This is a genomic window from Leptospira yanagawae serovar Saopaulo str. Sao Paulo = ATCC 700523 (assembly GCF_000332475.2).
Taxonomy (GTDB): Bacteria; Spirochaetota; Leptospiria; order Leptospirales; family Leptospiraceae; genus Leptospira_A; species Leptospira_A yanagawae.
The window spans coordinates 285,543-330,086 of the sequence record NZ_AOGX02000008.1; the positions used below are offsets into that span (position 1 = coordinate 285,543).

50 protein-coding genes and 1 tRNA gene (1 of these 51 cut by a window edge) are annotated in these 44,544 nt (G+C 39.1%); 45 read left to right on the forward strand and 6 right to left on the reverse strand.

Annotation, left to right across the window (positions count from 1 at the left end; all coding sequences use genetic code 11):
* The 21 genes from rpoN to LEP1GSC202_RS01975 form a co-directional block, all read left to right on the forward strand.
* Window positions 1–670 carry the end of an RNA polymerase factor sigma-54 gene (gene rpoN / locus LEP1GSC202_RS01875; RefSeq protein ID WP_015675875.1) on the forward strand. 752 nt of this gene lie to the left of the window's left edge, so the window shows 670 of its 1,422 coding nt (coding positions 753–1,422); the start codon falls outside the window, past its left edge; the stop codon is at window positions 668–670.
* 3 nt (window positions 671–673) lie between these two features.
* On the forward strand, window positions 674–1,642 hold the full coding sequence (gene hprK / locus LEP1GSC202_RS01880; protein WP_015675813.1) for an HPr(Ser) kinase/phosphatase: 969 nt from the start codon (window positions 674–676) through the stop codon (window positions 1,640–1,642).
* Window positions 1,617–1,892 carry an HPr family phosphocarrier protein gene (locus LEP1GSC202_RS01885; RefSeq protein WP_015675749.1) on the forward strand — a complete coding sequence of 92 codons (276 nt, stop codon included), beginning with the start codon at window positions 1,617–1,619 and terminating at the stop codon, window positions 1,890–1,892. The genes hprK and LEP1GSC202_RS01885 overlap by 26 nt, the downstream gene beginning before the upstream one ends.
* Window positions 1,882–3,705 carry an LIC_11548 family sensor histidine kinase gene (locus LEP1GSC202_RS01890; protein ID WP_015675736.1) on the forward strand — a complete coding sequence of 608 codons (1,824 nt, stop codon included), beginning with the start codon at window positions 1,882–1,884 and terminating at the stop codon, window positions 3,703–3,705. Before LEP1GSC202_RS01885 ends, LEP1GSC202_RS01890 begins: the two co-directional genes overlap by 11 nt.
* On the forward strand, window positions 3,705–5,051 hold the full coding sequence (locus tag LEP1GSC202_RS01895; protein WP_015675826.1) for a sigma-54-dependent transcriptional regulator: 1,347 nt from the start codon (window positions 3,705–3,707) through the stop codon (window positions 5,049–5,051). The genes LEP1GSC202_RS01890 and LEP1GSC202_RS01895 overlap by 1 nt, the downstream gene beginning before the upstream one ends.
* Before the next feature lies 1 nt (window position 5,052).
* Window positions 5,053–5,871 carry a hypothetical protein gene (locus LEP1GSC202_RS01900; RefSeq protein WP_015675793.1) on the forward strand — a complete coding sequence of 273 codons (819 nt, stop codon included), beginning with the start codon at window positions 5,053–5,055 and terminating at the stop codon, window positions 5,869–5,871.
* A 1-nt stretch (window position 5,872) separates the two neighbouring features.
* Window positions 5,873–7,825 (forward strand): replication restart helicase PriA, encoded by a 1,953-nt coding sequence (priA, locus tag LEP1GSC202_RS01905; RefSeq protein WP_015675717.1) that lies wholly within the window; start codon window positions 5,873–5,875, stop codon window positions 7,823–7,825.
* Between the two features lie 17 nt (window positions 7,826–7,842).
* Window positions 7,843–8,811, forward strand: coding sequence for a methionyl-tRNA formyltransferase (gene fmt / locus LEP1GSC202_RS01910; RefSeq protein WP_015675785.1), 969 nt, complete (start codon window positions 7,843–7,845; stop codon window positions 8,809–8,811).
* Window positions 8,808–9,827 carry a PASTA domain-containing protein gene (locus LEP1GSC202_RS01915; RefSeq protein ID WP_015675868.1) on the forward strand — a complete coding sequence of 340 codons (1,020 nt, stop codon included), beginning with the start codon at window positions 8,808–8,810 and terminating at the stop codon, window positions 9,825–9,827. The genes fmt and LEP1GSC202_RS01915 overlap by 4 nt, the downstream gene beginning before the upstream one ends.
* Before the next feature lies 1 nt (window position 9,828).
* Entirely contained in the window at window positions 9,829–10,491 is a 663-nt protein-coding gene (rpe, locus tag LEP1GSC202_RS01920) for a ribulose-phosphate 3-epimerase (protein ID WP_015675966.1), read from the forward strand.
* Window positions 10,492–10,538: 47 nt separating this feature from the next.
* Window positions 10,539–10,796, forward strand: coding sequence for a 30S ribosomal protein S16 (rpsP, locus tag LEP1GSC202_RS01925; RefSeq protein ID WP_015675939.1), 258 nt, complete (start codon window positions 10,539–10,541; stop codon window positions 10,794–10,796).
* A 7-nt stretch (window positions 10,797–10,803) separates the two neighbouring features.
* The gene (locus LEP1GSC202_RS01930; RefSeq protein ID WP_012388646.1) at window positions 10,804–11,034 is read left to right on the forward strand and encodes a KH domain-containing protein; all 231 of its coding nucleotides are present in this window, start codon (window positions 10,804–10,806) and stop codon (window positions 11,032–11,034) included.
* Window positions 11,024–11,560, forward strand: a complete 537-nt coding sequence (gene rimM / locus LEP1GSC202_RS01935; RefSeq protein ID WP_244147609.1) for a ribosome maturation factor RimM — start codon at window positions 11,024–11,026, stop codon at window positions 11,558–11,560. The genes LEP1GSC202_RS01930 and rimM overlap by 11 nt, the downstream gene beginning before the upstream one ends.
* Window positions 11,550–12,203 carry a tRNA (guanosine(37)-N1)-methyltransferase TrmD gene (trmD, locus tag LEP1GSC202_RS01940; protein WP_015675848.1) on the forward strand — a complete coding sequence of 218 codons (654 nt, stop codon included), beginning with the start codon at window positions 11,550–11,552 and terminating at the stop codon, window positions 12,201–12,203. The genes rimM and trmD overlap by 11 nt, the downstream gene beginning before the upstream one ends.
* Window positions 12,204–12,211: 8 nt before the next feature.
* Window positions 12,212–12,646 (forward strand): 50S ribosomal protein L19, encoded by a 435-nt coding sequence (rplS, locus tag LEP1GSC202_RS01945; RefSeq protein WP_039927894.1) that lies wholly within the window; start codon window positions 12,212–12,214, stop codon window positions 12,644–12,646.
* A 116-nt stretch (window positions 12,647–12,762) separates the two neighbouring features.
* A complete protein-coding gene (locus LEP1GSC202_RS01950) occupies window positions 12,763–13,455 on the forward strand; it encodes a ribonuclease HII (RefSeq protein WP_039927843.1) in 693 nt (230 codons plus the stop codon).
* A 73-nt stretch (window positions 13,456–13,528) separates the two neighbouring features.
* A complete protein-coding gene (locus LEP1GSC202_RS01955; protein WP_015675809.1) occupies window positions 13,529–14,110 on the forward strand; it encodes a hypothetical protein in 582 nt (193 codons plus the stop codon).
* Window positions 14,107–14,367 (forward strand): EscU/YscU/HrcU family type III secretion system export apparatus switch protein, encoded by a 261-nt coding sequence (locus LEP1GSC202_RS01960; protein WP_015676031.1) that lies wholly within the window; start codon window positions 14,107–14,109, stop codon window positions 14,365–14,367. Before LEP1GSC202_RS01955 ends, LEP1GSC202_RS01960 begins: the two co-directional genes overlap by 4 nt.
* A 34-nt stretch (window positions 14,368–14,401) precedes the next feature.
* Window positions 14,402–15,589: an HD-GYP domain-containing protein gene (locus tag LEP1GSC202_RS01965; RefSeq protein WP_015675963.1), complete on the forward strand. Its 1,188-nt coding sequence runs from the start codon at window positions 14,402–14,404 to the stop codon at window positions 15,587–15,589.
* 130 nt (window positions 15,590–15,719) lie between these two features.
* Entirely contained in the window at window positions 15,720–16,064 is a 345-nt protein-coding gene (locus LEP1GSC202_RS01970; RefSeq protein WP_039927898.1) for a YraN family protein, read from the forward strand.
* A gap of 102 nt (window positions 16,065–16,166) precedes the next feature.
* Window positions 16,167–16,367, forward strand: coding sequence for a hypothetical protein (locus LEP1GSC202_RS01975; RefSeq protein ID WP_012476271.1), 201 nt, complete (start codon window positions 16,167–16,169; stop codon window positions 16,365–16,367).
* Between the two features lies 1 nt (window position 16,368).
* Here LEP1GSC202_RS01975 and LEP1GSC202_RS01980 read toward each other — a convergent pair whose 3' ends face one another.
* Window positions 16,369–17,814, reverse strand: coding sequence for an ATP-binding protein (locus tag LEP1GSC202_RS01980; RefSeq protein WP_039927847.1), 1,446 nt, complete (start codon window positions 17,812–17,814; stop codon window positions 16,369–16,371).
* Between the two features lie 165 nt (window positions 17,815–17,979).
* Between LEP1GSC202_RS01980 and LEP1GSC202_RS01985 the strand changes: the two genes are divergently transcribed.
* From LEP1GSC202_RS01985 to gspN, 14 genes are all read left to right on the forward strand, one after another.
* Window positions 17,980–18,303 (forward strand): type II secretion system-associated lipoprotein, encoded by a 324-nt coding sequence (locus LEP1GSC202_RS01985; protein WP_015675852.1) that lies wholly within the window; start codon window positions 17,980–17,982, stop codon window positions 18,301–18,303.
* A gap of 100 nt (window positions 18,304–18,403) precedes the next feature.
* Window positions 18,404–19,324, forward strand: coding sequence for a peptidoglycan DD-metalloendopeptidase family protein (locus LEP1GSC202_RS01990; protein WP_015675887.1), 921 nt, complete (start codon window positions 18,404–18,406; stop codon window positions 19,322–19,324).
* Between the two features lie 29 nt (window positions 19,325–19,353).
* Window positions 19,354–20,268: a hypothetical protein gene (locus LEP1GSC202_RS01995; protein ID WP_015676006.1), complete on the forward strand. Its 915-nt coding sequence runs from the start codon at window positions 19,354–19,356 to the stop codon at window positions 20,266–20,268.
* A gap of 1 nt (window position 20,269) precedes the next feature.
* A complete protein-coding gene (gene gspD / locus LEP1GSC202_RS02000) occupies window positions 20,270–22,030 on the forward strand; it encodes a type II secretion system secretin GspD (RefSeq protein WP_039927901.1) in 1,761 nt (586 codons plus the stop codon).
* A complete protein-coding gene (gene gspE, locus LEP1GSC202_RS02005) occupies window positions 22,027–23,703 on the forward strand; it encodes a type II secretion system ATPase GspE (RefSeq protein ID WP_015675705.1) in 1,677 nt (558 codons plus the stop codon). The genes gspD and gspE overlap by 4 nt, the downstream gene beginning before the upstream one ends.
* Window positions 23,704–23,707: 4 nt before the next feature.
* On the forward strand, window positions 23,708–24,934 hold the full coding sequence (locus LEP1GSC202_RS02010; protein ID WP_015675741.1) for a type II secretion system F family protein: 1,227 nt from the start codon (window positions 23,708–23,710) through the stop codon (window positions 24,932–24,934).
* A 5-nt stretch (window positions 24,935–24,939) separates the two neighbouring features.
* Window positions 24,940–25,401: a type II secretion system protein GspG gene (locus tag LEP1GSC202_RS02015; RefSeq protein ID WP_015675917.1), complete on the forward strand. Its 462-nt coding sequence runs from the start codon at window positions 24,940–24,942 to the stop codon at window positions 25,399–25,401.
* Window positions 25,376–26,008, forward strand: a complete 633-nt coding sequence (locus LEP1GSC202_RS02020) for a prepilin-type N-terminal cleavage/methylation domain-containing protein (protein WP_015675911.1) — start codon at window positions 25,376–25,378, stop codon at window positions 26,006–26,008. The genes LEP1GSC202_RS02015 and LEP1GSC202_RS02020 overlap by 26 nt, the downstream gene beginning before the upstream one ends.
* Window positions 25,968–26,513 (forward strand): prepilin-type cleavage/methylation domain-containing protein, encoded by a 546-nt coding sequence (locus LEP1GSC202_RS02025; RefSeq protein WP_425256005.1) that lies wholly within the window; start codon window positions 25,968–25,970, stop codon window positions 26,511–26,513. The genes LEP1GSC202_RS02020 and LEP1GSC202_RS02025 overlap by 41 nt, the downstream gene beginning before the upstream one ends.
* Complete coding sequence (locus tag LEP1GSC202_RS02030) at window positions 26,513–27,184, forward strand: type II secretion system protein GspJ (RefSeq protein ID WP_015675712.1); 672 nt, start codon at window positions 26,513–26,515, stop codon at window positions 27,182–27,184. Before LEP1GSC202_RS02025 ends, LEP1GSC202_RS02030 begins: the two co-directional genes overlap by 1 nt.
* Complete coding sequence (locus LEP1GSC202_RS02035) at window positions 27,147–28,247, forward strand: type II secretion system minor pseudopilin (RefSeq protein ID WP_244147611.1); 1,101 nt, start codon at window positions 27,147–27,149, stop codon at window positions 28,245–28,247. Before LEP1GSC202_RS02030 ends, LEP1GSC202_RS02035 begins: the two co-directional genes overlap by 38 nt.
* Before the next feature lie 2 nt (window positions 28,248–28,249).
* Complete coding sequence (gene pilM / locus LEP1GSC202_RS02040; RefSeq protein ID WP_015675783.1) at window positions 28,250–29,872, forward strand: cell division protein FtsA; 1,623 nt, start codon at window positions 28,250–28,252, stop codon at window positions 29,870–29,872.
* Entirely contained in the window at window positions 29,872–30,396 is a 525-nt protein-coding gene (locus LEP1GSC202_RS02045; RefSeq protein ID WP_015675910.1) for a hypothetical protein, read from the forward strand. The genes pilM and LEP1GSC202_RS02045 overlap by 1 nt, the downstream gene beginning before the upstream one ends.
* Before the next feature lies 1 nt (window position 30,397).
* Window positions 30,398–31,360: a type II secretion system protein GspN gene (gene gspN, locus LEP1GSC202_RS02050; protein WP_015675715.1), complete on the forward strand. Its 963-nt coding sequence runs from the start codon at window positions 30,398–30,400 to the stop codon at window positions 31,358–31,360.
* Between the two features lie 260 nt (window positions 31,361–31,620).
* Here the strand turns inward: gspN and LEP1GSC202_RS02055 are convergent, their stop codons facing one another.
* Complete coding sequence (locus LEP1GSC202_RS02055; RefSeq protein WP_015675916.1) at window positions 31,621–35,244, reverse strand: vitamin B12-dependent ribonucleotide reductase; 3,624 nt, start codon at window positions 35,242–35,244, stop codon at window positions 31,621–31,623.
* Between the two features lie 222 nt (window positions 35,245–35,466).
* Between LEP1GSC202_RS02055 and LEP1GSC202_RS02060 the strand changes: the two genes are divergently transcribed.
* The 3 genes from LEP1GSC202_RS02060 to LEP1GSC202_RS02070 all read left to right on the forward strand — a co-directional run bounded on the left by LEP1GSC202_RS02060 (window position 35,467) and on the right by LEP1GSC202_RS02070 (window position 36,988).
* Window positions 35,467–35,539 (forward strand) — tRNA-Asn (locus tag LEP1GSC202_RS02060).
* Between the two features lie 21 nt (window positions 35,540–35,560).
* Window positions 35,561–36,304 carry a L,D-transpeptidase family protein gene (locus LEP1GSC202_RS02065; protein WP_015675748.1) on the forward strand — a complete coding sequence of 248 codons (744 nt, stop codon included), beginning with the start codon at window positions 35,561–35,563 and terminating at the stop codon, window positions 36,302–36,304.
* Between the two features lie 87 nt (window positions 36,305–36,391).
* Window positions 36,392–36,988 (forward strand): LBF_2127 family putative lipoprotein, encoded by a 597-nt coding sequence (locus LEP1GSC202_RS02070; protein ID WP_015675900.1) that lies wholly within the window; start codon window positions 36,392–36,394, stop codon window positions 36,986–36,988.
* A gap of 67 nt (window positions 36,989–37,055) precedes the next feature.
* On the opposite strand, the gene LEP1GSC202_RS02075 is transcribed toward LEP1GSC202_RS02070, so the two are convergent.
* Window positions 37,056–38,522 (reverse strand): flavin-containing monooxygenase, encoded by a 1,467-nt coding sequence (locus tag LEP1GSC202_RS02075; protein ID WP_015675790.1) that lies wholly within the window; start codon window positions 38,520–38,522, stop codon window positions 37,056–37,058.
* Between the two features lie 341 nt (window positions 38,523–38,863).
* On the opposite strand from LEP1GSC202_RS02075, the gene LEP1GSC202_RS02080 reads away from it, so the two are divergent.
* Together LEP1GSC202_RS02080 and LEP1GSC202_RS02085 are read left to right on the forward strand one after the other, a co-directional pair.
* On the forward strand, window positions 38,864–39,184 hold the full coding sequence (locus tag LEP1GSC202_RS02080; RefSeq protein WP_015675944.1) for an ArsR/SmtB family transcription factor: 321 nt from the start codon (window positions 38,864–38,866) through the stop codon (window positions 39,182–39,184).
* Window positions 39,181–39,660 (forward strand): SRPBCC domain-containing protein, encoded by a 480-nt coding sequence (locus LEP1GSC202_RS02085; RefSeq protein ID WP_015675818.1) that lies wholly within the window; start codon window positions 39,181–39,183, stop codon window positions 39,658–39,660. The genes LEP1GSC202_RS02080 and LEP1GSC202_RS02085 overlap by 4 nt, the downstream gene beginning before the upstream one ends.
* 769 nt (window positions 39,661–40,429) lie before the next feature.
* On the opposite strand, the gene LEP1GSC202_RS02090 is transcribed toward LEP1GSC202_RS02085, so the two are convergent.
* Window positions 40,430–40,693 (reverse strand): hypothetical protein, encoded by a 264-nt coding sequence (locus LEP1GSC202_RS02090; RefSeq protein ID WP_039927849.1) that lies wholly within the window; start codon window positions 40,691–40,693, stop codon window positions 40,430–40,432.
* An 82-nt stretch (window positions 40,694–40,775) separates the two neighbouring features.
* On the opposite strand from LEP1GSC202_RS02090, the gene LEP1GSC202_RS02095 reads away from it, so the two are divergent.
* The 3 genes from LEP1GSC202_RS02095 (at window position 40,776) to LEP1GSC202_RS19835 (ending at window position 42,302) form a co-directional block, all read left to right on the forward strand.
* Window positions 40,776–41,054, forward strand: a complete 279-nt coding sequence (locus LEP1GSC202_RS02095; RefSeq protein ID WP_083929967.1) for a transposase — start codon at window positions 40,776–40,778, stop codon at window positions 41,052–41,054.
* Window positions 41,055–41,071: 17 nt separating this feature from the next.
* On the forward strand, window positions 41,072–41,935 hold the full coding sequence (locus tag LEP1GSC202_RS02100) for an IS3 family transposase (RefSeq protein ID WP_015675849.1): 864 nt from the start codon (window positions 41,072–41,074) through the stop codon (window positions 41,933–41,935).
* 73 nt (window positions 41,936–42,008) lie between these two features.
* Window positions 42,009–42,302, forward strand: coding sequence for a hypothetical protein (locus tag LEP1GSC202_RS19835; RefSeq protein WP_156825326.1), 294 nt, complete (start codon window positions 42,009–42,011; stop codon window positions 42,300–42,302).
* 12 nt (window positions 42,303–42,314) lie between these two features.
* Here LEP1GSC202_RS19835 and LEP1GSC202_RS02105 read toward each other — a convergent pair whose 3' ends face one another.
* Entirely contained in the window at window positions 42,315–42,914 is a 600-nt protein-coding gene (locus LEP1GSC202_RS02105) for a hypothetical protein (RefSeq protein WP_015675915.1), read from the reverse strand.
* 205 nt (window positions 42,915–43,119) lie between these two features.
* Between LEP1GSC202_RS02105 and LEP1GSC202_RS02110 the strand changes: the two genes are divergently transcribed.
* Entirely contained in the window at window positions 43,120–43,512 is a 393-nt protein-coding gene (locus tag LEP1GSC202_RS02110; protein ID WP_015675792.1) for a DoxX family membrane protein, read from the forward strand.
* Window positions 43,513–43,525: 13 nt separating this feature from the next.
* On the opposite strand, the gene LEP1GSC202_RS02115 is transcribed toward LEP1GSC202_RS02110, so the two are convergent.
* On the reverse strand, window positions 43,526–44,209 hold the full coding sequence (locus LEP1GSC202_RS02115) for a carbonic anhydrase (protein ID WP_244147612.1): 684 nt from the start codon (window positions 44,207–44,209) through the stop codon (window positions 43,526–43,528).
* Between the two features lie 167 nt (window positions 44,210–44,376).
* Between LEP1GSC202_RS02115 and LEP1GSC202_RS20460 the strand changes: the two genes are divergently transcribed.
* Window positions 44,377–44,544 (forward strand): transposase (locus LEP1GSC202_RS20460; RefSeq protein ID WP_015675735.1); only part of this gene is annotated, 168 nt, incomplete at its 3' end.

Consider the following 44,544-nt stretch of genomic DNA (forward strand, 5'->3'; position numbering starts at 1 on the left):
CCCTGCCACAACCTACCAAGGTAGAAAAATAGACTATGTTGTTGCCGATGTGGTTGTGAAGGAAGTAGGAAACGAGTTTAATATTTTTATCAACGACGAGTGGTTACCAAAACTCACCATCCAAGAAGAATACAAAGAACTCCTCAACCACAAACTCCCTCCGAAAGAAAAGGAATACTTCCAAACCAAATACAGTTCTGCGCAGTGGCTCATCCGCTCCATCCAACAAAGAAGACAAACCTTACAACGAGTGGTCAGTTGTATCATTGATTTCCAAGTGGATTTTTTTCGGGGTGGGATAGGATTTATCAAACCACTTACTCTGAAGGAAGTGGCTGAAAAATTAAGTTTACATGAATCAACAATTTCAAGGATCACAACGAATAAATACATCCAAACGACTTGGGGAATATTTGAGTTAAAATGGTTTTTTTCCTCTGGTGTGAAATCGGCTGAAGGTGGAAAAGAAAGTTCTAAAAAGATCCATGAAATCATTCGCAATTTGGTCAAAGAAGAGGATGAAAACAATCCTTTGTCTGACCAAGACATTGTGGAACTGATGGAGAAAAAAGGTATTGAAATTGCCCGAAGGACAGTGGCAAAATACCGAAAGGTTTTACGAATCCTTCCATCGAACGAAAGAAAACGAATGAGTTCACTCAAGGGGTAGGCAATGCCAGTTCCAGGAATCACAGTGGAGACCATCCTCCGAGACCATGACGACTTACAACTGGTACTCGTCACTGGGGAAGTTGGCCTTTCCAACCGAATCAATAGTGCTGAGATCAATCGGCCGGGTCTTTCCTTGACAGGTTTTTTTGACTTTTTTGCCAATGATAGGATTCAAATATTAGGAAAAGGAGAATGGGCTTACCTCAATTCATTATCCGAACACAAATTACGAGAGATCACAGACAAGTTTTTTGAATTCCATCTCAATTGTATCATTTATACCCATGGCAACGAACCGCAAATTCCATTTGTGGAACGTGCGAAAGAAAAAGGAATTCCATTATTCAAAACCGAAATTGCGACCCACCGTTTCATCACCCTCATTTCACAAATTTTAGATCGTGCCTTAGCTCCCAGGACAATGCGCCATGGGGTGCTCATTGAAGTGTTTGGAATTGGAACCTTACTTACGGGAAGGTCTGGAGTTGGGAAAAGTGAAACGGCTTTAGAGCTGATTGAACGTGGTCACAGACTTGTGGCAGATGATATGGTGGAAATTCGGCGTTTGAGTGAAAGTTATTTAATTGGTTCCTGTTCTGATTTACTCCGCCACCATATGGAAATTAGGGGACTTGGGATTCTCAATATCAAAGATTTGTTTGGTGTGGGTTCGGTTCGGGACCATAAACTCATTGAACTCATCATCAACCTAAAAGAATGGGAAGAACAAACTTCAGGAGATTACGAACGGACGGGAATTGAACAAAGTATGGAAGAGATCTTAGGTGTTTCTGTTCCTTTTATCGAAATTCCGGTCAAACCTGGAAGGAACATTCCCATCATCGTGGAAACAGCAGCCATGAACCAAAGGTTACGTAAGATGGGAAAAAATAGCGCCAAAGAATTTTCAAATAAACTCAATACTTATATCCAGCAGAGCACCATTGAAACAAATCCAATTAAAGATTAGAGAAGATAGTACAGGACTTCATGCAAGGCCTGCTTCTTTATTTGTAAAAGTAGCAGCCAGTTTTCCTTGTGAAATTTTTGTTAAAAAAGATGATATTGAAGTGAATGGAAAATCCATTATGGGACTAATGATGTTAGCCTTAGGACCTGGAACGGTATTTTCTGTGATCGCCGATGGGAAAAATGAGGAGGAGGCTTTACAAGCGTTAGAAACTTTAGTGGTTCAAAACTTTGAAACGAATGCCAAGTAGACTTTTACGATTTTTCCCCAATTTATCTGATGAAAATCGGTACTACTTACGTGATATCTTTATTTTTTTCCTCACCTTAGCTGTCTCCATAGGATTTTCTGAACTTGTATTTTTTAGAGAAGAAGAAGACATTTCGTTTTATTCAAAGTTAGATACTTATGTTTTCATCCTCATTCCCTTTTTCATTTTATCTTTAATTTTAAGTTATATCTATCGCAATCGAAGGAACCGTCAGACTGGTAAAATCCGAAGTTCCATTCGTTACCGTTTAACACTCGCATTTCTATTTGTTGCCCTTGTTCCTTCCTTACCCATTTTTATTTTATCTTCTAATTTGACGGGAAGGTTGATTGAAGGTTATTACCAAGTAGACATTTCCAATGCTCTACGATCTGCAAATCATTTTGTAGATTCCATCGAAAAAGAAAATGAATCTTCTTTTTTAGAGATTGTCAATCGCTTTCGATCCTTACTTGAAAAGGAAAAACCTGATAGTTTATCTATTTTTCAACTAGGGATCAAAAATGGCCTTTTTGAAAAAAATGATTTTTATTTAGGATACGTTGAAAAAGACAAAGTTCAGTTTGAAACCAAAAATTTATATAAGTATTTTTCGAATTTAGAATTCACCGAAACAAAAGAAAAAGGAATATACTTTAGTCGCTATTATTCATCTGACAAGGCTTATTTGGTGGCGAAGTTTTCCGTGAATCAGGATCAGGTATTGATCATCGCCGAAAGGATACATCGTGGTTTGGAGTCAGACGTATTTAATATTATAAACGCTACATCCACATATGAAAAAGTAAGTTTATGGAAAGAAAAAATTCCATTTAGTGTTCGCATCACAATTGCTAGTTTTTCTTTTGCTATGTTTCTCATTGCGATTCTTTTTTCGTTTTTATTTGCTAGGCGAATTTCAAAACCAATTATCAATTTGGCAAATGCCACAAAAAAAGTATCACTGGGAGAATCGGATATCCGTTTAGAAAAAACGGAAGAAGGGGAAATGGGGATTCTCATTGATAGTTTCAATCAAATGGTAAGTGACCTCAAAGCCAAATCAGATGAGCTTATGCATACACAAAGGATAGCAGCATGGAAAGAAGTGGCCCAAAGAATGGCCCATGAAATTAAAAACCCTCTTACTCCCATACAATTATCCGCACAAAGGATCCAAAGGAAATTTCAAAATCCCAAAAAAGAAAATTTAGAATCTGTGATATTTGATGCAACGGAAACCATTATTGGGCAAGTGCGTGTTCTGGAACATTTAGTGAAGGAATTTAGCGAATTTGCAAGGATGCCTGTTCCTGTACTTATCAACCAACATTTGAATCCAATATTGGAAGAAGCTGTGGCACTTTTTCGGGATACAACGGATATTGATTTTGAATTGAAACTCGCTGAAAATCTACCAGAAGTATTCCTCGATAAACGCCTGTTTCTTGGTGTAATAAACAATTTAATAAAAAATGCAGTCGAAGCAATTTTGTCCCAAGACAATTCCAAAGAGGAGTTGGACATTTTAGCAGTGAAACGTAAAAAAATTCGTGTCATGTCCAAATTACAAAAAAAGGCTCTTCGCAAAAGTATCGTGATCGAAATTGATGATTCTGGCCCTGGATTAAAGGAGGAATGGAAGGAAAAAATATTTGAGCCTTATTTTTCCACCAAGGAAAAACATGGTTCTGGAATCGGACTTGCGATTGTGCAAAAAACAATTATTGACCATCATGGACATATCTCCGTTGAAAATTCGAAGTTAGGTGGATGTAAGTTTCGTATCGAACTTCCTTTGGAACTTTCCTAATGCAAAAATTAATTTATATTTTGGATGATGAAAAAGAAATCCGTAAAACCTTGCGCGTGATATTGGAGGATGAAGAATATTCAGTAGAAGATTTTTCAAATGGGAAAGCCCTTTTAAAGGCTTTGTCCAAGGAAAGGCCTTCCCTAGTTTTACTTGATGTTTGGGTGGGAAAGGAAGATGGATTACAAATCCTTTTGGAATGTAAAAAATTGTATCCGAGCCTTCCGATCGTTATGATTTCTGGACATGGAACCATTGAACTTGCTGTGAATGCGACAAAAAAAGGTGCCGTCGATTTTTTAGAAAAACCTTTATCCATTGAAAAAGTAATCCAAACCATTGAGTCTTCAATTGAAAAAACGAAAGATAACGAAATTCCAAATTTCCAATTGGAAGTGGATGAGATTTTAGGAGAGTCACCATCCATCACTCGTGTTAAATTTGCAGTGTTCCAAGCAGCCGAAACCAATGCTCGTGTTTTCATTTACGGAGAAAATGGAACGGGAAAAGAACTCACTGCTAGATCCATCCATCTCAATTCCAAACGAAAAGGGGAACCCTACATTGAATTCAATTGTGCTGCGTTGCCAGAAGAAAGTGTAGAACAAGAATTATTTGGAAGTGAAACGTTAGGTGACAACCCCGAGATCAAACCTGGAAAATGGGAACAAGCCCAAAATGGGACTTTATTTTTGGACGAAGTTTGTGATTTGAGTTTGGCACTGCAATCAAAAGTATTAAAAGCCATCCTGGATCAAAAAATAGAACGGGTAGGTGGCAAAGAATTAGTCCCGGTTGACGTCAGGATCATTGCGGCAACCAATTCGAATGTGGAGGAAGCGATCCGAGACGGAAAATTTAGAGAGGATTTATTTTATGCCTTAAATGTAATCCCTCTCGAATTACCACCGTTACGCGAAAGAAACCAAGATATTCCACTTCTTGTAGAATTTTATTTAAAAAAGTCCATAACAGAAAATCATTTACCCAATAAAACCATCGACAGAGAGGGTTTAGATGCCCTGTCTTCCCATTTTTGGCCAGGCAATGTAAGAGAACTTGCCAATATCATCGAACGATTGAGTATCCTAGTTCCAGGAGAAACCATCAGAGCAAAAGATGTTAAAGAGGCCCTCCATGGTTTTAAAAAGGCAAATGAAATGGTGGCCCGAGGTGACTTAAAACATGCAAAGGAAGAATTTGAAAGGCAATACATCATCAAAACCTTACAAATTTGTGAAGGGAATGTCACTCGTACTTCAAAAGCTCTTGGGATCGAACGAACTCATTTGTATAGAAAGTTACGTTCCCTCAATATTTCTGTAGACCAATTGATCGAGGGTTGATATGAACCAAAAAACGATTTTAGAAAATTTTACTGATATCTTAAAAGAAACAAAATTCCTGATTCAAAACCAAACTTTGCCTGTGTTTCGTTTGCAAGAGGAAACAGATCCCAATGATTTTGTTTTCCCTTGGAAATCAAAAGTTCCAGAATCTTTAGAAATTCAGAAAAAACAGCAAAAGGAAAGCCAACGTAAAAATAGAGACCTCATCAATTTTTCATGTACGTTATGCCAAGGGAAACTGAGTGGGGTGAGGCAGTTTTTACACAAAGGAAGAAAACCAATTTTGGTATTACATTATTCGGGTGCGACAACTGCCAAAGAAAAACCTTTTACGAAAACTCGTCCTAACCAAATTTTTAAGGATAAGTTAACGGAAGTGAGTTGGGATGGAATCATCCAAAAGGTATTTGGTTTTTCTTTTGAGGAGTTTTATTATGAAGAATATCCCGCTTGCACATTTTCTCATACAGACTCCAAAGAAACTGATTGGAAACAAAGGTTAGAAACTTGTAAAGTTCACGTAAAAGAAACTGTGGAAGAGTTTGGAATCAAAGCCATTGTCATCCTTGGTTCGTCCGCAAGGTTGTTATTTGGACCGGAGAAAGCCAAAGAACAATTGGGAAAGGTAGAGGACTTGGATTTAAATGGAATTAAGATTCCGATGCTTACCACGAGATCACCAGAGGCACTTGTATTTCTTGGGGAAAAAGCAAAAAAATCCGATTCGGAAACGAACCTCTTCCAATATGGAAAGGAAAAACAAGACTTAGAAGAAAGTTTTATTTCTCATTTATCAGTTCTAAAACCATATTTATAAAATGATCCAATATGCGGAAGTAGCTCTCAATTTATCTTGGGAGAGTCAAACCTTAACCTACGAAGTGCCTGTTGGCATGGAATCTTTAAAACCGGGGATACGAGTTGTTGTTCCCTTAAATGGGAAAGAATGGGATGGGGTAATCATTGGAATCCACCAAAATCAACCGAGTTATGAAACACAAAGAATATTAAAACAAATTGATATAGAGCCAGTCATTACAAACGAGCAAATGGAACTTGCCCAATGGATGTCTGAGCATTACCTTTCCTCTCTCGGGGAAGCCTTGTTTCTTATGGTACCGAAAGGAAAAAAAAGGAAAGTTCAAAATCAAAATGATGTAAACGTTCAAAGCCATTTATTACATCCGTTAAATGAAGCCCAGCAAAAAGCATTTGATGAAATTAAGGGAAATAAAAATTCGAATACCCATTTGTTGTATGGAATCACGGGCAGTGGGAAAACAGAAATATACCTCCATCTGATGCGAGACATTTTGTTATCACCTACTGGAAGTGTGATATTTCTTGTCCCCGAGATTTCACTCACTTACCCAACGATCACTCGAATCGAAGCCATTTTTCCAAACCAAGTTGCCGTTTTACATTCTCATTTACGAATCTCAGAAAAATTTCAAAACTATTTAGATTTAAAAGAAGGAAAAAAAAGAATCTGTATTGGTACAAGGTCTGCGATCTTTGCTCCACTTTTGGATGTGAAACTTGTGATCATGGATGAGGAACATGATGGTTCTTACAAAGAAAATGGTTCACCTAGGTACCACGCACGCCAAGTGGCTTTACAAAGGATTTTAAAAACTAATGGAAAACTACTTTTAGGTTCGGCAACTCCTAGTGTGGAATTGTATTACTTGGCGATGTCAGGGCAAATTGGGTTTTCCAAATTAGAAAAACGTGCCAATTCCAAAGCAAAATTACCAACCGTCGAGATGTCAGACAAACAAGATGACAAACAACTGGTATCGGGTGACTTACAATATAAAATTTCAGACCGATTGAAAAAAAAAGAACAAATTATTTTACTACTGAACCGTCGCGGTTACAATCCCTTTATTTTTTCTCCGCAAACAAAGGAGTTTGTGCATTGTCCAAAATGTACTGCCACCTTATGTTACCATTCTGACCAATCAGTAAGGTGTCATTTATGTGGTTATAAATCGAGTTTCCGTAATCTAAAACAAATGTTTGGTGATGATTTGGATCTTTTTGGAGCAGGTACTCAAAAACTAGAAGAGTATTTATTATCACATTTTCCCCAAGCAAGGATTGAACGCCTCGATCAGGACAGTTCCAAAAATAAAGATGTTACACGGTTAGTCTTAGAAAAACTAGGGGAAGGAGAACTTGATATCCTCACTGGTACGCAGATGATTGCAAAAGGACTCGATTATGCAAACGTAACTCTTGTTGGTATCCTTAACGCCAATCATGGGTTAGGTGTCCCTGACTTTCGGAGTAGCGAAAGAACCTATGCCCTTGTATCACAGGTGGCAGGTCGGGCGGGACGCGGAGAAAAACCAGGAGAAGTGATCATACAGTCCAATGACCCAGAACACCCCGTTTTAAAAATGGCAAAGGACCAAAACTACCCTGCATTTTTTGAATGGGAGTTACAATTTAGAAAGGATCTTTTTTATCCACCCTTTGCAAGATTAGCAAGACTTGTCTTTCGTTCCAAATATGAAGATGTTGCAAACAAACAATCAGTCATTTATGGAGAACTCATCAAAGAACGGAAAGATGATTCCGTCGTGATGCTTGGACCAAGCCAATGTCCTTTTTATAAAATCGATAATAATTTCAGGTATCACATTTTGCTTAAAGCCAAATCGATCACAACACTACGTAACCTCCTAAAAGAAACAAAACAAAAATTTAAGTTGGATTCCAAATGTTACATTGAATATGATTTGGATCCCTTAGAACTTGTATAATTGCATAAGGAAAAAAAATGAAACTCTCAATCGGATACTTTGGATCCCCAGAACACTCAAAAGATTTATTACAAATGATCCTAGATGCAGGCATCCAAGTGGATTTTGTTGTCACTAATATTGACAAACCTGTTGGCAGAAAACAAATCCTCACTCCAACTCCTGTGAAAGTTTTAGCAGAAGAAAAAAAAATCCCAGTGATCCAATCTGTAAAACTTCGCACAGATTTAGATGCACAAAACTTAATTTTATCTTTCCAATCACCCGTACATGTGGTGTATGCCTATGGTTCCATTGTTCCTGACAATGTGTTTCAGGATCCAAAATGGGGCAGTGTCAACCTACATGGGAGTTTGCTTCCAAAGTACCGTGGTGCATCCCCTGTCCAAAGTTTTTTACTGAGTGGGGAAAAAACCACCGGGTTTACCATCCAATTCCTTGCAAAGGAAGTGGATTCAGGGGATATCATTTCCCAAAAATCTTGGGAAGTGGGTTCCAGTGAAACCACGGGGTCTCTCCTCCAAGCAATCACAAAAGAAGGTGGGACAGAACTCATTCGTCTCTTAAAGACATTGGAGGAAACGGGGGACCTGTGGAAATCGACTCCCCAAAAACATAACGAAGCCACTCATTGCCAAAAGATCACGGCAAGCCATAGGCCCATCCTTTGGTCAAAATCGGCATTCGAAATCCACAACCAAATCAGAGCTCTTTACCCCGACCCACTTGCCACAACAGAATTTCGTGGGAAAAAACTGATTTTCATTTCTTCCTATTTACCAAATCCAACCGAAGGGATTGTCCCACCACCATCGGAAACAAAACCGGGTTCCTTTTTTCTGCACCAGAAAAAAAGGCTTTTCTGCCTCTGTGGAGACGGAAACCTGCTTGGTATAGATACCTTACAACCCGAAGGGAAAAAACCCATGAAGGGATTTGAATTTTTTAATGGGGCGCGGGTTTTGACCGGAGAATCATTTACGTGAAAGAAAAGTTTCTTAAAATTTTACCTTACAGTGGTTATGTTCTATTTGTTTCCTTAGGACTCTTAGTTTTTTTTGTGGCAGCCTTCCTCGTGGTAGTTGTCCGTACGAAAGAAGAACAAAAGGTTTTGATGCCGTATGTAATTGGGAAAAATTACATTGAAGTGCATAATGAGCTGCAACGATTGCAACTCAAAGTCCGATTGGAATCGGAACGAATCCCTGAAAAAACAGATGGGATCATCCTAAGCCAATCCATTGATGCAGGAAAAGAAGTAGAAGCTGGATCGAAACTTTACCTAACCGTCAACATTGGATTTGATCGGGTGACGATCCCTGATGTCAAAGGACAAGATCTAAAACGAGCGAAAGCAATTCTGGAAAAGGTACTATCGGGAGAAGTGTATGTACCGTTACAAATTGGTGGCATAACGTATGTACCTGCTGTGGGGGATGAGCCCGCGGACACCATCATCGACCAAATCCCAGCACCCGGCAAAGAAACACATTCTGGTGAAAAAATTTACCTTCTGGTGACAGAAGCGAGTACTGACAAAAAATCAAACCAAAGTTTGAAAGAGAACAGTGATGAAACAAAGTTGGTTGGCATCCCGGTTCCCTTTGCAGTGGACTATTTACAACGGAAAAAAATCCCTTACGCAATCAAAGAAACCACAAAACCAGAGTTTCGTGATTCCCATGGACTTGTATCATCTTATGAATTGAAGCCAACAGGAGCCGAAATTGGAGCGTATGCATTAAAACCTTCAGCTTCCCTTGTCCATGATTATGAATTTTTAGAGTATGAGATTGATGACGATGATGTTTATTCGGCTAAGGTAAGTTATACGAAGCCTGGTGAAGCTGTGGAAATTGAAAAAGAAATTTTAACAAGCCAAACCTTAAAGGAAGATGAAATCCTCCGATTAGTCATCCACAGATCTACTGATACCAAAGTCACATTGGTAGGAAAAGAAACGGGAGTTGCCAAAGTTTGGAAACTAAAAGGAACCTATTAAGATGAAGATATCAGCATCCATCCTTGCCGCCAAACTCACGGGACTTGCGACAGAACTCCCAACGTACAAAAAAGAAAGTATCGATCTCATCCACATCGATGTGATGGATGGAAACTTTGTGCCTCAGATTTCTTTTGGAGAAGCCTTTACAAAAGAAGTGAAGTCACATACAGACATCCCACTTGATGTCCACCTTATGGTGAGTAACCCAGAACTGCATGTTCCGAAATACTTTGATCTAAAACCCTATTGCATCACGTTTCATATTGAAACCACGAACTTCTCAGTACGACTTGCAGAAGAGATCAAAAAACAAGGGATCAAAGTGGGTGTGTCACTGAACCCACAAACCCCTCCTGAATCCATCTCTCAAATTTTGCCTTACCTTGACCTGGTCCTCCTGATGACCGTTGACCCTGGATTTTATGGGCAGTCCTTTGTGAAGTCGGGATTTGAGAAAATTGCTGCGGTTCGCAAACTCACAAAACCATACAATATCGAACTTGAAGTGGATGGTGGTGTGAACGAATCCAATATGGAAGAACTCGCAAAACTCGGTGTGGACATCACTGTTGTGGGCTCTGGACTCTATAAAACAGGGGATCCAAACGCTCAGGGCAAAAATTTAAAGGAACTTGCTGCAAGTGGCCGAACTCGCTCTTGACAGAACGTCCCTATTTAAAAAACTCGCTAGAAAAGGGGTATTTTTCCTTGGTTAAATTAAGATTACAAAGAACGGGAACAAAAGCAGACCCGCATTATCGCATTGTGGCAGCCGACATTCGTGCACCACGAGATGGTAAATTCATCGAAGCGATTGGTCACTTTCACCCAACTGCATCCGCTGTTAAAAAAGCTACTTTCAATGAAGAAAAAACTCTTTCTTGGTTAAAAAAAGGGGCACAACCAACAGATACCGTGCTTGCTCTTTTGAAAAAAGACGACGTTTGGTCGAAATTCAAAGGTTAATTTGGATATGGATTCCTTAGTTCGTTATATCGTGACATCTCTCGTTGACCAACCTGACCAGGTAGCCGTCAACCAAGTACCCGGAGAGGAAGAAACTGTGATCGAACTTCGGGTGGCTCCCAAAGACCTCGGTAAGGTGATCGGAAAAAACGGAAGGATTGCGAAGTCACTCCGTACGGTGTTACAAGCCGCGGGAACCAAACAAGGCAAAAACTATACTTTAGAAATTGTCGACTAAACCAAGTTTAGTGAAAGTGGGGGTCTTTGGATCCTCACATGGAATCAAAGGGTTCATCAAAGTTTTCACAGAAGGGGAAACACTGAATTCCCTGAAAGCACCTACCACCTGCACAGTCAATGACCCTCTAGGAAAAACATCCACCATCGAAATCGAGTCCATTCGTCCGAATGGGAACCATTTCCTCGTGAAAATCAAAGGGTTCGATACTCCGGAAACCGTTGTGAAGTATCGTGGTTTTTCCTTGCTTTGGAAAAAAGAAGACCTTCCGAAACCCAATGATGGTGAAATTTATACAGAAGACCTTATCGGTCTTGTGATTGTATCCAAAGAAACGAAATCATCTCTTGGTTACCAAGTCACACAAGTGATCGATAACCCAGCTCATCCCATTTTAGAATGTAAACCCATCCAAGGCGAAGGGGAAACTGTCCTTGTACCGTTCCTGAACCAATTCGTAGGCGATTGGGATTTGGCAAACCAAACCATTGAATGCATTGATTGGGAGCAGTGGTTTGCGCTTTAATTTCATCACCCTTTTCCCCGAAAAAATCATATCCTATTTTGATACCGGAATTCCTGGGAAGGCAGTGAAACAAGGGGTTGTCGAAATCAATCCCATCCACTTACGAGACTTTGCTGATAACAAACACCAAAAGGTAGACGATACCATTTATGGAGGAGGGCCTGGCATGCTTTTGCAAGTGGGTCCCATCTACCGCGCTCTCGAATCCTTGGGAGAAAAAAAGGGGAAGGTCATTTTACTCAGTCCCTCCGGTGAACTGTTCAACCAAACCTTGGCACGTGAAATTTTTGAATCCTCTGATACCTTTACCTTGATTTCCGGGTATTATGAAGGGGTTGATCATCGTGTCACGGAGCATTTAATTGACAGGGAAGTGGCCATTGGAAACTATGTTATTTCATCGGGGGATTTAGCTGCTCTCGTTGTGGCGGATTGCCTATCTCGGTTTGTACCGGGTTTTTTGGGGAAGGAAGAAAGCCTTCTAGAAGAATCACACAACGAAACGGAAGAATTAGAATACCCCCAGTATACAAAGCCCTATGATTTTATGGGTTGGACGGTTCCAGATGTGCTCCTCGGTGGACATCATGAAGAGATCCGGAAATGGCGGCAAAAAAACCGCAAAACAAGAAATCATTCTTAGAGGAAGCCATGAATCAGATTCTAGAAACAGCACTCGCAGGCGAAGCAAAGAACGAACTTAATTTCGAAATTGGTGATACTGTAAAAGTTCACTACAAAATCGTTGAATCTGGAAAAGAACGTGTTCAGGTTTACGAAGGTGTTGTGATCTCCATTGCGAACAAATCACAAAGCAAAACTTTCACTGTAAGACGTGTTTCTTACGATATCGGAGTGGAACGAATTTTCCCTCTTCACAGCCCTCGCATTGCCAAGATTGAACTCGTTCGTAAGGGTTCTGTTCGCCGTGCAAAACTTTTTTATCTCCGTGATAAAAAAGGAAAAGCTGGTCGTATCAAAGAAAGAAAAGGCGGACAAGCAATTGTTGCCAAAGACAAAAAGAGACAGGACGAAGCTTCTAAGGCCGCAAAAGCAGCGGCAGCCACTGAAGCACCTAGCGCATAATTTCTTTCGATCTAACGGCCATCAAACGGCCGTTTTTTCCTGAATTCCAAATCTCCGACTTTGTTTGTTTCTCTTTTGATGAAGCAGGGCGTGGCACACTTGCGGGTCCTGTATCTATTGGTTGTGTATCCTTTTCTAGGCAGACATTGGAAAGGATCCAATCAGGTGAAATCTTAAACGGTCTCCGCGACTCCAAAAAAATCCCCGAACCAAAACGACTCACCCTTCGCAAAGAAATTCTAGAATATGCATCCTTTTGGCATGTAAGCTTTGTGAGTGCAAACTATATTGACAAATTCAATATCAACCAAGCAATTTTTTATGGAATCAACCGTGCTCTGCCAAAGCACCTAACGGACTTTCGTCGATCAGAAAACCAATCCGTTATGGGATCCAACGCCTCGAAAATTCCACAGAAAAACACAACTGAAATCAGTGAAACTGGGAATGGAAACGATTGGGAAGGACCAAAAACAAATTCATTACCCAACAAGCCCTTTCTCTTTTTAGATGGGAATTACAAACTGAAAGTCCAAACACCCATTGCAGGGTATCTATCCATTCCCAAAGGAGATGATTTGGTTCCATCCATTTCGGCAGCTTCCATCCTTGCGAAAACCTACAGAGACGAATACATGGAGAAGATGGATGGAAAATACCCTGGGTATGGGTTTGCCAAACACAAAGGGTATGGAACGGAGGAGCATAGAGAAGCGCTCCGAAAACTTGGAATTTCTCCCATCCATCGGTTGAGTTTTTGTGATTTTCTCCGAAGGGAAGGGAGTGAACCCTCTCTTTTCTCCGCTTAATCCCTCGGATCCTATCTTAAGCCAACTCTTTCGTTTGGTCGGGAAACCAATAGCATCGTTGTCGGAAAGAACAATGCCCTCGGAGTTTTTACAAAAAACAAAACTCGAAAGCCAAACAAGTTCCTTTCGCTCCGAGAAGGTCACCGGAAGCAGAAACCAAACTCTTAAAGGAATGCAAGAGGGAGTCCATCCGAATGCCAATCCAAAGCCAAAAGAAATTTCCCGATGGGAAGCCTTCACTCAACATGCAACCCAAGGGCCAGAACCCCAATCCTCAGACAAAACAACAATAGGCACGATTTGGAACTATTTCCTTGGGGAAACAAAAGCTTCTGATTGTTTCACCTATCACACTCACAAAAGAAAAGAAAATCTAACCATGGTTGTAGAACCCAATCAAAAAGGCTTTGCACTCTATGTGTTTTGGAAAGCAGAGGGGTTTGGACCTTATGGAATCATTTTTTATTACGAACCAGAAAAACAAAATCCAATTCGGATTGAAATTCTGTCCGACGGAGTGGGTACAATTCCATCTTTTCCTTCTCGTCCCTCCCTCAAACAAATGTTACAGGATTTGATAAGGGACTTCCCCCAAATTGGTGAGATTCATTTTGAAGTCTGGAATGATACGAACTTTAACGGGGATTATAGATGAAACCGAAGATGGTGGCACTTGCGTATCATCCAAATGAAGATAAAGCTCCCAAACTTGTGGCAAAAGCTGAGGGGAACCTCGCCAAAAACTTAGTACGAATCGCAAGTGAGGCTGGCGTTTTCATTGTCAAAGATGAAGTGATGGTGAATACACTCGCACATCTCCCAAATGGGAAAGAAATTCCAAGAGAATTGTATGAAGTTGTCGCCGCCGTCTTTCGGATTCTGGTTTTGGAACGAGAAAAGAAAAACAATTGATGTTTCTAAGCTTCTTACTAAGATTTACGCAATTATGCGGAAAATCTCCATACGTGACTTAGAGGCTGGTTCTAAGTTTACCAAGTCTCTTTACTTGGATAAGGACACTGTTTTTGTTGGAGCCGACCAACCCATCACACAACAAGACTTAGACCGTTTGGTCCAATTTGGGATTACCTTTATCCTCACTGACGGGGAAAAAGTCACTGCCGATCAAGCTGACAAATCTTCCAATGCTGGTGGACCAGGTTATTTTGATACAAACCTTCCGTTTTACCAAGACGATGAAAATTCCACTCGGTATAAATACTTACTCGAAAAAACCAATTCTTCCAAAGTTGAATTTAATGCGGTTTTCAAAGATTGTTTTGACTTGGTGCAAAAAACGTATAAATCAGCATCTGAGGGTCGTTATACGGAGATCAGAGAATTTCGAGAAATTGCAGAACGAATCGCTGACCATACCAAAACCAACGCACAAATTCCGATTTTACTTTTATCCCATTCCCATTCCGGTTATTATCTATACACTCATATTTGTTATGCGACATTTTTTTCTGTGATGTTAGGAAACTTCCTTGAGTTCTCAAGACCCAAACTCATTGATCTGGCACTTGCATCACTATTTGCCGACATTGGGATGGTAACGGTTCCTGAAGAAGTGTCCGAAAAAAAAGGAAACCTAACGGAATTGGATCTGAAAACCATCAAACGCCATCCCGTAACTGGTTACCAAATCCTTACCCAACGGTTAAAATTAAAAAACTCTCTTGCCATTGTTGCATTGCAACACCATGAAGCAGTGGATGGATCCGGTTACCCACAACGCATCCTTGCCAACCAAATTGAAGAACTCACAAAAGTTTTTATGATTGCAGACCAATTTGCTGCCATGATCCATCCAAGACCATATCGTGCTGCCATCCTTCCTTATGAAGCGATGAAAATTATGATCAGTGAAAACGTGAACCGTTTTGATTTAAAAATGGTAAGATTGTTTTTAAATAAACTTTCTATGTTCCCTGTGGGGTCCGGAGTTGTCCTTTCTGACCTTAGAATGGGTATGGTCATTGAATCAAACAAAGACAAACCATTAAGGCCAGTCATCAGAGTTACCAAAGACGCCGATGGAAGAAGGTTAAAACACCTTGAGTTTGTGGATCTTATGAAGGACTTAAATTTATACATCCAACAAGCGATTCCTTTTTCTCAAATCTACTAAATCCTTTGGGTAAGGAATGTTTTTTTAAAACGAAAAAAATCAATTTAGGTGGTTCTTTCGTTTTTCTTTGTTAGGTTTTTATAAGAATTTTGATTGGTTTGATTCAGATCACGATACAAGGACAAACCAAATGAATCGAATCGCCATGGGTAAACTTGGAGAAACCCTTGCCAGTGAATATTTACAATCATTGGGACATACAATCCTGTTCCAAAATTACCGAAAAAGAGTGGGTGAAATTGACATAATCAGTTTAGAGAACGGAAGACTGCATTGTTCGGAAGTGAAAACTTGGAACGAGTCTTTTGGATTTTTCCCATTGGAAAGCCTTCATGCGACAAAACGTGCCCGAATGCGGAAGGTATATTTCTATTTATTACAGGAAATACCTGCATTTTTCCACCTAACACCTAGCTTTAATTTGATCCATATCACGGAAAAAAAGGAAGTTCGTTTTTATTCGTCAATCTTCTAAATACTTCATCAAGGGAATTTTGTACTGAACCGATTGGTTTTGTATCCCACAAGGGAAACGCTCTCAAGGATGAGAGTTTGATTGTTACAAGGAAGTAACCACATGAGTCAATTTAGTGTATTTGGGAATTTAGCAGAAACCGATGAATTTGGACCAGACCCTGTTCTTTTACGAAAAAGGGGAATGGCATCGACCATCCAAAAGAAATTTGATACCTATAAGAAAAAGATAGATGATCCAGCCTATATGGATTATGCGATCAATAAAATCGCAATGGAAATTTCACATTTTATTTCCAAGTAGTTTATCCTAGGCTATAAATCCACTGGTATCCCAAAGTATAATGCAAAGCCTCCTGAATATGCACTTCCTTGGTTCTGGGAGAGAGGTTCCAATCCGCAATTGTCCTTGCGAGAGAAACAATTTGTTTTTTCTTTCGTAAGGAAAGTTGTTTCGTTTCACTCGCCACATCCAATTGTTTCAATACCTTTTTCTGTTCTTCGTCCTCCGGTTTTCTATCGTTCCTAAACACTATCCTTTGATTCAGTATCGATTTCAGTTTTGATTCTTCTAAGTGGATGGTTCTTTCCATGGAAGAATCGAAAAGGGTTTGGAAGATTGTTATGCGATCTAAAAAAGCACCACTGATTTTTTGTAAGTACAATCGAATTCTTTGTAAGGAACAATGGCAGTGGTTTTGGCTTTGGTAGTTGCCACAAGGGCAAGGGTTTGTGGAAAGTAAGAGGGTAAAATTTGTTTTGATTTTTGTTACTTCGTTCATCCTAGTAATTTCTAAATAGGAATCTTCCATTGGCATCCGTAAACTTTCTAAGATTCTATCTTTGAATTCAAGAGCTTCATCCAAAAACAAAATCCCACCTTCTGCCTTTGCAATTTCACCTGGTTGGTAGGGTAGTCCTCCACCAATGAGACCCACTTCGGTTGTGGAATGGTGGGGGGAGCGGAAGGGCCTTTTCTGAGTTGGGATTTCAAATTCACCAGAGCTCGTCCAAATCCCAACGGGACTCTTATCACTCGGGGACTTTTCTGGAAGCAGAGGTTCGAGTAACCGGTGTAACATGGTTTTTCCAACTCCTGGGCTTCCGAGTAAAACGCTATGATGGTTCCCAAGAACTGCATACAAAAGTCCTTGGAAGGCTTTCATCTGATACGGGTCTAAATAAACATTTTCCCAAACCAAAGGAATGTCCTCATTTGGATTTATTTTTCTCCTTTCTGGTGTTAGGTGTGAAAACATTCTGATTTCTTCTAAGTGAGAAAGGAAAAAATACTCACCATCAGGTAAGGATTCATTTGCTAAAGATTTAGGTAAGCAATAGACAGAACCATTAGTGCTTTTGTATTGCCAGAGAAAAGGGAGCAGTTCCTTTCCTCCGACAAGGCTCCCATCCAGTCCCAAGTTTCCTAAATAGATGATCTCCTTGGAAACAAGAGGGATTTGTTCTGTCGCTAGCAAAATTCCAACAGCAATTGCTAGGTCTATGGAAATCCGTTTTTTGGGGATATGGGTTGGTTTTACGTTTGTGATGATGGTTTCCATGGGAAAAACAAAGGAAGAGGCCTCTAGGGCCAATCGGATGCGATCTCGCGCCTCTTTTGTCACCTGCGGAACGTTGCCAAGGATTTGGAAATGAGGGAATCCCCTTCGAATCCCAACTTCAATTTGGATCTCTTTCGACCCATTCCATTCAGACAACAAACTTCCAACTTCTGCTCGTTTGGGACTCACATCTCATTTTGGTCAGTGATTGTCGCTTTTGGTCCAAAAAATAAAAAAGACTTTTCATAATTGAGGCACCATGGTGACTTTTCCTGAGAGTTTGCTTTGGTTTGTAGTATCATTCGTGTAATCCCCCTCGTTCTTCTCCTTGTGTTCAGCCACTGTTCACAACGATTGATCAAAAAAGAAAGACTTCGGGAGATCAATGAATACTATGATGGGAAGACGTATTCACTCCGTGAAGAAATCAAATTTTCCCAAACAGATGTTTGGAAAAAAGGAACCCTCGTTAAGATCTACATCGAATCAACTCCTTCTCTTTTGAAATTGAAGGTATACCCGATCCAAGAGTCGCGTGAGTCATCGGTAGGGAAACTCGCTGATTACATCATCAATGATGATGTGAAAAAAAGAGAATATGACTTGGATGATGTGGAAGAGTGGGTGAACCAAAAGTTCTCACTTGTGGAACAGAACTCCAAAAAAACAAAGAAATAAAGGTTTGGGATGCTTTCATTGTTCTATTATTTTCATTTTCCAGCTTTCTTTCTTTCTTTCTTGTTCAAGATTCTTCGGTGCAGTACCCGATACAATAAAAGTGAAGGCAATTCCATTCCTAACACTCGTTTTTTTCTTGGTTCCTGGGACGGTTCTGACAGCCAATCCTTTCCAGAAACTCCAACAAGAGATCAATGAAACATTGCCTACTGGAGATTCCACTGTATTTCGAATTTTTGGAAACCAATCCCAAGAACAAGAGGTGCAAAAACTATTTTCCGTTGGAGTCAACCAAACGGGAGAAGAGGAAGAAGTGGAACTCGCTTCTCTTGGCCTTCCCAAATACATTGATGTATCTCCTGTTGTGAGTAATACAGTTGTCCATGAATCAGGGATCGTTGTGAAAAAATACACGGTCCAAAAAAAAGACAATTTATCTAAAATTGCTCGTTCCTTTTCCATTGATGTTCCCAAACTCAAAAAAGCCAATTCACTCACAAGTGACCAATTGAAAATAGGCCAAGTTTTGGATGTACCTGTCCAAGTAAAGAATGCATCCTCTTCCCGAGTGGTCCTCAAAAAAGTATTCATATTGCCTGTCCCGCAAAGCCGTGTGACGTCTCGTTTTGGTCGTCGTGTGGATCCATTCAACAAGTACAACCGTGTTTACCACTCAGGCCTCGACCTTGCTGCAAAAGTAGGAGCTCCCGTCCTATCGGCGGCAGATGGTGAAGTCGTTTTTACGGGCCGAAATGGTGGGTATGGCAATTCTGTCACCATCCAACACAAAAATGGGTATAAAACAGTTTACGCCCATTGTTCCCAGATTTTAGTTGAGGTTGGGGAAACGGTGAAGATGGGACGTGTGGTAGCCCTTGTCGGAAGGACAGGTACTGCTACAGGAGCTCATTTGCATTTTGAGGTATTTCGAAACGGGAAAATCATGAATCCTGAATCGGCTCTCGGCATGACTGAAAAACATGTGACTAAACTTCCCAAATCTGAAGTAGCCGGAATGTAATCGGAGTTTTTCTCCGATTTGTGGGGAGCATGAATTTAATCCTTCAAAGAATCCAATCGAGTCAGTTTTTGACATTGATTCCGGTGGTTTTATTATTTTCGTTTTCACTTGCTTATCTTTTAAAACTAGTCCTCTTACTTCTTTTTTCGACCGAAACTGGGATGAATGTGGGAAGCCAAGTCCGACCCAAACAAATGAGGCAAGAGGTGATTCTTGCTGTTAGCACTTATGAGGACATCGTCACTGGTAATCTCATCCGTGGCCAGGTTTATGATCCCAATGATGCCACTAAACGGGGTGCGGACGGTTCCCCACTCGATCCTGAAATCGCCCAAGACAATGGGGATGATGACCAAATGCTCGTCACAGGAACCTTGTCTGGCCATTGGTCCTTTGCCCGTGTGACCATCCGAGAGAAACAAAACAATGATTCTGAGGAATATGGCGTTGGTGAAATGGTTGGCGGTTACAAAGTCCAAACCATCGAACAACACTATGTGGTCCTAATAAAAGGGGGACTTAGCCTTCGGGTGAATATTGGTGAAACTCCAGCGCAAGCAAAAGAGAGGATCCGACCAAAAGATGCTGCCCCTGTATCCAATTTAGGGCCTTCTAGCCAAACGATTCAGAAAGTCCTTTCCAGAGAAGACGTCAATCGCAAACTCAAAGACCCAAATACCATCTACAAAAATGCAAGGTTTGGCCCTCATTTGGTAGACGGAAAGATCGAGGGTTACAAAATCTATCAAGTGGCAAAAGACCATGTCTTTTATTCCCTTGGAGCACGTGGTGGTGATATCATCAAACGTGTGAACGGAATGCCACTCAATGAAACAGAGAAAATGTTGGAAATTTGGGGTTCAATCAAACAAGCCCCGAAAATTACAGTGGATTTAGAAAGACAAGGCAAAATAATCACATATGAATTTATCATTCGGAATTAAAATGAGAAATCGTCTCCCCTTCGTACTACTTTGCATTTGCCTTTATATGATTGTTACTCCCCAATTCTCACAAGAAAAAGGGAAACCAAAAGCAAAAACCTCACAAGAACCAGCTAGTTTCACTGCCGACTGGCGAGACACAGAACTGAAAGACTTCCTTATGGGAATGAGTGCCATCATCAAAAAGAATATATTGATCGATGATGCGGTGAAAGGGAAAAAGATCACCATCATTTCTCAGAAACGCGTTCGGATTGAAGATGCCTATGGGTTTATGAAGTCTGTTTTAGAGACACAAGGGTTTGGTCTGATTGAAGAAAATGACCTAATCAAAGTGGTAAAAATCAAAGATGCACTTGCCAAATCACCAATCGTTCGGATCGGAAAAGATCCAGTTTCGGATTCTGAAGTTGCATTGAACAAAACCATCACACAAATTGTTCCCTTAGAATTTTCGAATGCGATTGAACTAGAGCCCATTCTCAAACGAGTCACTTCACCTGATACAGATATCATCATTCCAAAAAACCAAAACACATTGATATTTTCAGGTTCAACGTCTGATATCAACAAATTACTCAAGTTAGTTGATAATTTGGATGTGAGGGCTGATGGACCAGGTTCCATTTCTTCTGCTGGTGACATTCATATTTATACATTAGAATACAATGAGGCGGAAAAACTTGCAGCAATCCTTGTGAAATTGGATATGCCAGATGCTCCCGTTGCACCAGTCCAAGGCCAACCAGGGGAAGCGGGTCCAGATGGAAAACCATCACCTCCACCACAACCTACCCCGCAAGCTCCAAAGGTTCCTGGAAAACAAGATAAAATTAAAGCAGTTGCCCACAAAGAATCCAATTCACTCATTGTTACGGCAACACCACAAGAATGGGAAGAGATTAAAAAAATTATCAAAATACTTGATACTCCCAGAAAACAGGTGTTACTTGAGGTTCTTATCGTAGAGTTAAGTTCTACTGACTTAAATGACTTTGGTATCGATTGGCGTTACCAAGAACTTGCATACGGGCAGTTTAACACAGGTCTTGCGGCACAAGGTGGAGTCATCGACAAAAATGGTCGACCAACGAATGTAAACACTCTCTCTGGTTTTTCACTTGGATTTATCCGTCGTGGTGGTCAGCAGATCATTGGTATCTTAAATGCGAACTCCACAAATGAGAATTTTAATGTATTATCAGCTCCACAAATTTTGACTTTGGACAACCAAGAAGCTGAAATCAATGTGGGCCAAGACGTTCCTGTTCGGACCCAAAACCGTAATGCCGGTCTCGGTGGTGATAATGCGGTAACAGTTGCTAACTTTGAATACCGACCAACAGGGATTAAATTAAAGTTCACACCACATATCAATAAAAACAATCGAATCACTCTTGATTTGTACCAAGAAATCAAAAACGTTGCCGGAATTTCTTCTGAAGCAACTGGTGGAAACCCAACATTTAACAAACGTGATATCAAGACGACAATTGTTGTGGATAATATCCAAACCATTGTGATTGGAGGTTTGCTCTCCAATGACAAACAAAAGAAAGTACAAAAAATCCCAATTTTAGGTGAGATTCCACTCCTCGGGACATTGTTTCGAAGGACCACCAATCAAAATCGTAAAACCAATTTGATGGTGTTTCTCACACCACATATCTTAGATGATCGAGATAAGTCGGATCGTATGACCATCCAAAAGAAAAATGAACAAGAAAGGATGGTGGATGAACGAGAAAAGAAACTGAGATGAGAAAAAGTTTAGGTCAGATTCTTTTAGAAGATGGAATCCTTACGATTAAGGATTTAGAAGACATTTCCAAACAACAGGAAAAAACAAATCTTCCCATCACTCATATCATCCAAAAAAAAGGTCTCGCTTCTGAAACCGATATCCTCAAAGCACTTGCGAAACTTCATAAAATGGAGTTTTACGACAAACTAGAGTTTGTTGCAAGTGAAGATATTTTTAATAAAATTCCTTTAAAACTTGTCCAACGTTCCAAAATCGTTCCGTTCCTTGTAAAAGGAAAAAAAGTTTTTGTAGCCACTTCTGATCCAACAGACCTCCATCCAATGGATGACATGCGTTCCTTCTTAAAAGGATATGAAATCCAATTCGTTCTCGCAACGGAAAACGAAATCATGCGTATCGTCCATTCTCAGTTTGATAAAACAACTGCAGAAGCAAAGGAAATGATGGATGAGATGGACGGAAGTTTTGGCGATCTTTCCGATGCCTTTGAGTCCGACGCACTTGATTTATCAAACGAAGCACCTATCATCAAAATGGTGAATGTGATTTTATCACAAGCCGTTTCAGAACGAGCTTCTGATATCCACGTGGAACCTTTTGAAAAATCAGTTGTGGTTCGTTACCGTGTGGATGGTGTTTTGCAAAAGGTATTAAGTCCACCTAAGTCGTATTTGGCGGGAATTTCCACGCGTATCAAAATCATGTCGAATTTGAATATTGCGGAAAATCGACTCCCACAAGATGGTAGGATCAAACTCAGGTTAGCTGGTAAAGATGTGGATGTAAGGGTCTCCATCATCCCATGCCAATTCGGGGAACGGATTGTAATGAGGATTTTGAATAAAACCGACCAAAAATATTCCATAGAAACAATGGGATTTAACCCTCAGATCTTAAAAGATTTTAAAGACCTCATCTACAAACCATACGGAATCATTTTGGTTACAGGACCAACAGGTTCTGGAAAATCAACAACCCTTTACTCGGCACTTTCTGAAATCAATACAGAAGAAAGGAATATCATCACTTGTGAAGACCCAGTGGAATACCAAATGGAAGGGATCTCACAGATGCAGATGAATGAAAAAATTGGTCTTACCTTTGCGGCAGGCCTTCGTTCGATTCTACGTCAAGACCCTGATGTGGTAATGGTAGGAGAGATCCGGGATGAAGAAACGGCAAGGATTGCTATCCAGGCTTCCCTTACCGGACACTTAGTATTTTCAACCCTTCACACGAATGATGCATCTTCCGCTGTGACAAGGCTTGTGGACATGGGGATTGAACCATATCTCATCACAAGTTCCGTATTAGGTTTTATGGCGCAAAGGTTAGTACGTGTTATCTGTAAAGATTGTAAAACGTCCTATAAACCGACAGACAAAGATTTGGCAGGACTTGGAATCCAAAGGAAAGAATTAAAAAATGGTGTATTGTTTCGTGGGAAAGGTTGTAGTTCTTGCCTCAATTCTGGATACAAAGGAAGGACAGGGCTTTACGAACTCCTTACTATGAATGATGAGATCAAACGTGCCATATTACAAGGTGCCGATGCCAATCGGATCAAGGAACTCGCAGTTAAAAATGGACTTTCCACATTACAAGAATATGGGAAGTACAAAGTGATTGAGGGTGTGACAACACCAGAAGAAGTCCTTCGGGTATCGTAAAACTATGCCACTGTATACCTATGTTGCCTTTAATAAAAAAGGAAAAGAAGAAAAAAACATTATCGATGCTGTCAATTTACAAGCAGCACGTAACAAATTAAAGGCGAAAGGATTATACGTAAGATCGATCGAAGAAGATCGTGAAAAAGAAGAACGAGAATTGTTCCCTTTTTTATCGAAACTTCTCTATCGGATTCCTAGAAAAGAAGTAGGTCTTTTTTGTAAACAATTGGGGACACTCATTGGTGCGGGAATCCCTCTCGATAAATGTTTACTTTCCATCATTGACCAAGTAGAGAATATTTATTTTAAAAAAGTTTTGATTGAGATGCGAGCGGACATTACAGAGGGATCAAGTCTCTCAGAGTCCATGAAAAAACACAAAACTGTGTTTCCCGACCAATACCCAAGTTTGATTTCTGTTGGTGAGTCAACAGGAAATTATGAGAACACCTTGCATCGGTTAGCGGAGCTGGAAGAAAAATCATCTGAGTTAAAATCCAAAGTCCAAGTGGCCATGATTTATCCCATGATTATGGGATTACTTTCTCTTGGGGTATCCATCTTTTTATTAGTGGTTGTGATCCCTCAAATTGAACAATTGTTTGCCTCCTTTGATGCCAAACTCCCACTTCTCACACGCGCAGTGATTTTTTTATCCTATGTCCTAACTAATTATTGGTATTTTATCTTAGGAATGATATCCTTTGCTTACCTTGGTTTTTTGAAGTGGAAATCTTCGCCCGATGGGAAAAAAGTTTGGGATACTTTTTTACTTAGGCTTCCTGTGATTGGAACCTTACTTCGAAAAATTTTAGTTTCCAATTTCGCGAGGAACCTTTCCATTTTACTCCTCAACCGAGTTCCCTTAATTGTTTCCCTCAATATTGTTTCGGATGTGGTAGGCCATACGGTTTTTAAAGAAGAAATTGATGCAGCCATCATTAAAATTAAGGAAGGGGGAAAATTGTCCGATTCCTTACAAGGGAGCCAAGTCCTTCCGCAGATGGTACTTGGGATGCTCAGTGCAGGTGAGGCTTCCGATAAAGTTCCCGAAATGATGAATAAACTCTCAGAAATCTACGAATCTGAGGTAGATACAGCAATAAAATCTTTGACCCAATCCTTAGAACCTATGATGATCATAGTAATGGGTGGAATTATTTTTACCATTATGGCGGCGATTATGACGCCTATGTACAAACTAACTCAAGAAATCCAGGGGATGTAGAGTTTATGAAAATGAAAGGAAAAAACAGAAAGGTCCGTGAGGGACTCACTCTAATCGAGATCACAGTGGTGATGCTCATTTTGGGTTCGCTTATGGCCATTCTTTACTCAAGTATCGGTAACCGCGGTGAAGGTGAAAAAAAATTGAAACTGAAAAATGACAGTGCTGTTTTGAAAACTGCATTGGAACGATATTTGGAAGTTTATGACAAATACCCATCCGAGGAACAAGGTTTACAAGCGTTAATCGAAAAACCAGACGATGACAAAATAGGGGATGATTATGAGCCTATCATTCGGGAAAAAGCTGTTTTGAAAGACCCTTGGAAAACTCCGTATGTGTTAAAATTTGAAGGAGCTGTCCCTCAAATCGTAACTCTTGGTGAAGATAAGAAAGAAGGTGGAGATGGAAAAAACAAAGATTTTAACATCCTCTCTCCTGATGATTACCCAGCCGCTTTCCGCTAAAAAAGAATTTCCTCTTAGGAAACGACGAATCCGCGACGGTCTCACTCTGATTGAGATCGTCGTTGTCATTTCTATTTTAGGGCTCATTATGGTGATCGTTGGTGGGTCCCTTCGTAATCTCATTATACCTTCGACCGAAGATATCTCTGTTAAATTACAAGAGTCGTTTAAATTTGGATACAACAAAGCCCAACTCACAAACCAAGCAGTCCTATTCGAATATGATTTTGAAAAAAGGGAATACCAGTTTTTTTTACTGAAACGAGAAGAATCTGGATTGGAAGAAGAACCGATTTTAAAAAAGGTTACCCTTCCTTTTTATTCTAAAATTGTCAGCGTACGCGACTTAGGTGGCAAACCTCGAAATGAAGGAAAAATTCGAATTGTTTTCACTCCGCAAGGAACCACAACTGATTTATTTTTATACATAGGCTCTGATACAGAAATCAAAAGAACACTTCAAATCTATCGGTATGGGGGAAAAGTCAAAATCCATAAAACGGAATATTTCCCGGAACCTGAATCAAACCCGATTTCAAAAGTGTCGTACGGACTTGATGAACGAGATGAACAAATTGATCCCAATGCAAAAACACAACCTCGTTAAACCTTTTAAGTCAGCGTTTACTTTATTTGAAGTCACTATCGCAATGGCGATGGCAGCAATGGTGATGACCTACACCTATTCTATGATTGCCGAAGGAATTGCTTACCAAAAAAAAGCAGTTTTGCTTTCCAATGCAGTCCATTTGGCAAAAATTAAGATGGCACAAGTAGATTCTTCCACCACCATGCAAACCGATACTTCGAAAGGTTCCATAGATGCATTTCCAGGTTATACCTTTGAAACAGAAATCAAAGAAGAGGAAATGGATTTGTTGAAACTTGCAGGTGGTCCCAATGCAGAAGAACTACGAAAAAAGGCCCCAAAAGATATGTTAGGTGACAAAGATGTGGGACTCAGTGACCTGATGAAAAAAAGAGGCCAAAAAAAAAGTTTTGAAACGGGTGGAGTGTTAAAAGTATTCCGAGTGAAAGTGTCCATTTTTTATATGGATGGTAATAAAAAACAAACATATACCGTAGAGACCTTTAGGAGCACGAAATACTAATGAAGGTTTTTGGTCTTATTTCAGCGAAACAAAACCATTTAAAGTTACGCAAAGGTTTTACCTTGGTAGAGATTTCGATCGTCGTGATGATCATGGCCGTTATCTTTACAGGAATTTTTTCTGTTTTTTATACTGCCAATAAAATTTCCAAAAAAGGAGCTTCGAATAAGGGGGCAAACCGAAAGGATATTTTGTATGCGATGGAGAATATCCGTGGTACTTTATCCCGCGCTTATTTTATCGATAATCAAAAACGAATTTTATTTGTAGGAAAACAGGAAGGAGTGACCGGTACAAGGAATGACCGAATCGTTTTTGCAACTTCAAATCCTAATTCCGAAGAGGAAGGACAAGCATCGGTGCGGGAGGTATCGTTTTACCTCCGAAAGATGCCCAATCCAAAACTCGATGGACTCTCCTATTTGATTAGAAGAGAAGATGAAATGGTGGATACATTCCCAACCCAAGGGGGAGTCGAACATGTGTTACTTGAAAATGTAAAAAGTTTTCAGATGAAATATTCGGAACGGGGAGATAAATGGGTAGATGATTGGAATTCTAGAACCACCAAAAAAATTCCAAGACTCATTCGGTTTGAAATTATATCTTTAGTGGGGAGTGCCTTTGTTAAATATGAATCTCTTGCGCATCCAGTCATTCTTTTCAAATAAAAGATCCAAACAAGGATTTATGGTCTATTTGCTTGTGATGGCTATCGGTACTGCATCTCTTTTCACAGCGTCGAAATTTTTTGAGGATGCGGCGACAGAATACAGTGTGGCAAAAGCACAGGCAGATGGTTTTAGAGCTCATATGTTAGCGAAAGCAGGATTTATGGGTGCGATTGGTGCTTTAAAAAAAATCCCAGAAGAAGTATTGTACCAGTCCGGACTTGCCATGGACCCACCACCCATTCCCCTCGGTGGCGGTGTGATCTATTACACGATGAGTCCTGAAGATGGGAAAATCAATATCAACTCCCTTGTGAAAATTTATGATGACCAACCGAACCAAAGAACAATTGAAATGGTCACAAGATTGTTTTACCAGTTTGGTCTCAAACGAGAGATGATTTTTCCGATTTTGGATTGGATCGATGAAAACCATCAGGAAACTGGAGGAGGAGCGGAACAGTATTACTATGGCCGTTTGAGTCCACCCCGAAAGATCAAAAATGCACCTTTTTATTCCCTCTCGGAATTATTAAATGTAAAGGGATTTGATCGAGCGACCGTTTATGAGAGTTTAAAACCGAAGGATTACGACAAAAATAATTCGAAAGACTTTATGACAGAAGAGGAAAGAGCCCTTCGTTCCGATAAAGATTATGTGCTCTCCAATAATATCACAGCATACCTGCCAGCGGGTGATTCCTATGACGACCGGATCAACATCAATACAGCCCCATATTTTGTCCTCATTTCCTTATCCGATTTTATGACCAAACAAGCCGCCATGAAAATTTTGAAACTCAAGTTGCAGAAAGGAGGCTATATTAAAGAATTGAAAGATCTGGAGACAGAACCGGAGTTCCAAGTGAAAACCACGGGTGACCTGACTCTCTTTAAGGAGCTTGCGGGTGAAGGAACGGATGTTTCTGGCGGACGGATCAAAACCAAAGGCGAAGTTTACAAAATTACAGGGGTTGGAATTATAAAGGATAAAGTGGTTCGTAAGGTAACAGGATTATTTGATCTTACCAACAACCAGATGTTATACTATACTGAAGATTAATTATGTTATCATTTGACCAATACCTTGCAATCGACTACGGCGCTACTTTTCTAAAAGGTGTATTATTCAAAAAAGTTTTAGGCAAAGTTGTGATCCTTCGTACGGAAAGTTTACCTGTTGTGGAACTGGATGAAAATGAAGGAGATCCTTTTGAATATAATATCATTCGTTTTATCCAAAGTTTTTTTCCTGAAGAAAATCGATTTTTACTCAATTTAGGAATTCATAATTTATTTGTTAGGGACTTAACAGTTCCTCTCGTTTCAGAAAAAGCCATCCAAGAAGTATTGCCTTTTGAAGTTGAAAATTTAGTTCCTTATCCAATGGAGGAACTAGAAGTCATTGGCAAAACATGGAGGACGGGGAAAGAAAACTCGGAAGTGATTACATTTAATGTCCACCATTCCGAATTATTTCGTGCTCTAAAACCATTTGCCAAAGGTGATTTGACTTTAAGTTGCCTTTCTTTAGATTCCTATGTCCTTTCATCTCTTATCAATAAGAATTACCCATTATTAATAGCAGATAGTTCCATCTTGCAACTTGATTTAGGTGGTCGGTATAGCATTCTAAATGTATTACATGAAGGCAAATTAAGACACACACGCCAAATTTATATTGGTGGGGAAGAAGTCACACTTGAGATTTCAAATCTTTTGAAAATCGATATGGAGGAGGCAAGACTTGTCAAAGAATCACTTCCTGTTGGATTTTTATTTGATACCATAGACAAAGCGGATGAAACAAAATTTTTAAACCATTTTCATATCAATTCGAGCCAACTAAAATCCCTTCGCAAATTCATTTTGGCTAAACTAGACCAAATCATCCATGAAGTGGAAAATAGTATTTTCTCACTTCCTGAAAAGGAAAGGCCAACACTGATTTTATTATCTGGTGGTGCAAGTCTCTATCCAGGTTTAACTGCTTATTTTGAAGAGAAGTTGGGAACGAAAACAGGACGTTATGAATTTTTAGGAATCAATGATCCAAGTTTTGTAACTGCTGTGGCAACAGGGGTCCATTTTGAATCACGCCACAAAGTGAATTTTTTAGAAACAGGTTTTGCCAAAAAAATCCACACAAATAGATTCAAACTCTCTGCCTTCAAACCACATATCATTTTGGTCAGTATATCACTGATCCTATTGTTTGGCGTTTTTATCATTGGTATTGTTTTAGACAAACGTAAAATTGCCGCAGGCAAACAGATATTAATAGAGAAATATAAAAATGGGATTGGTGGTGAATTAGGAGAAGACGAAGATCCACTGGATGCCGCTACTAAGAAACTCAAAGCAGAACGGAAAAAAACGGAAATCTATCGTTTGTTTTTATCCCAAGAAAGTGTATTGGATGTCTTAAATGAAGCAACGGAACAGTTTCCATCACCAGAAGTTTTACCGTTTATTTTGGATCAGTTCAATTTTGAAGAAAAGGAAATTCAGATTTACGGAAGGGTAAACGAGTTTGGTGAAATTGGAACCATCCAATCTGCTTTAGAAAAATCAGAAAAATTTACGAACATTCAAATCCAAAACAAACGTCTGATCACGGGAGTGAATAAGTTCAAAGTTAGTTTTAAAATCAAAATGGATGTTGTGACACCTAAGGATGAACCCTAATGTTTGATCGATTGAACGATAGAGAACGAGTCCTTGTCATTGGACTTATCAGTTTTGTGTCTTTACTTGGCCTTTATACCATTTTGACTTTATTATCTGATCTTAGAAATAGGCTTTCTGATGAGATCTTTGAAACAAGGTCTCAGGCGGGTGAACTTGACCGAGTGATCCGTGAATATAATTATTTGCGTGGATTGCAGTCTGGGGGAAGTGAAGAAGATGTAAGTGTGATGTATTCCAAACTCGACCAAATCTTGGTTCGGTACAATCTAAAGGACAAAGTCCAAACGATGAAGGATACAAGCAATGTCATCCAAAAGGACTACAACAAAATCACAATTGATGTTTCGTTTCGGTCTGTATTATTACAAGATATCATAAAACTTGTTTACGATATTGAAAAAAACAAACAAATCCAAGCAAAAGTAGATTTGCTTAGCTTTCGAAAACCGTTTGCAGAAAAAGAAATTTACGATGTGAACCTGAAAGTATCGTCTTACAGTCGTTTGTCGAAAGGTAAATAAAATGGCAAAAGAAAACGAATTTGAAGAAAATTTTGATTTAGAAGAAGATGTAGCCGTTCAGGAATCACTTTTAGAGGAAGATGGTGATTTTTTTGATGAGGAGGCAGATGAAGAACATTCTAAAGTCAACCGAAAACAAATTTTTACTTTAATCGCCATTTCCTTGGTTTCATTTCTAATTTTTACAATTTTTATATTTCCTCTCAATGAAATTGTTCGTTCCATGTTGATCAAAACGGGAAAAGAAACCGGCATCTTTATGGATGCAAAGGAAATTCATTTTCCAATGATTGGACGTAAATCTTTTGATAGTTTTGTTGTGAGTTTACCGACCGGGACTGCACTCAAAGCGGAAGAGGTGAGTCTTGGAATTTCACTATTTGGACTTTTGCAATCTCGATTGGAAGGGGATGTGAATGTAGGTTATTTTAGTTTTGAAGGCAGTGACCTATCATTTGGAATCCAAACATTGGATTTGCCCATTCGCCTGTCACCGTTAGACGAAAAAATCACAAAATGGAATGGAGAAGGGGAAATTACTCTCTCTGGTGGAAAAATCAAAGAGTCGATGGACATTCCATTTTTAGGAAGTTTAAAAGGTACTGATATCAAAAGAGCCAATTTACTGTTTAAAATTCGATCTGGAAAACTACTCATCGAAAGGGGAAACCTAGATTCAAATATTGCAAAATTCCAATTCCAAGGTGTGGTTCGTTTGTCCGATACAATTTCATTTTCACAATTGGATCTCAAAGTTTGTTTTACATTTACAGATAAATTTGCTGCGGAAAGGCAAGATTTAGTCAGTATGGTAGCTCTTTTGCCTCAAGAAGCTGGGAAAACCTGTATACCAGTGCGGGGGACATTTTCTTCTCCCAAAGTGGATCTTCCCAACTTAAATCAGTTAGGTGGTAGTGCAACAAAAACGGAGGAAGGTTCGATTGAACCCGCACCGACTCCTTAAAAAATTCTCGTAAATTCAAACTCTTTTCAGAGGTTTTCATTGCGTTTTTTTTCGATTGGACTGGTTATCCTATCAAGGAAATTGAATCATTCCAAAACTTGATTTTTTCTATCGTTTTAACAAATGGATGGGTCATCAAATAAAAAAGACCGCAATCTGCGGTCTTTTTGACATCTGACACTTTCTAGATTTAAAGAATCGAGAGATACGTCTTCATTCCCTCTCGCATTTTAAATCCTACGAGAGGGACTTTGATTTTGTTACGAACAACCTGTTGTGGAACCACAAGAGATACACTTGAGGCAAGCTCCATTTCTCACCATTTGGAAGGATCCACATTCTGTACAGGAGTCTCCTGTATACCCTTTGGTCCTTGCTTCCGCGATGATTTTGAGTGTAGCTGCTGCTGACTGGGCTTGTGTTGGTTGTGGGGTTTGACCCGCAACAGCCGCTACTTCTTGTTTGTCTTCCAGAACCGATTTCATGGAAATCGCATTCACTGGTAGAGGAGTGCGAATCGTGTTACTTTCCGACTTTCCCACTGTCTCTCTCGCAGGTTCCGCTTTTCTTCCCACTTCGTCCGTTCTTAAGTCTTCTGGTGATACTTGTGCCAAGTCGTATCGACCAAGATAAGTGATCGCAAGTTCTCTGAAGATGTAGTCAATCACAGAAGTAGACATTTTAATGTGTGGGTTGCCAGACACCATTCCATTTGGTTCAAATTTGAAGAAGGTAAATGCTTCTACAAATTCTTCCAAAGGAACACCGTGTTGTAAACCAAGCGAAACTGCTATCGCAAATGCATTCATAAGAGAACGGAAAGCCGCACCTTCTTTGTGCATATCGATAAAGATTTCGCCTAGTTGGCCATCTTCGTATTCTCCTGTTCGGAGGTATACTTTGTGACCACCCACCATCGCTTTTTGCGTATATCCTGCACGTCGGTGAGGGAGTTTCCTTCTTTCCGAAATGTATTTATACACTAGTTTTTCTGCTACTTCTGTTACCGTTTTCGGAGCGGAAGAAGTTTGTAGTTCTTCTTCCTCTTCACCTACAGCACTTAACAACTGGAATACGGAGTTAAGTGGTTGTGAAAGTTTTGATCCGTCTCGGTAGAGAGCGTTTGCTTTGATCATCACTTTCCAGGACATGAGGTATGCATTTTTTACATCCTCAATGGTTGCCTCTTCTGGAAGGTTGATCGTTTTGGAAATTGCACCCGAAATAAATGGTTGAGCCGCTGCCATGATTCGAATGTGTGATTGATAAGATAAAAACCGTTTTCCATATTTACCACATTTGTTCGCACAATCAAAAACTGGAAGATCCTTCTCTTTGATAAAAGGAGCGTTTTCGATGGTCATTGTTCCGCAAACATAGTCATTTGCTTGTGCAATTTCATCTGCCGTAAATCCCAATGTCTCAAGTAAATTGAATCCCATTGAGTTGTATAAGGAAGGATCGATACCTAACGTTTTGGCAAGGAAATCTTCACCTAATGTGAATTTGTTGAAGGCAAATTGGATGTCGAAAACGAAAGGAAGTTGTTTTTCTAATTTTTCCAATACATCTTCTGTGAAACCTTTTTCTTTTAAACGTGCTGTATTGACACCAGGTGCTCCATTGAATGTTGCATGGCCCTTACAGTAATTCACGATGGCATCTAGTTCTGCTTGGCTGTAACCTAGTTTTTTTAGAGCCGCTGGAACTGATTGGTTGATGATTTTAAAGTAACCACCACCTGCCAATTTTTTATATTTCACTAGTGCAAAGTCAGGTTCAATTCCTGTGGTGTCACAATCCATAACCAAACCGATGGTTCCAGTTGGTGCGATCACAGTTACTTGTGCATTGCGGTAACCATACTGCTCACCAAGTTCCAATGCTCTGTCAGAATCTTCTTTTGCTGCTTCAAGTAAGTAAGAAGGTAAAAAAGAAGGATTGATTCCCACTGGAGTGATGGTTAATCCTTCGTATTCTTCTTTTGGTGCATTGTAAGCGGCACGTCTATGGTTACGCATCACACGTAACATGTGTTCTTTGTTCTTTTCGTAACCAGCGAATGGTCCAAGTTCTTTTGCCATCTCTGCAGAAGTTGCATAAGCAGTCATGTGCATGATGGAAGAAATGGCACCAGTAACAGCCATTGCTTCTTGTGAATCATAGGGGATTCCCATGATCATAAGAAGGGAACCAAGGTTTGCATACCCAAGACCTAAGGTTCTAAACTTGTAAGACAATTCCGCAATTTCTTTGGAAGGGAACTGTGCCATAAGAACCGAAATTTCAAGGATGATGGTCCAAATTTTGTTGAGGTATCGATAACCCTCTACATCAAAGGTTCCATCTTCTTTTAGAAATTTGACAAGGTTCGCAGAAGCCAAGTTACATGCCGTATTGTCAAGGAACATGTATTCAGAACATGGATTTGATGCGTTGATCGCACCGTCTTCTGGACAAGTATGCCATTCGTTGATGGTGCTATGGTATTGTGTTCCTGGGTCGGCTGAGTTCCAAGCTGCGTTTGCAATCCGTTCCCAAAGGTCACGAGCTCTTAAAGTTTTTGCTGCTTTTGGTTCACGACCTTCTTTACGAGCTTTTTCCTTTTCTGTACGATTGATGAGGTGGAAGGGGAGGTCTTTTTCCACTGCTTCCATAAACTCATTTGTGATTCGGACCGAGTTATTGGAATTTTGTCCAGAGACTGTATTGTATGCTTCTGATTGCCAATCAGTTGTGAGTTCTTCAAAAAGTAGGTCTTTGTATCCTTGTTTGGATAAGTCGATCACTCGTTTGATGTAGTTGTCTGGAACGAAAGCTTTCCTTGCTTTTTGGATCGCTTTTTTGAGATCCACGTTGGCTGCCGGATCGTATGCCTTTTCTTCACCAAGCGTTTGTTTGGCGGAAGAGCAAGCGGTCATAATATCGTTTAATAGTCTGTTATTGAGAATGGATCCAGTGACAAGAGATGCTACTTTTTTCTCTTCTTGGACTTTCCAATCGATAAATTCTTCGATGTCCGGATGGTCCATATCGAGACAAACCATCTTTGCAGCACGACGAGTGGTTCCGCCGGACTTAATTGCTCCTGCAGCTCGGTCCCCGATTTTAAGAAAGGACATAAGCCCTGAACTCTTTCCACCACCAGAGAGGGATTCATTGGCTGCCCGAAGGTTTGAAAAATTGGTTCCTGTTCCAGAACCGTATTTAAAGAGGCGAGCTTCTCTGACCCAAAGGTCCATGATCCCACCTTCATTGACCAAATCATCATCCACAGATTGAATGAAACATGCATGAGGTTGTGGGTGCTCGTAAGAAGAGGCGGATCTTACTAATTTTCCTGATTTAGGATCGACGTAATAATGACCTTGCGATTTTCCATCAATTCCATACGCCCAGTGGAGGCCCGTATTGAACCATTGCGGAGAGTTCGGAGCAGCCATTTGGCTTGCGAGCATAAAGATGACTTCTTCATAGAAAACGCGAGCACTATCTTCATCAGAAAAATACCCGTATTTATAACCCCAATAGGTCCAACATCCCGCTAAACGGTGGAATACTTGTTTGGAGTCAGATTCTCCGACATAACGATCTTCTGGATTGAGGGCGATGAGTTTTTCATCATCAGGAACAGAACGTTGTAACCATTCAGGGATTCCTTTTTCTGCTACTTTTTTTATGTACTTCGGAACACCTTTCCGACGGAAGTACTTCTGTGCAAGGATATCGGTAGCAACTTGCGACCAAAAATCAGGAACTTCGACGCCGTTTGCTTCAAACACAACGGAACCATCAGTATTGGTAATTTTTGAGTCCTTACGAACCCATGTCAAATTCGGGTATAAACCCTTGTTCCCTTTGGTAAAATGCCTCTCAATCTTCATGCAAGAACCCCATCTCAAACAACATATAAAATTTCTATTTTTTCCTCTACTAGGAACGGAGAGGATTATGTCACAATGAAGGAATCTTTAGTTGGAAACATCCATTTTTTCAGCCTAAGCGATCGGAAATTTTAGAATTTTTTCAAATTTTCTCGTCGCTATGACATAATTTTTTCGTTGACCTAGCAGGCTTTTTCCGTAGCATGGTCACAGATTCGAGATTCCCCTTTAGCTCAGTCGGTAGAGCAAATGACTGTTAATCATTGGGTCGCTGGTTCGAGCCCAGCAGGGGGAGCGGTCTTCTAAAGAAACGCACTTGGAATCCTTCACCATTTCGCAAAAACCTCCCAATTTCCCCTCAAAGTATACCATTTCCCTAAAATTTCTGTGCCAAACTCTAGGAATCATCACATTTTTCCTTGGTTTTTCTCCGTTTTTTTTCCAAAATAAGGCATCACCTGCCAACCACCAAACAGAAAATCCCTTTCCCAAAGAGTTTTTCCAATCGGAACAGGTGGTCCTAATACTTGGAAAACCTGGGCAAACCGTCGGAAAGTTGTACCTTTTTGAAATGGTTTTAGGCCAATGGGAATCCAAAATTGAAAGTATCCCCGTATGGTTTGGCCGCAGTGGTTTAATCCCATCCAATTTAAAACGAGAAGGGGATGGATTCACACCTTTGGGTTATTTTCCGATCAAAAGGATACTTGGAAAAGAAAAACGGTCTATTCGTACTTTAGAATACACTCAAATTTCAAAAAACCATTATTGGAATGACAACTCCAATTCCAAACATTATAACCAATTGGTTCAAAAGAAAGAAAAGGGTGCCCATCCATTATGGAATTCAGATATTTATGAACTTTTTTTAGTAATAGAACACAATACAAATCCAAGCATTCCAGGAATGGGGAGTATGATTTTCCTTCACCCTTGGAAAGAATCGAATCCTACCTCAGGTTGTGTTGGGATCGATAAAAATTCCTTGGTTCAAATTACAAACTTGTTGGATGGAAATAAAAATCCATTTCTCATTATATCCGAAGAAGATGATCTTTAAAAATGAACTTCCTATCTATCGGAAATTCCGAAACGATCGATCGATATAAACTTGACAATTGTTAGTTCAACTAGAATAACAAACAATATGCGTAACTTTATTTTTGGTTTTCTCTTTTTGTTCTTGGTTCTCAATTGCCAAGTCGATATCAAACAAATTCCTCCATCCAAACAAGATTCTGTTTCATCCATTGCCAAGTACCCTAATCAGGTTTACATTGGGAAGTTTGATATCATTACCTATGATCGCTTAGGTTTTGTCAATGGGTGGAAGCCCGTATTCATTGAATATCTTAAATCAGCTCGGATCTTTAGTAAGGTTTCTGTGCCCGACAATAATTCCAAAATAACACCTGATGATTACGCGTTAGACATTACGATTACACCTAAGTATTCGGATACTTATAACTACTGGTGGACATGGCCTGCTATCTACCCAATGGTTGCGTATTGGCCTGTGCAAATACGAGAAACATCCTACAAAGTCCAATGTGAGTATACTCTTTATAAAGGCGCAAAACTCATCGCAACCAATACAATTTTAGAAGAAGCTGATTTGACTGTCGAAATTTATGGATTCTTTAGAACGGGGAACGTTGAAAAAATGATTGAATCTACTAATTTACAAGTCATGGATAGAACCTTACGAGATATCGAAGGGAAGTTGTTATCCACACAAAATTAAAATACAAAAAAGCCGGTACCATTTGATTGGATACCGGCAAAGATGTTGTTTAGGATTTTAAAAAAGTTTACGTTGTGGTGAGATGAAAGTCCTGGTAGTCTGGAGTTTTCATTTCCTTTTCCCATCTGCTCCAAGTGTATGGCCACATCGCTGGGTCACCATCTGGGTCTAAATACCAACTTTGGCAACCACCGAGCCACACCGTACCAGCCATTCCCTTCTTTAAGTAAGCAGCAAATCGTTGTAAGGCTTCTTCTTTGGCATCTATCACATCGAATTTACCATTTCGCCAGTCATTTATAATTTTTAGTACATATTTCGTTTGCACTTCACTCATCGCAATGACAGAAAAATTTCCAATCGGTGTGTTTGGACCCAACATCAAAACAAAATTGGGAAAATGGGGGATGAATAGAGATCGATAAGCCTGTACTTTCTTTTTCCAAACAGTTTCAATCGAAATTCCATTTTCCCCTCTTAAATCCATAGGTCGCATAAAATGAAATGGATGGAAACCTGTTGCAAGAATTAATACATCTAATTCATGCAATTTGCCGTCCTTTGTGATGACTCCATTGTCTGTGATCCTCTCAATTCCTTCTGTCACCAAATCCGCGTTTGGTTTTTGAATGGCATCATAAAAGGTTGAATTTACAATGACTCGTTTGCAACCAACCCGATAATTCGGTGTTAGTTTTTGGCGTAAGATAGGATCTTTGACGGAAGTTCGCAAATTTCGTTTGCACAAAAAACTCATAAGTAAATGTGGAATTTTTTTTCCAATCACTGCCTTAGAAAACGTTTGTTCGACGGCAAACGTATACCATTTATGAAAACGTTTTAATACGTTCGGTTCCTTTCTCCATTTTCTTTTGTCTTCTTCTGTATAGATGGTATCGGGTACTTTCACAATCCATTGTGGTGTCCTTTGGAAAACGGAAACTTTTTTACCTATTTTGATCATTTCTGGAATCACTTGTGCCGCTGTGGATCCTGTTCCAATCACACCAATTCGTTTTCCTTCCAAAGATACGGAATGGTCCCATTCTGCTGTATGAAAACACTTTCCTTTGAAGGAATCGAGTCCGGGTATATTTGGTTTTGCAGGATGGTGTAAGATTCCTGTTGCAGAAATCAGAAAATCGGATACGTATGTTTGACCTTTTGAAGTTTTTGTGGTCCATTTTCCATTTTGATAATGTGCTTCTACCACAGCTTCATTGAAGTGGATTTTGGGAGTGACCTTATACTCATCACTCACTCGTTTAAAATAGGTATGGATTTCGTTTCCATGGGCAAACCTATGGCTCCATTCAGGATTCGGTGCAAAACTATAGGTATACATATGGGCAGGGATATCACAGGCAACACCTGGGTAGGTATTTTCTCTCCAAGTTCCGCCCAAATCATTTTTCTTCTCCAGTATTGTAATGTCTTTTACGCCAATTCTCTCCAATTCAATGGCGAGTAGGATTCCTGTCATACCCGCACCGATGATCACAACTTTTGGATCTCGTACCGTCTGTTTTGTCATTCCGTTCCTCATGCATCAAACACCGAAATTCATTGAGTTGAACAATGTTCCGTTTTTAATCTTTGGAAGAAAATGAAATCCAATGAAAGTACATTTGCAACTAAAAAAACATAAATGAGGTAAAAAAGGAAATTTGGTTTCAATTTTTGTAATCAGACTCATTCTAAAACCAATCTTCATCTAGGAACGATTTGAATACATGTTCAAAGGTTTCCTTCAAAAGAATGGCATTTCCTGCCACCGAAACATAGTAAATATATTTGGGATTTGGTATCTTGTTAATTAAATAAATTCTTAATTAAGCCTTGACTTAATTAAGTAGATGCTTAATTATATATTATATGAATAGTTTTTTAGCTTTGGGTGATGATACAAGGCGAGAAATTGTACTTCTAATTGCCAAAAATGGAGAAATGACTTCCACTTCCATTTCCAAACACTTTACAATCAGTGCTCCTGCAATCTCCCAACACTTACAGTTATTAAGGGAATTAAGATTACTAAATGTTAAAAAAGAAGCTCAAAAAAGGATCTATTCTGTCAATATGGATGGTTTCTCTGAAATGGAAGAATTGATTTTAAAAGTGAAGGAAGACTGGAGCAAACGATTGAACCGACTTGAACGATATGCATTAAAATTAAAGAAGGGAAAAAAAATATGAGTCCATCACAAATCATAACAGGTATTTCAGAAAACAAAGTAACATATCAAAAGTATTTTGATGTTTCACCAGATTTGTTATTTGAAGTTTGGTCTGATCCGAAACACCTAAAGGAATGGTGGGGTCCAGATGGTTTTACTCTTTCCGTGATTTCTTTTGATTTTAGAAAAGGAGGATTTTTTGAATTCATTATGCATGGACCGGATGGCCAAGATTATAAAAATAAAATCCAATTCCTAAATATTGTAATACCGCGATTGATAACCTATCAACATGTAGGTGATGGGGAAGGAGATGAAGATGTAAATTTTCAGTCGGATATTGTTTTTGAAAAATCTGGTAATGGTACAAACCTTACGATGATACAAATTTTCTCATCTAAACACGAATTAGAAAGAGTGAATGAAAAATATGGTGCGATTGAGGGTGGAAAACAACATATCGGGAATCTGCAAAAGTATTTAGAAAAAATGTAAACTTAGATTGTTTTAAATTTTTCGATATATCTCTTCGTTTCTTCTAAATTAGATGGATCACATTTAAATCCTTTGAATGTAACTGATGATCATAAAAAGAGTAAAGAAAGAATATTGCCAAACAGATTGCAAAGACAATCTCTTTTCAGTAATGGAAACTTGTTTCCCCAACAATTTGGACGAGAATCAAACTTTTTTATTTTTTTTAATTTCATATGCATTATCTCTGAAAACCTGAAACATGATAGATCTTATTATAATCCTTTATGATAAGTATAGCATACATCACCTGCACATGAGTGAATCGTTTCCTTATCTAATTTGGAGTAGATTTTAAGTTGATGCAACGACTAGTGTTTCGAGTAGATTCTTATGTGATGCAGCGAGTTACTTCCCATAATTAGTATTATGTCACATTAGGTGATTGCTTGGTTTGTATAGAAAGGCACATCGGTAACACATTAGATCACTCACATGGGTTACACTTTGATTCATTTATTCTATACTGTATATCCGATGGTATTTTGTAACGCAAATTAACTGGTTCCTATATATTCTCTTTGGTATTGCCTTCTATATTCTTTTAAAGAATAGAATCGATTCCAGGAAGTTATAATCCAGTCTTCATTTCATGGAATACATCGTCACCCGTCCATCAATTACATCGATCATCATGGTCAATACCTGAATCATCTACAATTGTGAGTGTTGTTATTGGTTTGTTAGTTAGTTTTGGATTACGAAGCATCACCTATCAGCATACAAATACTTAATCAGGCAATGGCCAACGAATTGATTCTTTTTCACATTTTTGTAGTTCAAGGTGAGTTAAAAGGCAAACTCCCAAAAGTACATCTAATCGTAGTTCTTTTTGTTCCTCAACTGATGAGCTATTGTAGATGCCAATTAAAATTGCACACCCATCATAATTTTCATAACCAGAGGTGATTTTGCATTGTTCTTTAAAATTGCAATTAATCGAAATACTTAGTAAAACTATGAATATAACCCACCTAAAATATTTATTTTTCATAAAGGCTCTTCCATTTTAAAACTGGAGTTCCTAACGGATTATATACTCGACAATAGGCAACAAACGACTACAAGAGGTTGCCATGAAGCGTAGAAAACAATACACAACAGAGTTTAAGAGGGAATCGGTTCAATATTTAATATCAAGTGGGAAATCCCAGAATATGGTATGCCAAGAACTAGGACTCCCTAATGGGATACTAGGCAGATGGAAAAAGGAACTAGATCAAAATCAAACCGAGAATGGATCTCTGCAAGATGTTCGAGACAAGAGGATCCAGGAGCTTGAACGTGAAGTTCAAAATTTAAAACAGCAGAGGGATATTTTAAAAAAGGCAATGGGCATCACTTTAAGTCCTTAGAAGATAAATATCTATTTATGAAAGAACATAGGGAATCCTGTGGGTTTTCTATCAAAGTGATGTCCGAAGTATTAGATATTAAACACAAGGGATTTTATCCTTGGTTGAAAAAGTCGAAGTTGATTCGAAATCAAAAAAGTATAGAGATTTTATCTGAAATTCAAAGATTCCACAAGGGAGATTTGCTTTCTTATGGAAGTCCGAGAGTTCAGAAAGAACTAAAAGCAAGGGGAATCAAAGTCAGTTTACCTACTGTGGCTAAAATTATGCGGGAAAATGGGATAAAAGCCATTACAACAAGGAAATTCAAGCCTCCTGTGACGACAGATTCCAATCATGAAGAAACAATTAGTCCAAACTTGCTTGAACAAAACTTTGACGTTTCTACACCAAACACAGTGTATGTGACTGATATTACCTACATTCCCTATTTGTTTGGATTTCTATATCTATGTAAATTCAAAGATATATGCACAAAGAAGATTGTTGGATGGGCTGTTGACACTCATATGAAAACATCTCTCGTTATGAAAGCATTTGAAAATGCTATTGAGAATCAAAAACCAAGTAAAGGACTTATCATCCATTCCGATAGAGGAAGTCAGTATGCGAGTAGAGAATTTCGTGAACAACTAACATCAAAAGGATTTATTCAAAGCATGAGTAGAAAAGGAAATTGTTGGGACAATGCTCCTGCTGAATCTTTTTTTGCTACATTAAAAAGAGAGTTTACAAATCATAAGAACTTCCATTCCTTAGAACAGGCTCGAAGTTCTCTATTTGAGTATATCGAGGTTTTTTATAACAGAAAGCGTTTGCATTCTAAAATTGGATACAAAGCTCCTGTTACATTTGAAAATGAATTTCATGCCTATTCGTGAGTATATTTTTACTTAGGAACTTCAAACTTCAATTTTATCTTAATTCTAATTTCCTTACTAACTTCCAATAGTCATGTTAGAATTCCCATGCTTTGCAAATCTTCCAGATAGCATTTGGAATCTATTGTTTCGAATCTTCATTCGATCTAGACAACCATTGTATATTGTTGCCAATGTTACTACAGAATCAAAACCTAACGTAAATAATGCAGATCCAACTACTGTGGCCTATAAGTCACTTATCCTAGTTCGAAACGTAAACAAAGGAAAAGTGTATCGATTTGATGCCAAGTGCACCGATCGATTCCATAATGTATTTTTTTCTCAAAATGGGTTCGCTTGCGCAACTAAGTATCAGATTCAATAAATTCATTGGAAATTAATATCCTTTTTGGAACATCATCCTGTTGGATTCCAGTTTCCCATCGACTTTAGAATCAATGATTTTATTCAGTCCCACTTCGATAGCAGATTGAATGCTTGCAGATATGGTTTTTTCTGATTCTTGGTCATTTGGACTAAATGGAATGGTTTTTGTTTCGATGGGTTCTGACTGACCTAAAATGCGAAACGTTTCACCTGATTCTTTCACTAACAAAAATTCAACGATCGAAGCAAACGAAGCATGATGGAAGTTGGTTGTACCCTCCTCAAAAACAAGAGTTCGATTGACCTGAACTTTTCGCAGTAAGATTGTCCCAGGTTCCATAGTATCATTTTCATTTCTCACTTTGAATGAACTCACATCAAATACCTGTGATGCGAATGTCTGAAAAGAATTGAGAGCAAATTTCCCGATCGAAATTTCTAAATTGGGTCCCACTTTTAGTACTTTTGTAGGAAGGTCAAATTCATATTGCAACGCAAAGGAGGACCTTTTTCCTTCCTTTTCTTTGGTATTACCTAAATCTCTTTCGGGTGAGCGACAGGAAACAAACAAGAATAAGGTCGATAGAAATAAAAAATATAAAGTTCTCAACGATTATGCCTAATCATCAATTTCATTGGATTGGGAATATATTGCCCAAGGAAGCAAGAAAAATGAGCAAATTGCATTAAATTTTTAAATTTTGCGGTTGGAAATGGAAGGCAAATCCCTTACGATTCAGTAGATATTTGTGAATTGTTTCCAGGATTTAGTACGGAAATGATGGTTTTGTTTGCAATATCTGAAGGAGAAATTGATGAAAATTGTGTATATCATTGTTCGAGTTTTGTTAGGTGCTCTTTTTCTTTTTTCTTCCATTGCCGTTCTGTTTAATTTGGTTCAAGAGCCAGAATTAACAGGTAATTTTAAAGTTTTCAACGAAGGATTGAAGGCTTCGGGTTATTTCATTACTTTGCTTAAATTAACAGAACTTGTCTGTGCTTTGGCGTTTTTGTTTGGACGTTTTGTGCCTTTAGCATCCGTCATCATCGCGCCGATTACCATAAATATTTTCTTTGTCCATTTGTTGTTGGCACAAGATGGATTGCCAATTGGTATTTTTGTAGTCCTTGCCAACGCATTTTTGGGATATTACAATCGATCTGCTTTCAAACCATTATTTGTTCCAGTTTACAAGAACGAAGTTTAGGTGAAAAATGCTGTTAGAGTGAGCCAACTTTGACAGTTTCAAAAAATTGCACTTCCCCTGAAGATGTATCATAAAAGGCAGGAACAATTTTAAAGGCACCAGCGTCCACCTGCTCTTTTAAGTAGATACTTGATTCTAGGATTTCTGTGATGGAATTCAATACATTCGCTTTCACTACATGATTGAAGATATGTTCGTTCCCTTCTTTTTTGATTTGAAGATTGGAATCGGAACCATCGATTGCTTTTTGGATTTTATTTGTGATACTCGCAATATTTCCGTCTTTAAGTGAATAGATAGCACTTGAAACAGCACCACAGTTGGAATGGCCTAAGACAACGATGAGTTTTGTTCCAATTTTGGCACAAGATAGTTCCAAACTTCCTAATATTTCTTGGTTCACTATATTGCCCGCTATGCGAATGGATATAAGATCACCAAGGCCAGCATCAAAAATGATTTCCGGACTCGTCCTAGAATCAATACAAGATAAGACAACCGCGATTGGATTTTGTCCAAATGCAGTGGCGTTTACTTGGTGTTTAAAATATTTTTCAGACCACTTTCCCTTTACAAATCGTTCGTTTCCTCGTTTAAGGAATTGTAAAATTTCGTTAGGCGATAACTTTTGTTGTGCTTCTTTGTCCAGGATGTTTACAAATTGAACTTGGTCAGTTAGTTCATAGTTTTCTTTCACACCAACCAAATTCAGTTGGATGTTCTTTTCTATTGATACGACTGATTTAAACTCTTCTAAGATTTCTAAAATATCATGATCGATGAAATTACAATTGGTAGTGACCTGCCCCCCAAAAATTGGACCACTTGATAAGTTAGTTTTCCTCCGATAAATAGGAGTAAAGCATGGCGAAGAAAAGAGTAGAAGAACCTAAGATATTCCAAATTCTAAAAGAAGCAGAATCTGGAGTTACGATCAAAGAATTATCAAGAAAATATGGTTTTACAGAGCAAACTTTGTATAGATGGCGTAATCAATATGGAGGTCTTGAATTAAGTGACATACCAAAAAAT

Excerpts from the sequence above, each read along its gene's own strand:
- hprK (WP_015675813.1), top strand. The coding sequence starts at position 674 with ATGCCAGTTCCAGGAATCACAGTGGAGACCATCCTCCGAGACCATGAC.
- LEP1GSC202_RS01890 (WP_015675736.1), top strand. The coding sequence starts at position 1,882 with ATGCCAAGTAGACTTTTACGATTTTTCCCCAATTTATCTGATGAAAAT.
- LEP1GSC202_RS01895 (WP_015675826.1), top strand. The coding sequence starts at position 3,705 with ATGCAAAAATTAATTTATATTTTGGATGATGAAAAAGAAATCCGTAAA.
- LEP1GSC202_RS01900 (WP_015675793.1), top strand. The coding sequence starts at position 5,053 with ATGAACCAAAAAACGATTTTAGAAAATTTTACTGATATCTTAAAAGAA.
- priA (WP_015675717.1), top strand. The coding sequence starts at position 5,873 with ATGATCCAATATGCGGAAGTAGCTCTCAATTTATCTTGGGAGAGTCAA.
- fmt (WP_015675785.1), top strand. The coding sequence starts at position 7,843 with ATGAAACTCTCAATCGGATACTTTGGATCCCCAGAACACTCAAAAGAT.
- rpe (WP_015675966.1), top strand. The coding sequence starts at position 9,829 with ATGAAGATATCAGCATCCATCCTTGCCGCCAAACTCACGGGACTTGCG.
- LEP1GSC202_RS01930 (WP_012388646.1), top strand. The coding sequence starts at position 10,804 with ATGGATTCCTTAGTTCGTTATATCGTGACATCTCTCGTTGACCAACCT.
- rplS (WP_039927894.1), top strand. The coding sequence starts at position 12,212 with ATGAATCAGATTCTAGAAACAGCACTCGCAGGCGAAGCAAAGAACGAA.
- LEP1GSC202_RS01955 (WP_015675809.1), top strand. The coding sequence starts at position 13,529 with ATGCCCTCGGAGTTTTTACAAAAAACAAAACTCGAAAGCCAAACAAGT.
- LEP1GSC202_RS01960 (WP_015676031.1), top strand. The coding sequence starts at position 14,107 with ATGAAACCGAAGATGGTGGCACTTGCGTATCATCCAAATGAAGATAAA.
- LEP1GSC202_RS01965 (WP_015675963.1), top strand. The coding sequence starts at position 14,402 with ATGCGGAAAATCTCCATACGTGACTTAGAGGCTGGTTCTAAGTTTACC.
- LEP1GSC202_RS01970 (WP_039927898.1), top strand. The coding sequence starts at position 15,720 with ATGAATCGAATCGCCATGGGTAAACTTGGAGAAACCCTTGCCAGTGAA.
- LEP1GSC202_RS01975 (WP_012476271.1), top strand. The coding sequence starts at position 16,167 with ATGAGTCAATTTAGTGTATTTGGGAATTTAGCAGAAACCGATGAATTT.
- LEP1GSC202_RS01995 (WP_015676006.1), top strand. The coding sequence starts at position 19,354 with ATGAATTTAATCCTTCAAAGAATCCAATCGAGTCAGTTTTTGACATTG.
- gspD (WP_039927901.1), top strand. The coding sequence starts at position 20,270 with ATGAGAAATCGTCTCCCCTTCGTACTACTTTGCATTTGCCTTTATATG.
- gspE (WP_015675705.1), top strand. The coding sequence starts at position 22,027 with ATGAGAAAAAGTTTAGGTCAGATTCTTTTAGAAGATGGAATCCTTACG.
- LEP1GSC202_RS02010 (WP_015675741.1), top strand. The coding sequence starts at position 23,708 with ATGCCACTGTATACCTATGTTGCCTTTAATAAAAAAGGAAAAGAAGAA.
- LEP1GSC202_RS02015 (WP_015675917.1), top strand. The coding sequence starts at position 24,940 with ATGAAAATGAAAGGAAAAAACAGAAAGGTCCGTGAGGGACTCACTCTA.
- LEP1GSC202_RS02020 (WP_015675911.1), top strand. The coding sequence starts at position 25,376 with ATGATTACCCAGCCGCTTTCCGCTAAAAAAGAATTTCCTCTTAGGAAA.
- LEP1GSC202_RS02025 (WP_425256005.1), top strand. The coding sequence starts at position 25,968 with ATGAACAAATTGATCCCAATGCAAAAACACAACCTCGTTAAACCTTTT.
- LEP1GSC202_RS02030 (WP_015675712.1), top strand. The coding sequence starts at position 26,513 with ATGAAGGTTTTTGGTCTTATTTCAGCGAAACAAAACCATTTAAAGTTA.
- LEP1GSC202_RS02035 (WP_244147611.1), top strand. The coding sequence starts at position 27,147 with ATGAATCTCTTGCGCATCCAGTCATTCTTTTCAAATAAAAGATCCAAA.
- pilM (WP_015675783.1), top strand. The coding sequence starts at position 28,250 with ATGTTATCATTTGACCAATACCTTGCAATCGACTACGGCGCTACTTTT.
- LEP1GSC202_RS02045 (WP_015675910.1), top strand. The coding sequence starts at position 29,872 with ATGTTTGATCGATTGAACGATAGAGAACGAGTCCTTGTCATTGGACTT.
- gspN (WP_015675715.1), top strand. The coding sequence starts at position 30,398 with ATGGCAAAAGAAAACGAATTTGAAGAAAATTTTGATTTAGAAGAAGAT.
- LEP1GSC202_RS02055 (WP_015675916.1), bottom strand. The coding sequence starts at position 35,244 with ATGAAGATTGAGAGGCATTTTACCAAAGGGAACAAGGGTTTATACCCG.
- LEP1GSC202_RS02070 (WP_015675900.1), top strand. The coding sequence starts at position 36,392 with ATGCGTAACTTTATTTTTGGTTTTCTCTTTTTGTTCTTGGTTCTCAAT.
- LEP1GSC202_RS02075 (WP_015675790.1), bottom strand. The coding sequence starts at position 38,522 with ATGACAAAACAGACGGTACGAGATCCAAAAGTTGTGATCATCGGTGCG.
- LEP1GSC202_RS02080 (WP_015675944.1), top strand. The coding sequence starts at position 38,864 with ATGAATAGTTTTTTAGCTTTGGGTGATGATACAAGGCGAGAAATTGTA.
- LEP1GSC202_RS02085 (WP_015675818.1), top strand. The coding sequence starts at position 39,181 with ATGAGTCCATCACAAATCATAACAGGTATTTCAGAAAACAAAGTAACA.
- LEP1GSC202_RS02090 (WP_039927849.1), bottom strand. The coding sequence starts at position 40,693 with ATGAAAAATAAATATTTTAGGTGGGTTATATTCATAGTTTTACTAAGT.
- LEP1GSC202_RS02095 (WP_083929967.1), top strand. The coding sequence starts at position 40,776 with ATGAAGCGTAGAAAACAATACACAACAGAGTTTAAGAGGGAATCGGTT.
- LEP1GSC202_RS02100 (WP_015675849.1), top strand. The coding sequence starts at position 41,072 with ATGAAAGAACATAGGGAATCCTGTGGGTTTTCTATCAAAGTGATGTCC.
- LEP1GSC202_RS19835 (WP_156825326.1), top strand. The coding sequence starts at position 42,009 with ATGTTAGAATTCCCATGCTTTGCAAATCTTCCAGATAGCATTTGGAAT.
- LEP1GSC202_RS02110 (WP_015675792.1), top strand. The coding sequence starts at position 43,120 with ATGAAAATTGTGTATATCATTGTTCGAGTTTTGTTAGGTGCTCTTTTT.